At 60.9% G+C, this 57,671-nt stretch carries 51 protein-coding genes, 1 tRNA gene and 4 pseudogenes (1 of these 56 running past the window's edge); 21 read left to right on the top strand and 35 right to left on the bottom strand.

Annotation, left to right across the window (positions count from 1 at the left end; all coding sequences use genetic code 11):
• From accC to BC360_RS32980, 9 genes and pseudogenes are all read right to left on the bottom strand, one after another.
• Positions 1-1,008, bottom strand: the 5' portion of a protein-coding gene (accC, locus tag BC360_RS17435) for an acetyl-CoA carboxylase biotin carboxylase subunit (protein ID WP_065796222.1). It extends 375 nt beyond the left edge of the window; 1,008 of the gene's 1,383 nt are visible here — the first part of the coding sequence; its start codon is at positions 1,006-1,008; its stop codon lies off the left edge, out of view.
• Positions 1,008-1,442 (bottom strand): acetyl-CoA carboxylase biotin carboxyl carrier protein, encoded by a 435-nt coding sequence (locus tag BC360_RS17430; RefSeq protein ID WP_065796221.1) that lies wholly within the window; start codon positions 1,440-1,442, stop codon positions 1,008-1,010. Before BC360_RS17430 ends, accC begins: the two co-directional genes overlap by 1 nt.
• A gap of 265 nt (positions 1,443-1,707) precedes the next feature.
• Positions 1,708-1,898, bottom strand: a pseudogene (locus BC360_RS30900) (LysR substrate-binding domain-containing protein); the annotation flags it as partial.
• Between the two features lie 328 nt (positions 1,899-2,226).
• Positions 2,227-3,684 carry a DUF1254 domain-containing protein gene (locus BC360_RS17425; protein WP_065796220.1) on the bottom strand — a complete coding sequence of 486 codons (1,458 nt, stop codon included), beginning with the start codon at positions 3,682-3,684 and terminating at the stop codon, positions 2,227-2,229.
• 88 nt (positions 3,685-3,772) lie between these two features.
• Entirely contained in the window at positions 3,773-5,182 is a 1,410-nt protein-coding gene (locus tag BC360_RS17420; RefSeq protein ID WP_065796219.1) for a DUF1254 domain-containing protein, read from the bottom strand.
• A 109-nt stretch (positions 5,183-5,291) separates the two neighbouring features.
• Entirely contained in the window at positions 5,292-6,830 is a 1,539-nt protein-coding gene (gene tnpC, locus BC360_RS17415; protein ID WP_065796217.1) for an IS66 family transposase, read from the bottom strand.
• Between the two features lie 68 nt (positions 6,831-6,898).
• Positions 6,899-7,252: an IS66 family insertion sequence element accessory protein TnpB gene (gene tnpB, locus BC360_RS17410; RefSeq protein ID WP_065796215.1), complete on the bottom strand. Its 354-nt coding sequence runs from the start codon at positions 7,250-7,252 to the stop codon at positions 6,899-6,901.
• Positions 7,249-7,521, bottom strand: coding sequence for a transposase (locus tag BC360_RS17405; RefSeq protein WP_208858191.1), 273 nt, complete (start codon positions 7,519-7,521; stop codon positions 7,249-7,251). Before BC360_RS17405 ends, tnpB begins: the two co-directional genes overlap by 4 nt.
• The gene (locus BC360_RS32980; RefSeq protein ID WP_274533930.1) at positions 7,515-7,637 is read right to left on the bottom strand and encodes a hypothetical protein; all 123 of its coding nucleotides are present in this window, start codon (positions 7,635-7,637) and stop codon (positions 7,515-7,517) included. The genes BC360_RS17405 and BC360_RS32980 overlap by 7 nt, the downstream gene beginning before the upstream one ends.
• A gap of 82 nt (positions 7,638-7,719) precedes the next feature.
• On the opposite strand from BC360_RS32980, the pseudogene BC360_RS17400 reads away from it, so the two are divergent.
• Positions 7,720-7,908, top strand: a pseudogene (locus BC360_RS17400) (IS3 family transposase); the annotation flags it as partial.
• Between the two features lie 179 nt (positions 7,909-8,087).
• Here BC360_RS17400 and BC360_RS17395 read toward each other — a convergent pair.
• The 4 genes from BC360_RS17395 to BC360_RS17380 form a co-directional block, all read right to left on the bottom strand.
• A complete protein-coding gene (locus BC360_RS17395) occupies positions 8,088-10,733 on the bottom strand; it encodes an adenylate/guanylate cyclase domain-containing protein (RefSeq protein WP_065796211.1) in 2,646 nt (881 codons plus the stop codon).
• Positions 10,718-11,842: a TfuA-like protein gene (locus tag BC360_RS17390; protein WP_244512769.1), complete on the bottom strand. Its 1,125-nt coding sequence runs from the start codon at positions 11,840-11,842 to the stop codon at positions 10,718-10,720. Before BC360_RS17390 ends, BC360_RS17395 begins: the two co-directional genes overlap by 16 nt.
• Before the next feature lie 62 nt (positions 11,843-11,904).
• A complete protein-coding gene (locus tag BC360_RS17385; RefSeq protein ID WP_244512764.1) occupies positions 11,905-13,092 on the bottom strand; it encodes a YcaO-like family protein in 1,188 nt (395 codons plus the stop codon).
• Positions 13,093-13,129: 37 nt separating this feature from the next.
• On the bottom strand, positions 13,130-13,333 hold the full coding sequence (locus BC360_RS17380; protein WP_065784164.1) for a hypothetical protein: 204 nt from the start codon (positions 13,331-13,333) through the stop codon (positions 13,130-13,132).
• 287 nt (positions 13,334-13,620) lie between these two features.
• On the opposite strand from BC360_RS17380, the gene BC360_RS17375 reads away from it, so the two are divergent.
• Positions 13,621-14,265, top strand: a complete 645-nt coding sequence (locus tag BC360_RS17375) for an iron-containing redox enzyme family protein (protein ID WP_244512763.1) — start codon at positions 13,621-13,623, stop codon at positions 14,263-14,265.
• A gap of 431 nt (positions 14,266-14,696) precedes the next feature.
• Here BC360_RS17375 and BC360_RS31655 read toward each other — a convergent pair whose 3' ends face one another.
• The 7 genes from BC360_RS31655 to BC360_RS17340 form a co-directional block, all read right to left on the bottom strand.
• Entirely contained in the window at positions 14,697-14,912 is a 216-nt protein-coding gene (locus BC360_RS31655; protein WP_065796205.1) for a hypothetical protein, read from the bottom strand.
• A gap of 168 nt (positions 14,913-15,080) precedes the next feature.
• Positions 15,081-16,634 (bottom strand): arylsulfatase, encoded by a 1,554-nt coding sequence (locus tag BC360_RS17365; RefSeq protein WP_083222612.1) that lies wholly within the window; start codon positions 16,632-16,634, stop codon positions 15,081-15,083.
• 130 nt (positions 16,635-16,764) lie between these two features.
• Entirely contained in the window at positions 16,765-18,231 is a 1,467-nt protein-coding gene (locus BC360_RS17360; protein ID WP_065796201.1) for a DUF1254 domain-containing protein, read from the bottom strand.
• Between the two features lie 105 nt (positions 18,232-18,336).
• Complete coding sequence (locus BC360_RS17355; protein WP_065796199.1) at positions 18,337-19,923, bottom strand: arylsulfatase; 1,587 nt, start codon at positions 19,921-19,923, stop codon at positions 18,337-18,339.
• 107 nt (positions 19,924-20,030) lie between these two features.
• A complete protein-coding gene (locus tag BC360_RS17350) occupies positions 20,031-22,442 on the bottom strand; it encodes an arylsulfatase (protein WP_065796197.1) in 2,412 nt (803 codons plus the stop codon).
• Between the two features lie 227 nt (positions 22,443-22,669).
• On the bottom strand, positions 22,670-23,647 hold the full coding sequence (locus BC360_RS17345; RefSeq protein ID WP_083222611.1) for a transporter: 978 nt from the start codon (positions 23,645-23,647) through the stop codon (positions 22,670-22,672).
• Between the two features lie 38 nt (positions 23,648-23,685).
• Positions 23,686-24,462 (bottom strand): hypothetical protein, encoded by a 777-nt coding sequence (locus BC360_RS17340; protein WP_065796193.1) that lies wholly within the window; start codon positions 24,460-24,462, stop codon positions 23,686-23,688.
• Between the two features lie 283 nt (positions 24,463-24,745).
• Here BC360_RS17340 and BC360_RS17330 point away from each other — a divergent pair, with 283 nt between their 5' ends.
• From BC360_RS17330 to BC360_RS30895, 6 genes and pseudogenes are all read left to right on the top strand, one after another.
• Entirely contained in the window at positions 24,746-25,513 is a 768-nt protein-coding gene (locus BC360_RS17330) for a Crp/Fnr family transcriptional regulator (RefSeq protein WP_083222610.1), read from the top strand.
• Between the two features lie 2 nt (positions 25,514-25,515).
• Entirely contained in the window at positions 25,516-26,874 is a 1,359-nt protein-coding gene (locus tag BC360_RS17325; RefSeq protein WP_065796187.1) for an MFS transporter, read from the top strand.
• A 297-nt stretch (positions 26,875-27,171) separates the two neighbouring features.
• Positions 27,172-28,503 (top strand): DUF3300 domain-containing protein, encoded by a 1,332-nt coding sequence (locus BC360_RS17320; protein ID WP_065796299.1) that lies wholly within the window; start codon positions 27,172-27,174, stop codon positions 28,501-28,503.
• Between the two features lie 20 nt (positions 28,504-28,523).
• Positions 28,524-29,486, top strand: coding sequence for a DUF2950 family protein (locus tag BC360_RS17315; RefSeq protein WP_065796185.1), 963 nt, complete (start codon positions 28,524-28,526; stop codon positions 29,484-29,486).
• Positions 29,487-29,491: 5 nt separating this feature from the next.
• Positions 29,492-30,724 (top strand): hypothetical protein, encoded by a 1,233-nt coding sequence (locus tag BC360_RS17310; protein ID WP_244512762.1) that lies wholly within the window; start codon positions 29,492-29,494, stop codon positions 30,722-30,724.
• 80 nt (positions 30,725-30,804) lie between these two features.
• Positions 30,805-31,010 (top strand): annotated as a pseudogene (locus BC360_RS30895) (SUMF1/EgtB/PvdO family nonheme iron enzyme); the annotation flags it as partial.
• Between the two features lie 20 nt (positions 31,011-31,030).
• On the opposite strand, the gene BC360_RS17305 reads toward BC360_RS30895, so the two are convergent.
• Entirely contained in the window at positions 31,031-32,281 is a 1,251-nt protein-coding gene (locus tag BC360_RS17305) for an alpha/beta hydrolase (protein WP_065796181.1), read from the bottom strand.
• Positions 32,282-32,971: 690 nt separating this feature from the next.
• Between BC360_RS17305 and BC360_RS17300 the strand changes: the two genes are divergently transcribed.
• A complete protein-coding gene (locus tag BC360_RS17300) occupies positions 32,972-34,825 on the top strand; it encodes an autotransporter outer membrane beta-barrel domain-containing protein (protein WP_244512761.1) in 1,854 nt (617 codons plus the stop codon).
• A gap of 378 nt (positions 34,826-35,203) precedes the next feature.
• Positions 35,204-35,533: an integrase arm-type DNA-binding domain-containing protein gene (locus tag BC360_RS17290; protein ID WP_083222609.1), complete on the top strand. Its 330-nt coding sequence runs from the start codon at positions 35,204-35,206 to the stop codon at positions 35,531-35,533.
• Positions 35,534-35,874: 341 nt separating this feature from the next.
• Here BC360_RS17290 and BC360_RS30890 read toward each other — a convergent pair whose 3' ends face one another.
• The 6 genes from BC360_RS30890 to BC360_RS17255 all read right to left on the bottom strand — a co-directional run bounded on the left by BC360_RS30890 (position 35,875) and on the right by BC360_RS17255 (position 42,016).
• Positions 35,875-36,072: a helix-turn-helix transcriptional regulator gene (locus tag BC360_RS30890; protein WP_083222613.1), complete on the bottom strand. Its 198-nt coding sequence runs from the start codon at positions 36,070-36,072 to the stop codon at positions 35,875-35,877.
• Positions 36,073-36,593: 521 nt separating this feature from the next.
• Positions 36,594-37,610, bottom strand: a complete 1,017-nt coding sequence (locus tag BC360_RS17275) for an ABC transporter ATP-binding protein (RefSeq protein ID WP_065796173.1) — start codon at positions 37,608-37,610, stop codon at positions 36,594-36,596.
• Positions 37,607-38,602 (bottom strand): ABC transporter ATP-binding protein, encoded by a 996-nt coding sequence (locus BC360_RS17270; protein WP_065796171.1) that lies wholly within the window; start codon positions 38,600-38,602, stop codon positions 37,607-37,609. Before BC360_RS17270 ends, BC360_RS17275 begins: the two co-directional genes overlap by 4 nt.
• Positions 38,595-39,503 (bottom strand): ABC transporter permease, encoded by a 909-nt coding sequence (locus BC360_RS17265; protein ID WP_065796169.1) that lies wholly within the window; start codon positions 39,501-39,503, stop codon positions 38,595-38,597. Before BC360_RS17265 ends, BC360_RS17270 begins: the two co-directional genes overlap by 8 nt.
• Positions 39,494-40,429 carry an ABC transporter permease gene (locus tag BC360_RS17260; RefSeq protein WP_065796167.1) on the bottom strand — a complete coding sequence of 312 codons (936 nt, stop codon included), beginning with the start codon at positions 40,427-40,429 and terminating at the stop codon, positions 39,494-39,496. The genes BC360_RS17265 and BC360_RS17260 overlap by 10 nt, the downstream gene beginning before the upstream one ends.
• 9 nt (positions 40,430-40,438) lie before the next feature.
• Positions 40,439-42,016, bottom strand: a complete 1,578-nt coding sequence (locus BC360_RS17255; protein ID WP_065796165.1) for a nickel ABC transporter substrate-binding protein — start codon at positions 42,014-42,016, stop codon at positions 40,439-40,441.
• A gap of 307 nt (positions 42,017-42,323) precedes the next feature.
• On the opposite strand from BC360_RS17255, the gene BC360_RS17250 reads away from it, so the two are divergent.
• The 3 genes from BC360_RS17250 to BC360_RS17240 all read left to right on the top strand — a co-directional run bounded on the left by BC360_RS17250 (position 42,324) and on the right by BC360_RS17240 (position 44,677).
• On the top strand, positions 42,324-43,109 hold the full coding sequence (locus tag BC360_RS17250; RefSeq protein WP_065796163.1) for an aspartate/glutamate racemase family protein: 786 nt from the start codon (positions 42,324-42,326) through the stop codon (positions 43,107-43,109).
• A gap of 2 nt (positions 43,110-43,111) precedes the next feature.
• Positions 43,112-43,810, top strand: coding sequence for a flavin reductase family protein (locus tag BC360_RS17245; protein WP_065784186.1), 699 nt, complete (start codon positions 43,112-43,114; stop codon positions 43,808-43,810).
• A gap of 168 nt (positions 43,811-43,978) precedes the next feature.
• The gene (locus BC360_RS17240; protein ID WP_065796161.1) at positions 43,979-44,677 is read left to right on the top strand and encodes a GntR family transcriptional regulator; all 699 of its coding nucleotides are present in this window, start codon (positions 43,979-43,981) and stop codon (positions 44,675-44,677) included.
• A gap of 27 nt (positions 44,678-44,704) precedes the next feature.
• On the opposite strand, the gene BC360_RS17235 is transcribed toward BC360_RS17240, so the two are convergent.
• The 4 genes from BC360_RS17235 to BC360_RS17220 are packed head-to-tail and all read right to left on the bottom strand — an operon-like array spanning position 44,705 to position 47,277.
• Entirely contained in the window at positions 44,705-45,370 is a 666-nt protein-coding gene (locus BC360_RS17235) for a hypothetical protein (RefSeq protein ID WP_139110091.1), read from the bottom strand.
• A gap of 39 nt (positions 45,371-45,409) precedes the next feature.
• Complete coding sequence (locus tag BC360_RS17230) at positions 45,410-46,060, bottom strand: transmembrane anchor protein (RefSeq protein WP_065796157.1); 651 nt, start codon at positions 46,058-46,060, stop codon at positions 45,410-45,412.
• Between the two features lie 21 nt (positions 46,061-46,081).
• A complete protein-coding gene (locus tag BC360_RS17225; RefSeq protein WP_065784190.1) occupies positions 46,082-46,813 on the bottom strand; it encodes a HupE/UreJ family protein in 732 nt (243 codons plus the stop codon).
• Between the two features lie 47 nt (positions 46,814-46,860).
• Positions 46,861-47,277 carry a hypothetical protein gene (locus tag BC360_RS17220; RefSeq protein WP_244512760.1) on the bottom strand — a complete coding sequence of 139 codons (417 nt, stop codon included), beginning with the start codon at positions 47,275-47,277 and terminating at the stop codon, positions 46,861-46,863.
• A gap of 44 nt (positions 47,278-47,321) precedes the next feature.
• Between BC360_RS17220 and BC360_RS17215 the strand changes: the two genes are divergently transcribed.
• The 8 genes and pseudogenes from BC360_RS17215 to BC360_RS17180 all read left to right on the top strand — a co-directional run bounded on the left by BC360_RS17215 (position 47,322) and on the right by BC360_RS17180 (position 54,950).
• Positions 47,322-47,597 (top strand): metal-sensing transcriptional repressor, encoded by a 276-nt coding sequence (locus BC360_RS17215; RefSeq protein ID WP_065784191.1) that lies wholly within the window; start codon positions 47,322-47,324, stop codon positions 47,595-47,597.
• A gap of 11 nt (positions 47,598-47,608) precedes the next feature.
• Positions 47,609-48,823, top strand: a complete 1,215-nt coding sequence (locus BC360_RS17210) for a nickel/cobalt efflux transporter (protein WP_065796155.1) — start codon at positions 47,609-47,611, stop codon at positions 48,821-48,823.
• 12 nt (positions 48,824-48,835) lie between these two features.
• Positions 48,836-50,157: pseudogene (locus BC360_RS17205) on the top strand (MFS transporter).
• A 37-nt stretch (positions 50,158-50,194) separates the two neighbouring features.
• Positions 50,195-50,629, top strand: a complete 435-nt coding sequence (locus BC360_RS17200; protein ID WP_065796153.1) for a YqaA family protein — start codon at positions 50,195-50,197, stop codon at positions 50,627-50,629.
• Between the two features lie 5 nt (positions 50,630-50,634).
• On the top strand, positions 50,635-51,351 hold the full coding sequence (locus BC360_RS17195; protein WP_065796151.1) for a nickel/cobalt transporter: 717 nt from the start codon (positions 50,635-50,637) through the stop codon (positions 51,349-51,351).
• Between the two features lie 129 nt (positions 51,352-51,480).
• Positions 51,481-52,302 carry a chromate resistance protein ChrB domain-containing protein gene (locus BC360_RS17190; RefSeq protein WP_065796149.1) on the top strand — a complete coding sequence of 274 codons (822 nt, stop codon included), beginning with the start codon at positions 51,481-51,483 and terminating at the stop codon, positions 52,300-52,302.
• Positions 52,295-53,710, top strand: coding sequence for a chromate efflux transporter (gene chrA / locus BC360_RS17185; RefSeq protein WP_065784196.1), 1,416 nt, complete (start codon positions 52,295-52,297; stop codon positions 53,708-53,710). The genes BC360_RS17190 and chrA overlap by 8 nt, the downstream gene beginning before the upstream one ends.
• 34 nt (positions 53,711-53,744) lie before the next feature.
• Positions 53,745-54,950 carry an MFS transporter gene (locus BC360_RS17180; protein ID WP_065784197.1) on the top strand — a complete coding sequence of 402 codons (1,206 nt, stop codon included), beginning with the start codon at positions 53,745-53,747 and terminating at the stop codon, positions 54,948-54,950.
• Between the two features lie 524 nt (positions 54,951-55,474).
• Here BC360_RS17180 and BC360_RS17175 read toward each other — a convergent pair.
• The 4 genes from BC360_RS17175 to BC360_RS17160 all read right to left on the bottom strand — a co-directional run bounded on the left by BC360_RS17175 (position 55,475) and on the right by BC360_RS17160 (position 57,365).
• Positions 55,475-55,867 (bottom strand): hypothetical protein, encoded by a 393-nt coding sequence (locus BC360_RS17175; RefSeq protein ID WP_065796147.1) that lies wholly within the window; start codon positions 55,865-55,867, stop codon positions 55,475-55,477.
• Positions 55,868-56,045: 178 nt separating this feature from the next.
• On the bottom strand, positions 56,046-56,444 hold the full coding sequence (locus BC360_RS17170; RefSeq protein WP_065796145.1) for a hypothetical protein: 399 nt from the start codon (positions 56,442-56,444) through the stop codon (positions 56,046-56,048).
• A gap of 224 nt (positions 56,445-56,668) precedes the next feature.
• Entirely contained in the window at positions 56,669-57,070 is a 402-nt protein-coding gene (locus tag BC360_RS17165) for a hypothetical protein (RefSeq protein ID WP_065796143.1), read from the bottom strand.
• Positions 57,071-57,288: 218 nt separating this feature from the next.
• Positions 57,289-57,365, bottom strand: a tRNA-Met gene (locus BC360_RS17160).
• Positions 57,366-57,671: the final 306 nt, after the last annotated feature.

Genomic DNA, 57,671 nt, shown 5'->3' with positions numbered 1-57,671 from the left:
CTCCTGCGTAATCGTCAGCGTCTCGCCGAGCGCCACCTTGAGCTGCGCCTGAACGATGTCGACCCCGCTCGTCATCTCCGTGACCGGGTGTTCGACCTGGAGGCGGGTGTTCATTTCGATGAAATAGAACGCGCCACCCTCGTACAGGAATTCGAAGGTTCCGACGCCACGGTAGCCGATCTGTTTGCAAGCCGCGACGCAGGCGCTGCCGACCGCATCAATAAGGTCGTCTGCAATGCCGGGTGCCGGCGCCTCCTCCACTACCTTCTGGTGACGGCGTTGCATGGAGCAATCGCGGTGGCCGAGCCAGACCGCATTGCCATGCGTGTCGCACAGCACCTGGATTTCGATATGCCTTGGATGCTGGAGAAACTTCTCCATGTAAAGCGCCGGCGAACCGAAAGCCTTGCGCGCCTCTTCGCGCGTGAGTGTGACGGCTTCCTCGAGCGCCGTCTCGTTCGCCACGACCCGCATGCCGCGTCCGCCGCCACCACCGGCGGCCTTGATGATCACGGGGTAGCCAATCTCAGTCGCGATTTTGCGGATCGCCGCCGGGTCGTTTGGCAGTTCCTGGTCAGGACCGGGTACGCAGGGAACGCCAGCGGCCATCATCGCGCTTTTTGCCGCGATCTTGTCACCCATCGTTGCGATTGCCGATGCATCTGGCCCGACAAAGACGAGACCCGCCTCCTCGACCGCCGCACTGAAGGCGGCGTTTTCAGACAGGAACCCGTAACCCGGGTGAACTGCTCCAGCGCCGGAAAGCCGAGCCGCAAGCAGAAGCGCGTCCTTGTTGAGATAGCTCTTCGTTGCAGCTGCGGGGCCAATACAAAGCAACACGTCCGCACTCTGGCCATAGAGCGCATCGCGGTCAGCTTCCGAACATACGGCCACGGTCTTAAGCCCGAGTGCGTGACAGGCGCGCTGGATCCTGAGCGCGATCTCGCCGCGATTGGCGATGAGAACCGTGTCGAAGCGACGTTGTGACTGGTCGGGCCGATCCTGCATCACGCGATCTCCGCAAGCAGTTGGCCGGCCTCAACCTCGGTTGCATCCGCCACTAGGATACGGGTGATACGGCCGGCACGGGGCGCAGCGATCCGGTTCAAAACCTTCATCGCCTCGATGATGAAGAGCGTCTGGCCCTCTTCGACTTCGTCACCTTCTTTGATGAAGGCGGCCTCGCCGGGAGAGGGCGCGACATGGAGCACTCCGAAGATCGGCGACGTGACGGTGGACAATGCACCGGACGCTTGGGAGTCCCCAGCCACGCCAACTGGCCGAGCACCGTGAGGAGAGGCAACGGTGGATTGGCCGGAGACGCTCTCGCTGCCCCGCTCCCGAAAGATCCGGACGGTTATGCCCTTCTCGGTCACGGTCAATTCCGTGACGTTTGATCGCCCGACAAAGTCGATCAGGGTTTTGATTTTCGAAAGGTCCATTCTTCAACTCGGCATTCGGAGGACGTTGCCGCGTGATCTCGTTCGAGCGCGACAACTTCTGTCCTTTGGTAACACGAGCAATGAACCGATGGGGTCAGACGAAGTTTTGATGGACTGGCCTGCAAGCCAAACGCCCAAAGAAATATGAGCGTAACAGGTTCAGGCAGCCGCGCTGCGAGAGCCTGTTCTCGCACGGCTTGACGGGTAAAAAATTGCCGCAGGAGGGCCAGCGTGAGCGGCCGCCCGGTGGACGGCTGCGGGCAAGCAGCGCATTGGCTTTTTCCACCGCCAGCAGGTAACGCTCGTGCGCGATCGAGAAGAAACGCAAACAGCCGATGTTTTCGACCGGCCGGATGAAGCCGAGATTGATCTGGCCGTTTTCAGTCCACGAATGATGTCGCCGGTCGGGCCGCTGGAGATATGCAGTTCGATATCGGGATACTTGCGGCTGACCTTGCCCCGTTGAAATATGAAACCCTCTTCTCGTCACTGGCCCATGCTCGATCAGCGCTTTCAAACTGGCGCAGCGACGTAAGCGGTGTGCCACTCACACCTGGGCAAGACGGATGCGATACTTGGTGTAAAATTCCAACAACGGTCGGGCGCTATGGCTACTATCCATCAGAAGTGGTCATCGTTCATCTGAACCGTCACGCTGCCTTACCGGTCTTTCACTGAAGACTCTCCATCGACGTTGAGCAAGCGCTGACGCCCCGCTGTTTCCCAGCTAGTAGAAAATCAAAATGCCAACGGCTCGCAGGATCGCTTTGGATCGAAATTCGAACTATTTCACCTCTTCGAAGTCGCCGGGTTTCCAGCTACCGTCAAATGCGGGCTTCTCGGGTCCGTAGATGCGGAAATAGGTGAACCAGCCCTTGCCCGGCGATGTCTTGATCCATTCGTTTTCATGACCAGCCGGCGCTGCCGGTCCAAAGTACAGGTCGACAGATTCTCCGGCCTTGTCCTTGAGTTCGAACAATGATCGCAGTGCGGCCTTGCCCTGGTCCGTCACGATCTCGCTTCGCGTTTCGGCGTCATAGACCGTCACCGACCAGAAGAGCTTGTTCGGAACAGGCAAGGGCACGGTCAATTTGTACGTCTTGCCCCCGTCGAGGAAGGCGTCGTCCTTGTCGCGAAGCCCGAGCCAATAGAGGGAGCCCGCGCCCTCCGATCGCCGGAACATCGCGGGTGACGCGCCGGTCGCCTGATAAAACCACTTCTCGCGTGCATCCAGATCGACGTAGGTCGGCATATCGAAGTCGCCGTTTTCCGAACGCAACGCGGCCCATTCCCACTTTCGATCCGGCCAGGCGAAACGGTCGGGTCGACGGTCGGCGAAGGACTGGACACGCATCTGCGCATCGCCGATCCGGGCGGCTTGTTCGAGGATGCGCTTCATGCGCTCATCGGGCGCGAACGGCTTGCCCTTGACGAGGCCAAGCACAGCGAGTTCGCCGTACATGGCGCGGTAGCTTTCGAAGGCCGGCTCGCTTTCAATGACTTCGTGCAAGACTTCCCAATACTTGAAGCTGCCGTCCCAACCCAGCGCCTGAGGCGAGGCTTTCGTCGGAACGTCACCCGTGTCGACCCATTTGAGCGGCGTCCAGCCCGCTGGCCGGCTCAAGGGTTCGATCTTGATCGCTTTGATGCGGTCGACAGAGCCCTTGATGTCGCCTCCGACCGGCAGCGAACGGACGACGATCATCAGGCCGTTGGTCGTGGACTTCCAGGCGTGGTAGCCGGAGGGCACTTCACCGGTATATCCGGGTGGCAGGAGAATATGCTTGCCGCCCTTACCCGCATCGGGGCCAGGCACTCCCATGTCGGCCACCCACCGCATGTTGAAATCGATTGCAACGCAAATCAGCGGGCCAGGCGGCATCTCGATCGTGATCGGGCCATCCTTGAGGCTGAGAAGGGTCGGCGCATAGGGGGTATCGGAGTTCGGCGTATAGGCGATCTGTTTCGGTGTCGCCTGCATCACCCCAATCACCGAGTTGGTGACGATGCCCTGCTCTTGCATTCCCTTGGCCATTCCGATCGCGGAGATGGTCGGATAGAAGAACCGATACGCCTGGATGGCGCGGTTCAGATCGGCATCGTCATAGGCTTTCTGGACGGTCTCGCGCGTTGGATACCCGCGCTCGAACGCGTACGGCTTTGAGGATGATGTGTCCTGTGCCGCGACAGGCGTTATCGGCATCAATGCGATAGCGACCGAAGCAAGTGCGGTAAGTTTCATGGTGGTCCTCCAATTGGTCGTTTCGCATAGAGATAGTCGATTTCAGATCGACCTCTCTCGAACCTCTCGCCTTATGGGCGAGGGTTGTTCACCTTACTTTTTCGATGTCCGGCAGCTTCCAGGCCTTGTCGAACAACGGCTTCTCGGGCCCGTAGAAGCGGAAGCAGATCTCGAAGGACCCTCCCGCGCCAGTCGGTATCCAGTTCGACTCCTTGCCGGCCGGCGCTTCGGGGCCGAAGTAGAGGTCCACCGAACCATCGGCATTCTTCTGTAGTCCCGGGTTCAGGGAGGAGTGGCTGGACGACGGCAGGTTGCGGATAAGCGCATGTGTCGCGCGGTCATAAACGACCGCGGACCAGTACTGCCTTACCGGCACGTCTGCCGGTACCGTCAGGCGGTAGGTGCTGCCGCCGTCGAAGAACTGGCCGTCCCGATCCTTGATGGCAAACAGGTAGAATTGGCCCGCACCCAGATGCTTGATGCCGCTGAAGACGAAATAAAACAGCAAGCCGCGGTCATCCCAGGAGTAGGTGTCGGGCTTCGAGAAATACTCTGCCAGTTCCGTGACAACGCCGGTCGCAACCGGCAGGCCCCATTGGGTGCCAGAAAAATAAGGTGACGAAAGGGCCGCTTCGTATCGCGCATCGAGCGATGCGCGCGCCTCCTGTGCAGCTTGCTTGAGGATGTCCTGCCGTTTCGCGTCGGGGGTGAACGGCTTGCCCTTCTCGATGCCGATCGACTTGAGCGGATCGATCATCGCCTTGTCCCGCAGGAGCCAGGGCTCGCTTTGCACAAAGCGGTCCAGCGACTGGAAGAAGCGCTGGTCATAGGGAATATTGGCTTCGAACACGACATCGATCGCATCGACATAGGTCGTCGCCGGCGGATTGGCCGCTTGCGACAGGGGATAGAGCTTGATGCGCTTGCCGTAGGCGACAGCCTTGGCGATGTCAGCCTCGCTGCCGCTCTTGAGAATGGAGCGCAGCAACGCATAGCCGCCGTAGGTTTCAGATGGCAGGGCGATGTAGCCGTCGGGAACCTTCTCGTCGTGGCCGGGAGGCAGGATGAGGTATTTGCCACCCTTGCCCTTATCGACGCCAGCCGGACCGACGTCTTCGAGCGGCGATTGCCAGCCATCCATGATCGAGCCGGTGATCGACCCGTCGCCGGCGGGCGGAATCTCGAGCACCACCGGCCCAACGTCCTTCGTGTTGAAGAAGGGCATGAGGTAGATCGCGTCCGGGTTCGGGGTCAGTGTCTGGTTCTTCCAATCCAGAAGGCGCGACCAGTAAACGATCTGGTTGGGGGCGCCTTTGGCATCGCGCACCATCGCCTGGTACATGAGGTCGTAGTTAACGGCCGGCATGCCCCAGATGACCGCCTCGAGGGCGCGGCGCTCCACCACCCGCTCGGCAAGCTCGTCGGAAGAGAGGTCTTGCGCCTGGACGGGCATGGAAGCACATAGGAGCGCAAGGATTACCACTACCAACTTCATCATTGCAGTCCCTTAGATGTTAGCTAAAGGGGAAAATGACAGCCGACGACAACTTTGCCTAGTACGTAACGGCAAATAGTACCAAGCAAACTCTTCAGTTCGTCGCGAGCGATCACACCTTGGCGGGATAATTCCAAGGAAGCAGGTCATCGATCCGGCTCTGCTTGTGGCCGTTGACGATGGCGGTGAGCGTGCTGGCCAGGTAGACCTGCGGATCAACGGCATTGAGCTTGCAGGTCTCAACGAGCGAGGCGATGGCGGCCCAGTTTTCGGCCCCGGCGTCGTGGCCTGCAAAGAGCGCATTCTTCCGATTGAGGGCTATCGGTCGGATGGTTCGCTCGACGCTGTTGTTGTCGAGCTCGATGCGGCCGTCGGTCAGGAATAGCCGCAGACCGTTCCAGTACTTGACGATGTAGTTCAGGGCTTCGCCGAGTGGGGACTTGGCTGCCACACGTGCACGATGGTGGGCGAGCCATGTTTCCATGTCGGTGACCAGCGCGGCTGATCGCTCCTGTCTTGCGGCGAGGCGGGTTTGCGGATCAAGACCACGCAAGTGGGCCTCGATCCGATACAGTTCGCCAATCCGCTTCACGCCGTCTTCGGCAATCGGCGCAGGTCCGTTGCGGGTGATCTCCACCAGCTTTCGACGCGCGTGTGCCCAGCAATAGGCAAGCCGAATGTCGGGACCAACACGGTCCGGTGCGATCAGCCTGTTGTATCCGGCATAGCCGTCGACCTGCAGAATGCCTGAGAAGCCCTGCAATATTCGTTCGGCATGTAGCCCGCCGCGACCTGGAGCATAGGTGAAGGCCACACCCGGCGGCGCACCTCCGCCCCATGGTCGGTCGTCACGAGCAAGTGCCCAGAAGTATCCGGTCTTGGTTTTACGGGAGCCGGGATCAAGTACCGGCGCACGGGTCTCGTCCATGAACAGCTTGGTCGAGCGCTTCAGATCGGCAATCAACGCGTCGAAGACCGGACGCAGTTCGAAAGCTGCCCGACCAACCCAATCGGCAAGCGTGGAGCGGTCGAGATCGATGCCCTGGCGGCTCATGATCTGGGCCTGCCGATAGAGCGGCAAATGATCGGCGTATTTGGACACCAGCACATGCGCAATGGTCGCCTCCGTCGGCAACCCGGCTTGGATCAGTCGTGCTGGGGCCGGAGCCTGAGCAATGCCGTCGGTGCAGGCGCGGCAGGCATATTTAGGACGACGGGTGACAATGACGCGGAACTGCACCGGGACGACGTCCAGCCGCTCGGACACGTCCTCGCCGATTCGATGCAGGCATCCGCCGCAAGCGCAGATCAGGCTTTCCGGCTCGATGACCTCATCTATGCGTGGAAGATGCGCGGGAAGAAAGCCGCGATTGGCTGCACGGGATTTGGAGCGCTGCTTTCCAGAAGGGCCATCCGCTTCTTCTTCGGCTTGGATGGCAGCGATGGCCGCCTCAAGGTCCTCCAGCGCCAGATCGAACTGCTCGGGATCGGTCGTCTCGGATTTGCGACCGAAGGCCGCCTGCTTGAAAGCGGCAACCAGCTTCTCCAGCCTTTCGATCCGCTCATCCTTGCGGACTTCACGCGCTTGCGCCGCGATCAGCATCGCCTTCAGGGCAGTAATGTCGTCGGGCAGATCGGCGGCGTCCAACATGGTCGAAGTTTATCAAATTCTGCCTCGTCTCACCGCCGGAATTTGCCGCCCGAGTCATCGTGACGCACCTATTCGATGGTGTCAGGCGCTCTCGCCTCAACGGAACGGACCCGACGCCAGTCGAGGCCTGCAAACAGCGCTTCGAACTGGGCATGGCCCAAGGTCATCAGGCCATCCTTGATACCTGGCCAGGTAAACGTGTGCTCCTCCAGCCACTTGTAGGCCATCACCAGACCGCTGCCATCCCAGTAGATCAGCTTCAATCGGTCTGCTTTGCGCGACCGGAATATGAAGACTGTTCCGGTAAACGGGTCTTTGTGTAGCTGGTTCCTGACCAGTGCCGCCAAGCCATCGTGGCCCTTACGGAAGTCGACTGGCTTGGTCGCTATCATTATCCGAACCCGGTTCGATGGAAAGATCATGCCGGAACCGCGCAGGCACGCGCGACAGCGGCGATCCGGGCGGCAGACGCGCCTTCTTCCAGACGGATAGTGACGGAACCGACGATGATCTCGGGACGACTGGCTTTTTTGATTGTCGGCTCCGAAGCGGGTGGATCAACGATCACCGCTGCGAACTCCACGGGGCCCTCGGGTGCGGGCCGAACCAACTTGCCCTGCCGCGCCATTGTTCGCCAGGTGGACAGGTGGTTCGGCTTCAGGCCATGCCGCTCTGCAACCTCATTCACCATCGCGCCGGGCCGAAGGCGCTCTCCGAAACGATCTGCGCCTTCACCTCGTCCGGCCAGTGCCGGTGAACCTCACGTCCAGACTTCCTGGTCGTGAGAACCTCCAATGTAGTCTCCATGGAGAAACTCCTATCGCTCGTCCATGGAAAGGCGATCACAGATCAGCGCGGGGAGGACAACGTGGGGGCGGGACACCGGTTACGCAGCGACTACAACGATCACCGACCGCACTCTGGCCTCGGCTGGCTGACACCTGCCGAGTTCGCTCAGACCGTCAACCCGCGACGTGATGCGGTGCTGCGCAGCCGAAATGGCTCCGCACCGCAACCCGTCGCTACCGCCGCAAATGCAGCAACCAAAAACCGCTGGAGCGAACTCAAAACCGGATAAAACTTGGGGGCAAGGTCAGCGGTTCAGAACGTCAAAAAGCCCGCGGACATTGCTGTCCTGCGGGCTTTTTTATGATCTGGTTGCGGGGCCTGATAGCACTGAGACTTGCACTTCCGCGCCGCATCTAGAACAGTTGACCGGACGGTGTCGCCATTCGAGAGACGATCCTACAATAGCGCCTAACTTGCAACGGCAGCGCGGCATGACGAAAGTATTTGCTCCCATTGGCGCTTAGCCCCTTTTCCGCTTACACGGGCGAATCGTTTGTTTCCTGATGCCTTGCGAACCGCAGACACGATCCTTTGAAAATCGGCGTCGTCTGTCGGCTCAAATCGGACTCCCAGCCGAGCAAGACGACCATTCACTGCCCCGATGATTTCTGCAGCACCGTCCCAATCCTCTTTCGCTGCGAGCACTCCGCTTATCGCTGCGACAGCGAGGTTCACTACCATCGGGTAGTCATATCTCTCGCCGATAGCCAGGGCCCGGCCGGCGAACGCCGCAGCGTTCCTCCAATCGCTGCTGTGCAGTCTGAAATGGGCGAGGTTCTGCAATAGGTGGCCATGCCAATAGGTGTCACCCAGTTTGTCGAGCAGTTTGAGGGCATCAAGATAGTAGGCTTCGGCAGCAGCCTCGTCCCCTTCGGCGCGTGTTCCTTCCCCAATTGCAATAAGCGCAAGCACGGTTCCATGGTCGTCGCCGATGAGCTTCGCCAGTTCGAGTGATTCCACGATCAAAGCGCCGCCTGCGTCAGGGTCACCCGAGGTGGCTTTGGCAATGCCGGCAATAATCCCGGCACTCGCAATTCCGGCCTTGTTCCCCAGCTCGGAGTAGATACGGTGACTTTCAACGCCGCTTTCGCGCGCTGTTTCAGGCTCACCAGACATGTACCGGATCAAGGCGGCTGAGTTCAAAATTCGCGCCCGCGGCTCTGGTTCACCTGTGGTCCGCGCGTGTTGCAAAGCTTTGTCCGACCATGTTCTCGCTTCCGAAAACTGGCCCCTCGATATCCAAAGCCACGTCAGCGCCTCGATGAGCTTGGCGGATTGAAGGGCGCTGGATTGCCTCATCCGCCATTCGAGTGCCACCCGAATGTTCCCAGACTCTTGCATCAGGTGCTCGACAGAATCGCGCTGATTGAACCTCATCACGTTTGGCGCGGCTGACAGAACAAGCTCGGTAAAATGGTCCGCCTGACGGTCACGGATAGTTTCGTACTCGCCCGACCCGCGCAGCTTGTCGAGCGCATAATCGCGAACCGTGTCCAGCATGTTGAGACGCGGATGGCCCAGAGCTGTCGTTCTGAACAATAGGCTTTTGTCCAGAAGAGCTTCTACCTGGTCAACGACATCGATCTCGTCCTCGAACAAGGATACGACGGCACGAAGATCGAAGCCGCCGTTAAAGACGGCCGATGCATAAAAAACCCGGCGCTGGCTTTCCGTCAGGAGATGGTCGCTCCATCCGATCATCAGACGAAGGGTACGGTGACGAGGATCACTATCCCGCGCCCTGCTTCGAAGGTCTTGCATACTGTATTGAAGACGGTCCTCCAGCTCCGCTACACTGAGGAGCCCTACATGCGAGGCTGCCAGTTCAAGCGCCAGTGGTAGCCCGTCAAGTCTCCGGCATATTCTGGATACCGGCCCCAGTGTGTCATCTCCCAAGCTGAAGTCCGGTCGTTCGCGGCGTGCGAACTTCTCAAAGAGCTGCACGGATGGATTCTCGAGAATCCGGTCGAAGCCCTCCCCTTCGTCCGGTACGCTGAGGGGAGGCACGACGAATTCCGTCTCCGAGCGCAATTTGAGGGGCTCGCGACTGGTGCTCAGAACGGTGGTCGCCGGACATGTTTTGCGAATGGCATTTATGACCGGCGCAGCTTCGACCAGATGCTCGAAAGTGTCGAATATCAATAACACCTCAGCGCCACCCAGCGAGTTGCACACCGTTTCGATGGCGGAGATACCGGGCACCTCCTGCAGGCCTATGGCCTTGCAGATTTCCGAACCGATCAGATCCGGGTTGTCAATTTCTCTCAACTGTACGAAAAACACGCCCCGTGAAAAGAAGCTTAGCGCTGATCTGCCAGCGCGGATCGCCAAGCTTGTCTTGCCCACGCCACCGGCGCCTGTCAGCGTAATAATACGGCTCTGTTTATCCGCTAGTATTTGATTTAACCGGGCTAATTCCAGGCCCCGACCGTAGAGAACCGGCAAATCGGACGGGAGATTGGTGCGATTCGCGCCGATCGATGAGATAGGCGCAAATTCGCTTGGTAGTCCCGGGACCACCAGATCGAACAACGCTTCAGGATATCGAAGATCCTTGAGGCGATGGAATCCGAGATCGCGCACTTCTACGGTCGCTCCGATGAGGCCTTCTGCCAGCTCATCGCGGACGACGTTCGAAATGACGATCTGACCTCCATGTGCCACCGATGCGATACGAGCCGCACGATGCACCTCTATTCCGGTCACGGTGACATCATGTCTTCTCACAGTTCCGGAATGCAGACCCATCCGGACCGATGGCTTGCATCCTTGAGCCCATTCTTCTTTCTTGAGAGCAAGTTGGGCGTCAATCGCTGCCTGAACCCCTTGGGCGGAGCCAGGAAAGAGTGCGAAAACAGAGTCGCCAACAACGTTTATTTCCTCGCCACCATAGGATTGGATGGCGTTGCGCAGCAACTCATTGTGCCGAAGGAGCATCTCATCATAGAGGTCGGGATAAGAATCCACCAGGTTTGTCGAACCCTCAATGTCAGTAAAGAGCATGCAAACGCTGTTGCCTGGCGATTGAGTCTGGCTTTCTACCGGGGGTGCCATAACAAAACCTCTCTCGGCTTCGTTGACAGAGCCGCTCCGAACAAGGATGTCCGTCGAAGGCATTTGGTCAGAGCAAGTTGAGTGCAATGTATGCTCAGGCGCTTGGAGAAAGACGAACCACTTCCTTTGCAATTGAGGAGCTCATTCCATGAGCCGGCACGATGGGCGTTGGCCAGTTGACTTTCAGCTTGCCGGAAGTCCTCCATTTCCGGCCGAAGGCCGCATCGCCGAGCTTCGGCGACAGCCCTGCAAAAGACGTTGAACCTCATCAGGTCGGCCTGCAGTTCGCTCGAGCCGTCAAGAATATTCCAAACCGACGCATTCGGCACCTTCAATTCTCCGATGAGCCAGTCAATTTCATTGCCGAGCCGTGGATAGCCCCGCCCGGAACAGCAAAGCCACTCGATGAACTCGGCTTCAATCTGTTGCCGATCCGCGCCACTCAGCGCATCGGGGGCCCGTTCCCTGCCATCGCCCAGAAGGCCAAACAACTGAGGTGATCTGGATGCGCGGGGCGGACCTCTATCAACCTCTAGTAATTTCAAGACCTTGTTAGCGGCCTGAACGGCGTCGGTGCGCTTCGTATCTATCGCCGTTAAAAAGTCGCGCAGTTCGCCCGAGAGGTGGCGCCCGGCTTTCTGATAGGCTCTGGGCCAGGTCCTGAGAGTAAAATGAAGCAATTGAGCTGCCGAGATAACTTCCTCGGCTTCGGCTGCTTCTACGAGACCGTTCCTTATGGCCCGCCGCAGCGCGATCCGCATATTGATCAATGGCTCCGTAAGCGACGGATAAGCCCTGTCCTCGCGGTACAGGACTGCCACCTCGTCCTCCGCGGATATTATCCGGTCTTTGAACAGCCGAAATATGATCCCTGCGCCATGCACACCTGCAGGAGAGCAATCCGCCGCTCGGAGCGCCCCCATGCTGGAGGCACCGACCACGACCGCCCCGTCCTGGACAACGTCAACGACTTCCCGTGGCGAAATGGAAAGTACGTTGCCAAATGCGCCGTCCAGGACCAGAAAGAACTCGTGCTTCAAGATGCGACAAGCATAAAGGTCCCCCCGCCTCGCTGGAGGTCTTATGATCGCACCTGGCAATATGGACATGATGTCCGAAGCGGGCGCACTTGGCCCCAAAAACACGACTGGCGGCATCCGCATCGTGCCCATTACAGCAGGTGCCTTGCACTTCGCCAGCCAACCCGGCGGTGGTCGATCGTAAAGAGCGATAGACCGGGTACGCGCACCCTCACAACGGGCAGGCCCAGCGACTTTCGGCTCATGTCAATCACTATGACCTGCGTAAGTCCGACGGACTTCAGCCTCTCCAGGACAAATTCGATTTCTGACTCAAGATCTGACAAGTTTGCATTGGCAATGGTGGAGAAGTGATGCTCGGCTACAGGAATCCCGGGCTTGGATACGCTGGCCCGCCGCGAAGGGGGGACTTGGTTGTACGAGTCACGGGCACCGTGAATGACCCCGAGCCTTGATTGGAATGACTCAAGGATAGCGTGTGTAACGGCGGCGCCGGCCTGAAGGTCAGCGCCCCACCCCGCAACGACCAGCGGCATCGGCCCCGCGGCACTACAAAAGGACGGGTCTATCAACGTGCTCGATATGACTGGTATGTCAAGGTCGCTCGTCAGATCTTCCAGGATGAGTCTCAGCTTTGATTCCTTGGCGCGCTCGGCAAGCGCCTTGGGTATTGGAGGAAGTGAATCCAGATCAATCCTGCGTCCAGCAGGCCCGGCGTCCCCCGCATGTCCATACTGTTCAAAGAAGTGGTGCTGACTGACCGCATCCCGTTCGACAACCTCCAGAAGCGCGCTGCGTACCGCCCGGCCACAAGTGAACCCGGCGGCCAAGCCATTGGTATCGACCTGATCCAGTATACCTTCCTTTGCAGGAGACCGCGCCAGGTCGGCTGGAACCCAGATCGGACGAGCCCGAATGAATTCCCAACCCTCGACCCATTCAATCCGCGAATCTGGACGATAACTGGTCAGAGGGGGAAGATCGAAGGACAGAGGATCGGCAACATAGGCACCGGAAGCTTTAAGCTCAAGATAAGTGGAAGATCGAGACTCGCGCTCGAACTCCTCTGCGCAAACCCTCTCGATCGACTCCATGATGGCACTGATGCGAGCCGCTTCTTTGTCCACCCCTTTGCCCAGATGGGTGGTCAAATCTCGTGCCAGGGGAGTGACCGCTGCAAACACAGGAATGCCCAGGACGTCGAGTGGTGTGATGTCGGCTATGCGTGTTACCGGGACTTGCTCGATTGTTGATTTGAGGAGCAGCTTGTGTTTGGCTTCTTCTAAGGCGCTATGCCCCTCATTGCGGCGGTCGTACAACGGCCACCGGTCCAGCAGAGCGGACGACACCACGAATTCAGAATCCACAGATGACCTGATGGTTATTGTTGAGGTATATGTGGGTCCCAGTCGAACTACTTATCTTTTCGAGAACCGTCATTTCGGCGTCGCCCAGGTTTGCGATCGCATCATGTACCGCTTTCGGGAGCAAATTCGCGTCCACATCGGGAATGACATTCGAATTCTTCAGCCTGTCGAAATTTGACTGGAAGTCCGCCATTTGTGATCTCCTCAGGCTCTGAGTAGTTTTCGATGCTTGCTAGATTGCTGTCAGTGATCTTGGGAGAGGATGCCTCTCAATAACAATAGGATGCCACCCCTTATCTGTCCAGTACTACTCTTTAATACTAAAGAGCTACTTATATTTTGACCATTCTGAACTTGAAAGGCATCTGGAATGAGTTAGGATTTCCCGGGTTTGTTTGTTGTTCATGGGCTGGTGTCGCTATGGGTATGTTTGAAAGACGAGCGAATAGTGTCGTTGTGAGGGGTAGAATCGAACTCTGCATGCCCGCTCTTAAGGCGGCTTTTGGCGACCTTTGGCGAACCGAGCCTCAACGGGAAATGACGATCGCTTTCCTCGTCTTGCTGCATCAGATCATGCGGGCGTCGGTCCCCCTCATGCAATCCGCCGCGGTCAGATGCGATCAACTGGAAGGAACCGATAAGCTTGCCGCCTTGCTGGGAGAGTACTATCGCCATCATACTTCCGAAGAACTGCACCACGATACCTGGGCACTCGAGGACCTTGAGGCTGCAGGGTGCGATCCCAGGCGGGTTCTATCCATCACCCCTTCCGTCGAAGTCGCGCGCTTGGTCGGCAGCCAGTATTATTGGCTTCAGCACCATCATCCTCTCATGCTTCTCGGATACATTGCGGTTCTCGAGGCTTTTCCTCCTGCCGACAGTGTGATCGATGAGATTCGAGATCGTTCATGCCTTCCGAACTCAACGTTCAGGACTTTGAGAATTCATGGGGACCTTGATCCAACCCATAGCGCTGAGATCGACCACACGTTTGATACGCTGCCGCTGGATCAGGAACACTTGGAAATGGTTGGTTTGAGCGTTCTCCATAGCTGCGATGCACTCGCGGCAAGCGTGCGAGCTCTGCGCCCACTCTACTTTTTTAGCGGATCGACATCCGAATGAATCTGCCATTTGCCGTCGGTTTGATACTCCCTTCAGAGACATTGCTGTCGCTAAAGTCAGTACCGCAACCCGTCGCTACCGCCGCAAATGCAGCAACCAAAAAACCGCTGGAGCGAACTCAAAACCGGATAAAACTTGGGGGCAAGGTCACTTGGGGGCGCGGATTTGCGGGCTCCAGAACGTCAAAAAGCCCGCCGACATTTCTGTCTTGCGGGCTTTTTGTTTGATCTGGTTGCGGGGGCCTGATGCCACAGAGACTTGTAACCGAAGTCCATGTGAGTCCATAATGACGAGGACCCAGAAATTGTTCGAAACGCGATCCCGAACGCCGTATTTGGGCGAGAAGTTTGAACTGCGCCGGGTTCCTCCTCGATGCTTTGGAGCAGGCGCTTCATGATCAGCCTCCCGCTGGACGGGACGGCTTCGCGTTGTCAAGGTCGGCCGTCCGGAGGCAGGCTGCGGTCGCCCTGGTAATAGTAGACGTCGTTCTGGAAGAACAAGCCCGCAGGCGGCAGGATGGCCGCGCCGGGTCCGCGTGTCCCGAGCAGGTAAAAGCCGGCACCGCCCTCTGCCGCTTGCGTCGCTGTCGGCGCTGTCGGCGCTGCGAGCATCATGACAGCGACAATGGCGCCAGCATGTTTCTTCATTTCAATCCCCTCTTCGCATTTCAATCGTGCATCCCACCGGCAGACATCGAGCAGACCATGTGGTGCGCCCCCTAAAGGGCATTGATCGTGCGCCCTGGCGCGCCGAAGCGCGCCAGGGAAATCGAAGCCGCCCTCAGGTCGGCTTGGCTTAGCCGATCGGCATCGCCACTACTGCGTCTGCTGAAGCCTCAGGATCTGCGACTGCACGCCCTCGATGGTCTTGCCGACGTCGGCGCTCATGCCGAGTTGGCGGATCGGGAACTCCTTGAAGCTTGCCAGGTGCTGCACGGCGATATTGACGATCGGCGTCAGTGCCCAGGTCTTGTGCTCGGAGAGCTGTCGGTTGATGTCGCCGTCCTGACGCTCAAACGGATCCATCCGCAGGTTGGTGATCAGCGGACGACCATAGCTCTGCAGGGGGCTGTCCCACTTGCCGCCTTCCTTGGCCGAGAAGGTCACCTTGTAGTAGCCGTAGCGGATCGCGGTCAGCACCGTCTCGTCATAGTAAAAGACGAACTTGCGGTTCGAGTTCTCCTGCTCGCCGCGGAAAAAGGCGCCCTGGTCGAAACCGTCGAGGTGGACCTTGTAGTCCTTGCCGTTGAAGGATGCTCCCTTGGCCAGGCGTGGCGCGAGATCATCGACGCCCGCCGCCGCCGCCATCGTCGGCATGAGGTCGGTCATGTCGACGATCTCGGATGAGACACGACGTCCCGAAGCACCCGGCCAGCGCACCATGAAGGGCGCGCGCACGCCGCCTTCCCAGGTCGTGCCCTTGTCGCCGCGGAATGGCGTCGTTCCGCCCTCCGGCCACATGTATTGGTAGGCGCCATTGTCGGTCGTGAAGACGACAATTGTGTTCTTGGAGAGACCCGTCTTGTCGAGTTCGACGAGGAGCTGGCCGACGTGATCGTCGAGTTCGGCAAGGCCGTCACCATAGACATCCTGGCTACCGGCGCGCGAAACCCCTTTGCGCTCGTCCTTCATGTGCAGGAAGACATGCATGCGCGTCGGATTGTGCCAAAGGAAGAAGGGCTTGCCGTCCTTCGCCCGGTCATCGAGATATTTGATCGACTTGCCGAGCGCCTCCTCGTCGAACGTCTCCATGCGCTTGGTCGTCAACGGCCCTTCGTCCTTGACCGGGCCGCCGGCTGTGCAGGAAACGACACCGCGCGGATCATATTTTGCCCGGAACTCTGGATTTTCCGGGCGGTCGGGGTCCTCGAGATCCTCATTGGCGTTAAGGTGGTAGAGGTTACCGAAATACTCGTCGAAGCCGTGGTTGCACGGCAGGTGTGCGTCGAGGTCGCCGAGATGGTTCTTGCCGAACTGTGCGGTCGCATAACCAGCCGACTTCAGCACTTCCGCAATCGTGATGTCCTCGGCCTGCAGGCCGGCGGGCGAGCCTGGCGTACCCACGGTGGTCATGCCGGTGCGCACCGGCAACTGCCCGGTGAGGAACGCAGCGCGACCGGCGGTGCAACTCGGTTGCGCATAGAAGGACGTCAACCGCAGCCCCTCCTCGCCGATGCGGTCGATGTTCGGCGTCTTAACGCCCATGATGTCGCCGCTGTAGGACGAGACGTTCATCCAGCCGATGTCGTCGGCCATGATGACAAGAATGTTGGGCTTTGCCGCATCCTGCGCCTGTGCGGCTGGCACCAACGGCGCCTGGACGGCCGCAAGGCCCAACCCGCCGGCAACGATCGCCGCAGCCGCAAGCATCGACTTCTTCAATGAGTTTAACCGAGTGACTTTCATGTTGAACCCTCGCTTTCAGGTTTCGAAACATTTGAGATCCGGCCTCTTGAAATTGCGGCCGGCCGGCCGTCCAATCGAGTTCGTTGAGCCGGACCTACTGCGCCACTGTTACCGGCGGCGGTGCCCATGTTCCGTTCTTCAGGCTGTCATCCGGGCCGTAGAGGCGCAGGTTCATGTAGAAGCCGCCCTCCGGCGCCGGCAGCCAGTTGGCCTTGTGGGTCGGGTCGGTAGGCTCATCGTGCTGAATGTAAATCGTCAGCGAGCCGTCCCCGGCGGTGGTGATGCCCGGCGTTCGGTCACCAATCGAGTAGCGCTTGATCGGGTTTTCAACGAAGGAGCCGTCGGACAGATGGTACATCGATAGCGACCAGAAGGCGCTGACATGGGGCGTCTGCCCCTTCTCGAAGCGGATCATGTACTTCCTGCTGCCATCGAACGGCTCACCCTTGTCGTCGGTGCGGCCGTCCATGTAGATCGCTTCCTCGGATGCGTTGCCGCCCGTGTACCACTTGGCCCAGGCGGCGCGGAACAGATAGTCCGTGCCCATGATCCCGGACTTCGGGTTCCAGCGCCAGTTGTTGACGGCAACGCCGACAGTCTGGGCATTGACGTCCATGACATGCAGGGCGAACTGATAAGCCTTCTTCAGTCCGGTGATTTCCGGTTCAGACAGGCTTTTGTAATCGAACTCCGTATTGCCGTTCCGGAAGCCGATATAGGCAAGGCTATCGGCCACGACCGCGTCTTGCGCGGGCTTTGGCGGCGTGTGCTTCAGCGCATGCGCGAGCTTGTCGTAGAACTCCAGTCCTTCGGGCAGATCGGCCGGTTTCTCATAGGCGACGCGCTGCGCGGAGAATTCCATATCCGGCGGCACCTGCTCTTCAGAGTTGCCGAACTGGCTGAGCGGCGTCAGCCTGAGCTTGTCCTGAATCGCCCTGGCATTTTCGACGTCGTCAGGACCATTTACCCCGATGCGACCCCAGATGGCAAAGTTGTTGTATTCACTGTCGATACGCTTGACGCCGGCCGGCAGTTCACCCTTCCAGCCGGGACCGACCAGCGCATAGTGGCCAGCTTCGCGCCCGGTTGCACGTGAACCGACATGGCCAAAGGTGTCGCCGTTCACGTCCCAGAGCTGCATCACATAGTAGCGGTCCGGCTCGACCGCCGGCACCGAGAGCACAAGCGGCTCGCGGCTGACATCGCAGAAGGCCTGCGCATAGAGCGTGTCGTTGTTGGGCGTGGCGATCTGCTTGAACTCCGGCCCGCGCAGGTTCCGAACCAGCCCGAACTGGTTAACTTGCGCACGCGGATTGCCGGTCTTCTCTTCGGCATCGACTGGGGTGCGTCCGCGCATCAGATCTTCGAAGAACACGGCCGGGTAGCCCCACATGACCGCGTTCACGCCGAGTTGGAAGGCCTGGGCCTCCCGTCCTTGCAATGCCCCAAGTTCCGGCGCCGGCGTGCGTTTGTCGGCGGCGTTCACCGGAGTACTCGGGGCAATGGAGAAGAGGAGGCCGACGAGCAGCCCGGTCGCCATGCCGACGCGCATGCACTTCATGTTTGTTTCTCCCTCGTGTGCCTAAACTGTTGTCGTGCGGAATTTTTCTGCAGACGTCGTAGCCGAATGCTGCCGGCGTCTGCAGGCCTTGTGGCGAGCAGCCAATCAAAGGCCGATGTTCTTCGGCGGGTACTTCTTGAAGGTCGCCGCATGCGCCTTCATCTCGGCCGCCATCGGCGCGAGGAAGGCGTTCAGGCGGTGGCCGACGGGATATTCCTCCTTCGGGTCGATGTAGAGGTTGAAGAGCCATGGCGCCAAACCGACGTCGCTGATCGTCGACATGTCGGTCCACAGCCAGTTGCCCTTCAGTTCCACGACCTTCAGGTGGATCTTGTACTCGTACATCCGCATCGCCATCAGGTCGGTCTGCGCCCAGATGTAGACCTTCTCGCGGTTGGACTGGCCATCGTCGGCGAGCAGGAACGACGCCTGGTCGATGCCGTCGATATAGCGGTCAGTCGGAATCTTGTCCTTGATGCCGGCGAGCGCCAGCGAGGTGTTGTAAAGGTCCATGAGGTCGAAGAGCCCTTCGCTCTCGCGGCCCGGCTTGATCATCCCCTTCCAGTAGGCGATGCCCGGCACGCGCACGCCACCTTCCCAAGGCGTAGTCTTGGAACCTTTGAACGGGGTGAAGCCGCTGTCGGGCCATTGTCCCATATCCGGACCATTGTCCGATGTGACGAAGATGAAGGTGTTTTCGAGCACGCCGGCCTTGTCGAGCGCCTCGACGATTTCGCCGACATAGGCGTCGACCTCGACGACCGCGTCCTTGTACGGATATTTGCTGCCACTCTTGCCCTCGAATTCCTTCGAGGCGTGGTTGTCGCCGTGCACCTTCATGAAGGCGTGTTCGAGGAAGAACGGCTTGCCGGCCTTGGCGAGATCGGCGATCTTCTTGACCGTGAATTCCTTGACGATGCGGTCGCCCTCGGCGACGTCCTCGATGCTGTCGATCTTCTGCACCTCTTCGGTCGCTCCACCCTTTGTACCGTGCACCAGCGCCTCGCTGCCCCCCTCCGACTGCAGCATCGCCAGCCGCTCCGGGTTGAGCACGAGGTCCGGATAGCGCCGCTTGTCGAAGGCCTGCGATAGTTCCTTCTGCGCCGGGTAGTAGCCATAGAACTCATCGAAGCCGACTTCGTGTGGACGCATGCCTTCGGCTTCGCCGACGTGCCACTTGCCCGAAAGAACGGTGGTGTAGCCGGCATCGCCGAGCAGCTTGGGCAGCGAAATCTCGTCGGCCCACGGATTTTTCGTGATGTGGTCCCCGGCGAGAATCGGGCGCGTGAGGCCCGTCCTGACCGGAAGCCGGCCCGTCAGGATCGCCGAACGCGTCGGCGTGCAGGTGGGCTGCGAATAGGTCGAAGTCAGTTTCAGCCCTGCGGCCGCCAGGCGATCCATGTTCGGGGTCGCCGCGCCGATCATCGCGCCACCGCCATAGGCACCCGGATCGCCATAGCCCATATCGTCGACGACCAGCCAGACGATGTTGGGCCGCTTGCCGATTTGGCTATAGAGCGCATCGAGCTTCTGTTGCGCGGCGGCCTGCTGATCGGCATGCACCAGCGCCGGCTCCATGCTTTCGCTGGTGCGCTCGGCCTTCGACAGCACGGACTGCGCAAGGGTCAGGCTCGGAATCGCTGCAAGCACCGCCGCCTGCAGAGCAAGGGTTCGGAGTTTCTTCAAGTTCATGTCTGTCTCCCGCTTCTGACTTCAGTTCGAAAATCTTACCCGGACCTGCGCCCACAATCGGGCGCAGGCAAATGTCCATAACGTGCCTTTGGACAAGCCGCCCCGGACTAATTGCTCAGTTCGACCTTGACCTCTCCGATCTTGCCGTCGAACTCGAACGGGCGCTTGTCGAAATAGGCTTGAGAGACCGGCGAACCGAGGTCGGCGCCGACGTCGAAGGATTCGGTCGCGGTGAAGGCCGCCGCCACTGTCCGAGCCACTGTCGTCCTGGCCGCCTCCTTGCCGTCGACCGTGATCACCACCTCAGCGGGACCGGCCGGTTTCGGGATCGAGGTGACGATCTCGATCTGGTGCTTGCCGGCCGGGATCTTCTCCGTCCGGGCCTGATAGTTCTCGATGATCATCATGTTGTATTCGTAGACGAGACGGCCGTCCTCCATGTAGACGGATAGACCGCCGGCCGCGCCGCCAACCGCGTAAAGCACGCCATTGGCGTTTTCGCCGAACTCCGCATCGATCTTGACGCTGTTGCTCTCACGCCCGACACCGGGAGCCGCGAACTCCGGCATGCGGCGCGTTGTCTGGCTGAAGGTCCACTTGTCGTACTCCGACTTGATGCGATCTTCCGGATGCAGGCGCAGCCAGTTGCCCGCGCCGATCGGGAAGTCCTTGTTCTCTTCGGCGACCCCGAGGAAGCGCTTCTTCATTTCCTCGAGCTTCTGCGGGTTCTGCGTAGCCAGGTCCGTTGCCTGCGAGAAATCGGTCCGCAGATCGTAGAGTTGCCACTGGTCCTTGGCCGAATCCCAGTTGGCCACGCGCTTCGCCGATCCGGGCGTATCCCAGGGGATGAATGGCCCGGCAGTACCCGCGAACCAACCGTCGAGATAAAGACCACGGCTACCGTTGTTGTCGAAGAACTGTTCCTTCTTCTGCGGTTGCGCGTCGGCATCGCCGAAGGTGTAGGCCAAGCTCGTGCCGTCGATAGGCATCTGCTCGTAGCCGTTGACCGCTGTCGGCGGCTTGATCTTCAGAATGTCATAGATCGTCGGCGCGATGTCGACGACGTGATGGAATTGCTCGCGGACCTTGCCGTCATGCTTGATGCGGCCGGGCCAGGAGACGACCATCGGGTTGCGGGTACCGCCGAAATAGGACGCCATCAGCTTGGTACCCTTGAACGGCGTGCCGCCGGCCCAGGCCCAGCCGGCGTGATACATGTTGTCGGTCCTGCCGGTGCCGAGCGCCGAAAGGCCACCTATCTTTTCAAGGGCGGCGATCTGTTGGTCGACGGTGTTTGCGATATTGTTCTGCGCCAGCAGCTCGCTGATCGAGCCCTGCTGGCCTTCGGAGCTCGAACCGTTGTCGCCGAAGATGTAGAAGATCAGCGTGTTGTCCTTGAGACCACGTTGCTCCATGCCGTCGATGAGCCTGCCGACCTGCGTGTCGGTATGCTCGACGAAACCGGCGAAGAGTTCCATCAGCCGTTCCTGGAAGGGGCGCTGGGCTTCGGGAATGCTGTCCCAGGACGCCATGGTGGGGTCGCGCTCGGTGAGCTTCGTGTCGGCTGGAATGATACCCTTTTCGAGTTGGCGCTTGTAGGTGCGTTCGCGATAGGCGTCCCAGCCGCCGGCGAACTTGCCCTTGTATTTGTCGGCCCATTCCGGAAAGATGTGATGCGGCCCGTGGACGCCGCCCGGCGCCCAATACATCATGAACGGTTTATCCGGATCGAAGGCCCGGCTGTCGTCCAGCCATTTCAGCGCCTTGTCGACCATGTCCTCGGTCAGATGATATTTCGGATCATCGTGCGGCGGCTCGACCGCGTCGTAGTTCTCGGTCAGGCGCGGCTCCCACTGCGAGGTCTCGCCGCCGAGAAAGCCGTAGAAATGTTCAAAGCCATAGGCGTTCGGCCAGCGGTCCTTCGGACCGATGGCGGTCGTTTCGGTCGCCGGCGTATTGTGCCACTTGCCAAAGGCCGAGGTGTGGTAGCCGTAGTTCTTCAACACTTCGGCAACTGTGGCCGCCGTCTTCGGGATGACGCCGGTGTAGCCGTCGAAAGCGACGGCGCGTTCGGCGATTGTGCCCGAGCCGACGCGGGTGTGGTTGCGGCCGGTCAGCAGCGAGGCGCGCGTCGGCGAGCAGATCGACGTGGTATTGAACCCGGTAAAGCTGATGCCTTCACCGGCAAGTCGCGTCAGCGTTGGGGTGCGGACCTCACCGCCGAAGGCCTCGGAGATGCCGAAACCGACGTCATCCAAGAGGACGATCAGGATGTTCGGCGCATTTTCCGGCAGCCGCTGCGGCGCGGTCGGCCATTCCATCGTGGAGTCCTGCAGGCGCGGCTTGGCCGCCCCTTTCATCGGTTCTGCCGGAAACGGCAGCACCGATCCGTCAGTCGGCACAGATTGGCCGTAGGCCGGCAGCGCAAGAGCCGCGAGCGACAGGGCAAGGGAGAGAGTGACTGGCCGAAGCGGATGTTTCAGCAACTGTAGTCGCCCTGATTTCAACGAACGTGGCATCGCTTTCCTCCTTGGGAAATTCGGTTCGAAACCTTCACACCTTGCCCCCGACACGCGGGTCGGGGACACCACATCATTTCGGCACCCGCCCTGGCTGTGCTCAACCGCTCGCAAGCATCCGGCTGCGGGCAGCGATCGACCATCGGGAGGCAACTCCACCATGGCAAAATCGCAGCTGACGGCCGTCTCTCCACGAGACGCGTTTCACTCGCTTGGCGTGCCTCCGGCTAGAAAGAGAAGTTAACCGAAAGGCTCACGACATCGCTCTCAAACCGGCGTTTGGCGGCAAATTCGTGCGTGTATTTCATCTTGAAGTTCACCGGCGTTTCGTCAAATTTCGTGCTGTAGGTCAGGATGGGTCCGATGCCGAAAACACGGGCCTTCAAACTGTCCGCGCCAACCGTCGCCTTGAAGGAATCGGCACCCGCGCCGCTGTCCTCGCCGATTTGTTGGGACATGTAGCCGGCAACGCCGAATGCAAAGCCGCTCGGCAGATGCTGGAGCACCGCCCCTTCGAGATTGAGGATCGGTGCCGTCCGCCAATCGGTTGCGCTGTTCTCGAATGGAAATTCAAGGCTCATGGCGCCTGAGAATTCAAGGCCGTCGCTGGGGTCGAGATAGGTAGCGCTGACAACCGGCATGATCGTCAGCCGGTTCTTGCCGAAATTCAGGAAATCGTCGATCTCCGGCGGCGGTCCCAAATCGACGGTCGCGGAGTTGTACTTGCCCCAGGGAAGGAAGAAGGAAACACCGGCGCTGTAGTGGAAGTTTCCGGCGTGCCAGCCGATCACCGAGGTCAGGATGGGATCGCTGAAGCCGATGTTTTCGTCCTCCACCGCGCCGGAAAACCGCCCGACGGCGCCGGAGGCGTCGACGGCCCCGGAGCCGGCTGGGACCGAAAGCACAAAACCAGGCGTTCCACCGAAGATTTCGACGTCAAAGAAATGGGCGATATCGAGCCGATAAAGGTAAATGTCGACTTCCGGGTTGGCGACCGCAACACCACCGAGACTGAGCGTCGGCGCGTCGCCATGCCAATAGAAGAAGTTGTTCGTGACGATGGTACTGCCCGGCTTGCCAACAGCCCCGGCAAACGTATCCCGACTACCGAGCAGGTAGGCGCTTGTTCCCCCTTCGAGCGCATTCGCCGAACCGGCGGACACGGCTAGCACGGCGGCAGCACTTAAATACATTCTGCGTTGCATCAATTGCCTCACTCCATCCTGTCGAAACCGCGGTCGAATCACTTCGATGCGAACAGGAATTTCACAGTCGCGCGTATCGTATCGCTGGGCGCCACCTGGCTATCGGCGAAGTTATGTTCGTATTGCAGGCTGAACTGAACCGGCAGGTCTCCAAATTTCTGTAATTTGGAGACCTGAATGCCGAGCGGAAGGCTGGAAAAACGGCCGTCCTCCCAGTCGTAGGCGATCTGCATCTCGGAAAAGCCGACCGACCAGCCGCCGCCGAGCTTGTGGCTCAGGATCGGCTGGAACGTACTGACGTTGACATCGGCCTGGCCCAGCGCCTGATCGCCGCCGATATGGAACAGGTTCTGATTGAAGAGGCCAACCAGCAGATCATCGGAGACGGGCGCGGTGAAGCCGAGCGCGGGACCGAGCGCCCACTGGTCGGCGCCTCGATGGTCACCACCTGTCGGCAGCAGCGCGACTGCGCCGACGCCCCAGCGTCCCCAATTTTCATTGAAGACCATCAGGTCGAAGATCGTGATGTCGCCAAGGCCGGGTTCCAAAGCCGGATGATCGGTGATGATCGGCGCGGTGATTCTGAAAATGTTGTCGATTCCGCCAAGCTCGAAGGGGATCGCGGCGCGCAGCGCGATGGCGTTGTCGCTGTCGTCAAGGTGGTGATAGGTCGGCGTGTACCAGTCGGCCAATTGCAGCGACATGATCGACGCCGTCGGGTCGTTCGCCGCCTGATCGAGCGACTGTGCGCCTGACGCATCCTGCGCAAGGGCCGCCTCAACTGGCGATAACAAAGTCGCAATCGCAGCCAGCATCAGCCCAAATCGGCGCGGCCGCTTGCGGCCGCGCCCAGCCGAGTCGCGAACCAGAAGTATTGTGGGTGTTCTCGCAGCCATGCCGTCCCCTCTCGCATTGCCTCATCTCTCGCGAGGATAGCGTCAATTTCGGAAGACAACTGCCCAAAGTTGTGCAATTCATCTGGAATTCCAATGGCAGATTGAGCACCGATGGCCGCCGCCGGGACTGGATCGCCCAATTCTGCTTTCATCTGCCGTTGAAAGTCGATGCAACTGTCCAGGTTTCGGGAGGTTTTGCTTGATGAATATCCAAAGTCGCACAAACGGCACCGTGTCTGGAAAGCACCTGATGGCGAACGGCTCAGAGAACCAATTCCTGCGGGGGACCGACTGGCTGAACAGCACGCCGACATCGTTCCAGGATGCGGTGCTGGCAAGGGGATATTTGGCGTCGTTCGCGCCGGGCAAGGTCGTCTATGACATCGGCGATCCGCCTGGCAGCATGATGGGCGTTGTTTCCGGTCACGTTGCGGTGTCGACGGTGACGCGCGACGGCCTGCCAAGGCTATCGCACATCCTGCGGCCCGGTGACTGGTTTGGAGCGGCGGCGGTCCTCACGCGCGAGCCCCGGCGGATACGTGTGTTGGCACAGGTTCCCCTGCAGATGTTTGTGCTGCCGCTGCGCGAAGTCGATGCGATCATCAACGATCCCTCAATGAGAAGCGACGCATGGCGTCACTTCGCGCGGCTCATCGTCAGTAACCAGGATGTCGCTGTCGGCGCTGCACGGGACCTGCTCATCCGGAACTCCGATGTCCGATGCTTTGCCGTCCTGTTGCGGCTGGGCGGATATCGGCGCGGCAAGGGCCTTGTCGAGAGCGAGCCCGAACTCGACCTTGCACAGGAGGAACTGGCGCATCTCGCCAACCTGTCCCGAAACGCCGTCGGGACCATCCTTCGTGAGCTTGAACGAACGCATGTCATCGAAATCGCCTACAAGCGTCTCAAACTTCTGAAGCCCGCTGTGCTCGTCCGGCAGGTGAATGAATATGAGCAGGATCACCATTGAGCATGAAGGATCCGCATCAAGCCCCCGATGCATGGCGCGTGCTGGCTCTGCTGTTTTTTGCTAACCTTCTGAACATCTTCGACCGTGCCATCCCCGCCATTGTCGCGGAGCCCATACGCCATGAATGGAACCTGACCGACTTCGAGTTTGGAAGCCTCATTGCAACCTTTACGGTGGTCTTCGCAGCCGTCGCAGTGCCACTGGGACGCCTGGCCGACGTCAGATCGCGAAAGATGATCATCGGCTGCGGTTTGATCGTCTGGAGTGTCTGCACCGCACTTGGCGCTGCCTCCTGGAATTTTGCGTCCTTTGTGGCGACCCGCATCGGCGTTGCCATCGGTGAAGCAAGCTGCGTACCGGCCGCGAGTTCCCTGATCGGCGACCTCTTTCCTGCCAACAGGCGCTCCCGAGCGATCGGAACCTTTGCCCTCGGCGTGCCCGTCGGGCTCCTGCTCGCCTACTCCGTCGTTGGGGCGATCGCCAGCACCTTCGGCTCCTGGCGTTCGCCCTTTGTCATCGCCCTGGCCCCAGGGCTCCTGTTGGCAGCCCTGATCTTCAATATCCGCGAACCGGAGCGCGGGGCCGCAGAAACGGTCCGGATCACCCCGGCCGCTGCAACCGGAAATTCGATCCGCGAGATCACCGGAATAACGACGCTGCGATGGATCGTCCTGGCCGGCATCACCAGCAACTTCGCGGCCTACGGGACGAACACGTTCCTGGTGCCGCTGCTGCAACGCTATTTTGCCTTGCCGCTGGCGACGGCTGGTATTTCGGCGGGGGTGATCGTGGGGCTCACCGGGCTTGTGGGCCTCACCCTCGGCGGCGGGATCGCCGATCGCCTGCATGAACGCACAGAGCGCGGCCGGCTGCTGATGGGCAGCGTGTGCCTTGCCTTCGCTGCGTGTGCGACGTGGTGTGGCCTGCTGCTCGGCCCCGAACAACCCGAACTGTTCGTGTTGGTGTTCGGCCTGGGATGGCTTGCCCAATACGCGCTCCCGGTCTGCGCACTTCCGGCCATGCACGATGTCGTTGCGCCGCGCGATCGAGCCACCGCGATGGCCATATACGTCGCCGCATCATCGCTCATGGGTGGCGCTGGCGGGCCGGTGCTGATGGGCCTGCTTTCCGACAGTTATGCCCTGCGCGCAATGGCGGAAGCGGGCGGCATCGAGGTGACCGAACAGTTCAGGGCAATCGGCCTGCATCGCGCCATGATACTGGTCCCGGTTTCGCTGCTCGCGACGGCGGCCGCTCTTTGGCTTGCGGCGCGAAGCTTTCCTGCCGACGCGCGGCGAGGATCGCAGCAAGCATTGCGTGCGTCTGCAATGAAGGCGAGCGATCCGCCAACTGACTTTTGAGCCTGCCGCACGTGCCAACACGATGCCGTGCGACGCGAAATATCGCCTTTCTTCATGTCATTGAAGAATGAATGCAACCGCAAGATAGATTGCCCACTCTTGTGCAATCTATCTTCTGCGATCCTGCTACATTGAACCCGGCTGACCTTTGAGCAAGGCAAATCGCTGAGCCTGATCTTACGTCACGCTTATGTGTCCAACGCCGATGGCGAGAGTGGAGAGGCTATGTCTGTCAGTCTTTATTCCCAGCGTGTGCAACCAGCCGTATCGAATACCCTTGCATTGACCGGCAAACTGATGCTGGCGACAGCCATTGCCTTTGCGCCAGGCTTGTCGTCCCCATTTGGCACGACCGCGTTTGCGCAGGAGCAGGCCGCTGGCGCATCCGGCACGGCGGAAGCGCCGCCCCAGCCGCTCAGCGAAGAAGAGCTCGAGATTCTGGTCGCCCGCATCGCGCTTTACCCGGACGAGCTCGTCGCACTCGTCACCTCGGCCTCTCTCTATCCGCTGCAGATCGTCGAAGCGGCACGCTTCCTCGAACAGCAGAAGGCGAACAAGGATCTGAAGCCCAAGGACAGTTGGGATGGCAGCATCATCTCGCTTTTGAACTATCCCGAGATCGTCAAGATGATGAGCGATGATCTCGACTGGACGCAGTCGCTCGGCGACGCACTCGCCTATCAGCAGAAGGACGTGCTCGTCGCGATCCAGCAGCTTCGCGACAAGGCCGTTGCCGACGGCGTCATCAAATCCGACGACAAGATCACGGTGACCCAGGACAACGACAACGTCGTCATCCAGGCGGCCAATCCGGAAAAGATCTATGTGCCGCAGTATGAACCGGAAATGCTCTATGTTCCGGGCTACGTGCCCGCGCCGATCGCTTACTATCCCGACCCCTATCCGAACTACTATTACCCGACTGCGACCTTTTTCGCCGGCTTCGTTACCGGTGCCGTTTTCGGCGCCGTCGTCGACTGGGATGACTGGGGTGTTTGGGGCGGTCGCTGGAATGGCGACGATATCGATATCGATTGCAACCGCTGCTTCAATGATGTCGACATCAACGGCAAGGTGAACTTTAACGACGTCGATTGGAAGAATGTCGACCGCAACAAGATCAGCTTCGACAAGAACCAGTTCGCCAAGATCGACCGCACCTCGATCAGGAACGATTTCAAGTCCGTGAAAGACAACAACATCGCCAACCGGGCGAAAACGGTGCGCACCGATCACATCGGCTCGGTCAGGAACCAGGCCAACAGGATCTCGGTCGATGACGTGCGCAAAAGCAAGGTCGAGGCGCGCCAGCAGATCGATGCCGGTCGGAACAAAGCCGCCGCCGGCAACAGAAAACCCGCCGACGCGGTGAAATCCAGGCCTGCCGTCGGCAACAAGGTCAGCAATGTCAGGCCGAGTGCCAAGATCGATCGCCAGATCAGCAGGCCGAAGCCCGGCGGCAAGATCGAGCGACCCGGCGGAAACAAGCCGTCGGCGCTGGGGCGGGTGCAAAGCGGCAAGGCGACGCAGGTTCATTCGAACCGGGGCGCCCAGGCGCTCGGCGGCGGTCACCGCGGCGGCGGCAAGCCGCACCGCGAGATCAAGCGCGGCGGCGGTCGCCACAGATGAGCCGGATGGAGAGAACGAACATGGCCAAGAACATTCGTAACGTGCTTCTGACTTCGCTCGCCGGCTCCGTTCTTTGCGGTGCATCGCTTGCGGTCGCCTGGGCGCAGGACGCCGCCACGTCGGCGGAGAGCCCGCTCGCAGAGTATGCTGCCCCCGTCGATCCGCCGGTGTTCGACACTGCAGAACAGGCAATCGAGGCGTTCAAGACCACCGTCACAGCGGGAGACTTCGACAAGCTTGCGGGCCTGCTCGGCCTCGACGTCGCAAAGGCAAAGGCCAGCGACGGCGTGATGGAGACCTTCGCCGACATTCAGGCTGGCGTGAAGGAGAAGATCGTCGTCGAGGACGTGGAGAGCCGCAAGATCCTGGAAATCGGCAACGTGCTGTGGCCGCTGCCCTTCCCGATCGCCAAGGGCGACGACGGCAAATGGGCCTTCGACACCTATACAGGCCTTGAAGAGATCGCCAATCGCCGCGTTGGCGAAAATGAACTTCAGGCGATCGCGACCGTCGGCGCCTATGCCGATGCCCAACAGGAATATGCGCTGCAGGACCACGACGGCGACGGCGTGCTGGAATATGCCCAGAAGCTGATCAGCAGCGATGGCGCGATGGACGGCCTCTTTTGGCCCTCGAGCCCCGGCGGTCCGGAAAGCCCGGCCGGCGCCGCACTCGCGGACGGCGCCGCCGTCGCCAAGGCCAGGGCCGGAAAGGGCTATTTCGGCTATCATTACCGCGTGCTCACCAGCCAAGGCGAGAACATCGCCGGCGGCAAATACGACTACGTGATCAACGGCAACATGATTGCCGGCTTCGCACTCGTCGCGTGGCCGGTGAAGTACGGTGTCACGGGCGTTCACACCTTCGTCGTCAACCGCAACGGCATCGTCTATCAGGCTGATCTCGGCGATCAGACACAAAGCGTCGCCGAAGGCATCCGCCAGTTCAACCCGAACGACAACTGGCAAATCGTTGAGGATTGATGCTGATGAGTGTAGAGGCCCCCGCTGACGGAGCAACAGGCAACGACGCAGGCGCCACTGCGCTTGCAGCGCGGCAGGCGAAGATTGCCGAGTTTCTCGCGTCTCGCGGCGGGCCGTTTTACGAGCTTCAGTCCCGGCTGCGGCTGTTGCACGAAAATGCGCTGCAATCCGGCAAGCGGGCGATACTGTTTGTGGCGCTCGCCTGGGGTGTTCCCCTCCTGTTGGGATTGCCGCGGAGTTTTTCGCTCGACCACGGTCAGGGCGGTTACCTGACCGATCCAGGGGTCTGGGCAAAGTTCTTCATCGCGGTCGCCGCCTTCGTGCTCGCGGAGCAACAGGTTGAGCGCGGCCTGCGCATTAAGCTCGCGCAGCTCGTGCGTGCGCCACTGATCGCACCGACTTCGCTCCCCCGGGCCGCCGACGCGATCGCCTCGGCGTTGCGGCAACGGGACTCTCGAACGGCCGAGGTGGTTTGCCTGAGTCTGGCGCTTGCTGCCGCGCTGTTTTCGTACGGCAACCTCCACACCACACAAGCCTCTTCCTGGGCCGTCCTGCATGGGCCGGATGGTAACACGATCACGGCGGCGGGATGGTGGACGATCTGCGTCAGCCTGCCTCTCTTCGTGTTTCTGCTGCTGCGCGGCATCTGGCGGCATTTTGTCGGGGCGCAATTGTTGCGCAAGATCGCCAAATTGGAACTCCGCCTCGTCGCGGCGCATCCGGACGGAAAGGGCGGCCTCGGCTTTCTCGCGCAATATCCGAACGCCTACATGTTCTTCGTCTTCGGCATGAGTTCGGCAATCGCAGCGGCTGTCGCCAAGCATCTGCTGCAGGAGAGCCTCTCGATGACGACGTTCAGCATGATCATGGGCGGCTGGCTGGCGATCGTGCTTGCGCTGTTTGCCTATCCGCTATCGGCCTTTTCACAGCCGCTCGCACGCCTCAAGGAAACCGGCCTGCTGATGCTTGGCACCCAGGCCACGCGCTTTCATCGCGCGGCGGAGCGAAAGGTGCTGGGACGCAATGTGCTTACGGACGCAACCCCCGAGCCGGAAGAAGACATTGCCGACCCGACAAAACTGTTCGAAACGACACGCAAGCTCTCATCGATGCTGGTCAGCCGGACGGCAGTTGTGCCGGTGGCAGCCGCCGCTCTCATACCGTTTGCCGTCGCCGGTGCGACGAAGCTCCCCTTCAAGGAGGTCTTTTCGGTCCTGAAGAAACTCTTGCTGCTGTGATGATGTCTGCGCTCGCCCACTGCGTGGTTTGAACACGAGTGTGCTCCAGTGTCGACCACGAAACGACGGCTTCGAGCGACTCATCGGTACGAGCATTCCCACCGAATGCCTACGGGGTCTACGACATGAGCGGCAGCGTCTGTGAATGGACGTCGGACTTCTGGACGACGCGTCATCCCGACGCCGCCGCCAAGCCCTGCTGCATTCCTCGCAACCGGAAATCGATACGACGACGAGCCATATCGGCTTCCGGTGCATTCGGCGATCGGCCGGTACGTCGCCTTAGAACCGGAACATGCAAGGCGCTTAATTCGGGGCACCGTCCGCCTGGCTGCCGCTCGCCAGAGTTTCATCCAGCTTCGGCTTTTTCCTATGCAGCGTCGGCTGTTCGAGAATTTTCACCGGCGCGCTAATGGTGACCGCTGCGACCGTGCCAACATTCTTGGCCGCGCCGGCGACGACGGCTGTGATGCCATCGCCGAGCGAGACGTCCGAATCGGTCAGCGTCTGACCCTTCACGAGGCGCTGACCGATCAGTTGGACGATCTGCGGGCTCTCGGCGAATTTGCCATGATGCAGGCTGTCTTCCGTCTTGACCTTGGTGAGGTCGATCGCCGTGATGCCGGCGCGTTCGAGCTGCGTGCGATAGGGTTCCGCCGACGGGTCGACCGCTCCCAGGCGCGAGACATCGCCGGAGATAAGACTGGAGACAGCCAAGGCGCGGTCGTCCTGCGATACGAAAATCGTGAATTTCGGCCGCTTCTTGCCCATGTCCACCCATTGTTTGGCGAAGACGTCGAGGTCGATATCGGGCGAGGCGAGAATGACATTCTGGATCTTCGGCGCGATGCGCCCGTCGCGAATGCCCATTTGCCGCAGCGATTCCATCGTCAGCCACGTTCCCATCGAATGGGCGAGGATGGTCACGTCCTTCACATCCGGCGCATTCGCCAGGGTGCGCAAGGTGTTTTCGAGTGCGGTCCTCGAGTAGTTGGTGCTTTCCTTGTCGTAGTTGTAGGCGAGCACGCTGGCGCGGGACGGCCAGGTAAACAGGATCGGCGTCGTCTGCGCACCGGAATCATGCACGATCTGCGCCAGCCGGAAGACCGAGTCCTCATAGCGGTTGTTGAAGCCGTGCACGAACAGCAACACGTGGCCGTCGACCGTGTGCTGACGGAACCACCCATGGGCCGCCGCCGGCGAGGGCACTTCGCTCACACGCGTCACGGCGAAGTCGGTCTCCGGATTCGGCGGCAGCCGTCGCGGCCATTGCACGGTGCCGGGCTCACGGCGCTGTGGGATCGACACCGCCACGTCGGTCAGGTGCGGCGTCGCGCTGCGCTCGCCGGAAAACAGGGTCGCCGGATCGCCGGAAGGCTCGCGTGTCGTTGCCACCAGCATATCAACCTCGGACGTGGTGCCGGGTTTCGCCAGCGCCACTGGCGTCATGACGCCTTTCGGTTGTCCACCGCAGCCGGCCAGAACGAAGAGCAAGGCCAATGCTCCTCCCCGTCTTGCAACTCGGAAGGCTTCTTTGCGCGGCGTCCTGTTAAACATTCACATCTTTCCGGGAAACAAGATCGAAACACGGCGCCACTTGAGCGCGGTCATATGAAGGGTTGATGACGATGTATCTTGCATTGAGCAACGATCAATCCCCCCGTGGAGACCGAGCTATATTTCTCACCGGCATTTGCGTGGCAACATCTTTCTTCAACAAACCTCCGTTTTCTTTCGACGGGGGCCAGTTTCTCTTCCCCATCTCATGCTCAAGAACAATTTCCCCTACCTTTGCCCGGTTGACTGGGGCGAATGCCCCCTGCCACCATTGCGAGCAATGGTTGTTGTGGGGGCAATAGCATTGCACGCCGTCCCTATCATCGCCGGCGATGGGCTCGCTTCTGGATCTATGCCTGTTGCACGGATTGGCCGGCGCGTGCTGTGGAGCTGGGCGCGATCGGCGCCGATTTGTCAGCCCGGCGCAGGTGCGAGGACCTCAGTTGTAGCGCGTTTCGCCATCGGCTGGCCGCTACGGCGCGACGAAATATACTGCCTTGGCATGTGCGTCATCTGGAGGGTCGCAACCGTGAATTGCCCAACCGTGCGCAATTGGCCCTCCGCAAGACTGCTATTTTGTGTCGGCTGCCGACTCGACAAAGGATGGTAACTGTGGGGAATTCGACCATGTTTCTGTGTGCTCCGACGTCAAGGGCCTTGCTCGTTGGTTTGTGCCTCTTCGGCAGCGCCGTGCCTGCCGTTGCGGCGAACTGTGACGCCAATGGCGGCCTTGCCTACCTGGGCAACATCAAAAACGGGTCGAACTCCGTGTGGCTTTCCGGCACGTCTGCCGGGTCGTTCAGCCTGGAAGCCGCGCAAGGCAATCAGACCGTCGACACCTGGTCCAAGACCCGCCGTGGCCTTCACCTGTCACTCTCGCCCTTTGTCTCGAGCGGCAATGGCGGCACCCACAAGCTCTACAGCATGGGCGACAACAAGCCCTGTCTGCTCGACACACAGAACCAGGAACGCGATTTCAGGCTCCCTCCCCTGGCCGGCAACCCGGCTGTCGTTCTGCCGGGCCGCGTCGTTCCGCCGATCGGCAACCTGTTTCCCGATTTCGCACCGCCGATTGGAACATTGCCGGGCGGCGTGACCCCGCCCATCGGGACGTTGCCGGGCGGTGTAACGCCACCGATCGGCACACTGCCCGGCGGCGTGACCCCGCCCATCGGGACGTTGCCGGGTGGCGTAACGCCACCGATCGGCACGCTGCCGGGCGGCGTGACCCCGCCCATCGGGACGTTGCCGGGCGGTGTAACGCCACCGATCGGCACACTGCCAGGCGGCGTGACCCCGCCCATCGGGACGTTGCCGGGAGGCGTGACCCCGCCCATCGGCACACTGCCCGGCGGCGTGACCCCACCCATCGGGACGTTGCCGGGAGGCGTGACGCCACCGATCGGCACACTGCCAGGCGGCGTGACCCCACCCATCGGGACGCTGCCGGGAGGCGTAACGCCACCCATTGGCACGCTCCCTGGGCCCGGGGTGGTAATGCCACCACCAATCATCATTGTCAGGCCGGGGACGGAATTGAGTGCCGCGCACAGGGGCGCTCGGACGGCGGCTGGCCAACCGGTCTACTATTGTATCGATCCACGATCATCGGCGCCCGGCGATAGGCCGAAGGAACGCGACCTGCCGATCTGTTCACAGGAGATCCTGATCGCGTTCGAGCAACAACGTCAGGCGCTGGCAAACCAGGTACCATTGACCGAGGGCCGTCAGTTCGGCCAGCAAGCGCTCTGGAATTTCCGGATGGGAGGCCGCGCTCTTGGCATCTCGGACGAGCGGTATGGCCTCGACCTCGATACCAACCTCCAGAATGTGACGTTCTCGCTCGACCGCCGGTTCGGCGAAAATGTCGTCGCCGGCATTACATTCTCGTTGGAAACCAGCGACAGCGACGGTTTCGGCGGCGACCTGAAGGTCGATACCGACGGCTTCAGCGTTGGGCCCTATGTTGCCGTTCGGCTTTCACCGCAGTGGGCTGTGGATACGTCGCTGACCTACGGCCACTACAACAATGATATGGAATTGAGCGTCCTCGACGGCAGCTATGATACCGATCGGTACTCGGCTCAACTGAACCTGCACGGCCAATACAAGGTGGACGAATACTTCATCCGGCCGAAGGCGACGGTCTCCTTCTCCCACATCGTCAATGATGCCTATGATCTCAACGGGGATATTCTGAGCCTTCCGGTCAGCGTCGAACTGCCGGAGGAGAGCTTCAACTACGGCTATCTGGAAGCAACGACCGAGGTCAGCCGCATCATGGAAACGCCCGACGGCACGCCGTTCATGGCTTTCGCGGAGGTCGGCGCCAAGTACGAGTTCGAGAGACCGAATGACGGGCGGATACTCACTGGCGATCTGTCACTTGCCACGCCTTCGCCGTGGTCCTTCTCGCTGCGGTCCGGCGTCCGTATGCTGCTATCCGAGGCGCTGCAACTGGAGGCGAGTGCCGGCTACCTGAGTTTTGGCCAGAACGACCTCGACGTGTGGGACGGCAAGATCGAACTTTCTGTCAGCTTCTGACCTCGGGCGGCAACCGGGATAGGCGGCATGCGCCGGAACGGGGCCGGCGCGCACCTCGAAATCGGGGACGCTGTAGTCCGTGAGCGACGGCGTTTGGCAATCGCCGCATTGGCCTGAAGCGCCTTCGCCTCCGTGATGCAGGACTACCTCGCCCGACTCCCCACCCGGAAGCGGGACAGGTCTGCGGACGCGATGGTCCGCGACATCCAGCGGGAGTTCCTCAACTCCGAGAGGTGGTTGTCCATGACGGTTCCGAAGGTCACCGACCGAGGCGTGACCTCGATGGTCACGGCAATAAAGAGCAAGCGCGCGAGGCGACTGATTGCCCGCAAGTTCAAAGGGGATAAATGATGCAAAAGACGACACCTCAATGACACCATCGTCGCCAAGCTGCCTTTCGCGGCATCGGCGGAAGATCGCTACGAGATCAAAGATGCCTCCATCGAGAACCTTGTGATCCGCATCGGCTCCAGGAGCAAGACCTTCACCCTGCTGGCCCGCTTCGGCGCATCGCCGAACCCTTCGCGGCGTCCAATCGGCAAGTTTCCAACCGTCTCGACGGCGGAGGCGCGCGCGATAGCTGACCACTGGAACGAGCAGGTCCGCCTCGGCGTCGATCCGGCTATCGAGGAGGCCAGAAGGCGGGACGAGGAGGTTCTTCGCCGCAGAAGCACTTTTGCCTCCGTCATGGAGGATTACATAGCCTAGCTGCCGACCCGGGAACGGAACAGAACCACAGAAAGGGTGGTCGGCGACATCCGGCGGAACCTTCCCAACCCCAATCGTAACCCCTGGATGTTGAAGCCCATCTCGGATGTCACCGACGCCGATGTGAGCTTCTTGATAACAGCGATGAAAAGCAGGGGTGCAAAGAGGCAGGCACAGGAGTGCCTGAAGCGCCTGCGAACCTTCTTCGAATGGTCGATGCTTCCGCACCGACGCGATGTCATTGGGCTCAAGGGCAATCCTATTGCCACCCTTACGCCAACGCGGATGGTTCTTCCGAACACCACCCGGTCGAGGCATTTCGGCTTTCTTGAAATAAAAGCCTACACAACAGTGGCAGCGCGCACACCGTACCCGTACGGGCCGTTCGCCCGTGCGCTGATCCAGCTTGGGCAGCGGCAGGGAACGTTGCCCTCGCACTTCTCGATTCTGACGACGACCTGGCGGCTGACGCCGGCAAGCGCCGCCAGCTCCCCCTGGCTCAGTCCCAGCAGGGCGCGGCCGGCCCTGAGGGCGGTCATCATCTCGTGTGTGGTGTCCATGAATCCTTGGAAAGGATTGGCACACCGTTGTCAACAATTGCGAGCAAGGATTCATTTCTGGGGCGATTCGAAACGGACCTGGCTTCCGGACGACCGGTTGGGGGTAGCTCGACTTTGTGCAATCCATTCGATGCCAGACCATTACGTGTGGTTGAGCGCGCGCATTTTTCTACCGCAGGATTCATAAGACTCTCCTATGGTCCGTGGCATGTTAAGCGGGGCTGAGGTCACGCAACGACGCTCCAGGCCAATTTGAGCTGCTAAGCTCACAGTTTTACCCATCGCCTGTTCTTAAATCGGCTCTGAGTTAAGGAAACATATCGTAGAAAAGCGCGAGATCAGACCCTTTGAAAAAGAGCCCCGCTCGAAGGCGGGGCAGGTGCGCATCCCCAGCTTGAAGGATGCGAGGGAATCTGGGGCTTCTGCGAAGGCGTCCACCTGGGCGAGCGAAGCGCCGCCGAGAGGTTGCCTTGCCTATCCATGAGCCGGCGCTTCCAACACTAGGCAGCCGACACCTCCTGTTGAAGGAGCGCCGACCGCTTGCCGCGATGAAGGTCCGCTGCGAAGGTGCAGGCCGCCGTATGTCCCGGCGAAAGCACGTGGGCTGGCGGCAACGCCTTGGCGCAATCGTCGACCGCAAGTGGGCAGCGGGTTCGGAATCGGCAGCCGGAGGGCGGGTTGGTCGGGCTCGGCACCTCTCCGATCATCAACGGCCCTCGGCGGTTCTTTTCGATCCGTGGATCCACCTCGGGCGCCGAAGCCAAGAGCATCTGCGAATAGGGATGGCTCGGGCGGTCGTAAAGCTCCTGCGACGGACCATGCTCGACGAGCTTGCCGAGATACATGACGTAGACGCGCGATGCCGCCTGCCGCACCAGGGCAAGATCGTGGGCAATGAACAGGCACGCGACGCCGAGATCCTTCTGCAGCCGCAGGAAGAGGTTCATCACCTGCGCACGGATCGAAAGATCGAGCGCGCTCACCGGTTCATCGCAGATCAACACCCGCGGGTTCACGGCGAGCGATCGCGCAATCGCCACGCGCTGACGCTGACCGCCCGAAAGCTCGCGCGTGTGACGCTCCCTGACCACGGAGGCGAGGCCCACCTGATCCAGCAATTCCTTCGTGCGACGATCGCGCTCCTCGGGTGACCGGGTGCCGGCGATCACCAGCGCTTCGTCGAGCGCTTCGCCCACCGTCTGGCGGTCGTTGAGGGACGAATAGGGATCCTGGAAGACGTACTGCAGCGCCCGGCGGCTGTCGCGCAGGGCGGCTCCGGACAGAGTGGTGAGGTCGACACCGTCGAGCAGCACGCGGCCGCTCGTCGCCTTCTCGAGCCCGACGATGGTGCGGCCGAGGGTCGACTTGCCGCAGCCGGATTCGCCGACCAGGCCGACGATTTCGCCCGGATAGAGCTCGATCGAGACATCGTCGACGGCATGCACATACTTGCCCCGCTGAACGCTCTTGAAGCGCGTCTGGAGGTTTTCGACTTTGAGAACGGGTGCTTGTGTCATGCGGCAGCCTTTCCTTGATTGACGACGGGGCAAGCCACGAGAACGGCGCTGTCGTCCGACCGGACGAGCGGTGGGCGGCTGTTGCCGCATGCCGGGACGGCCAACTCGCAGCGCGGCGCAAGGGCACAGCCTTTGATCGGCGCACCAAGCGTCGGCGGGATGCCGGGAAGCCCCCGGAACTCCAAACCGATTGGGTCCTCTCGCCTCGGGATCGCGTTGATCAGACCCCTGGTGTAGGGGTGACGTGGACTGACCAGAACCTTGTCCACCGGGCCGCATTCTGCGGCACGCGCCGCATACATGACGACGATGTTGTCGGCAGCACCCGCGACCACGCCCATGTCGTGCGTGATCAGCACCATCGCCATGTTCAGCCGGCGTTGCACGTCCTTCAGCAGCCGCAGGATCTGCGCCTGAACCGTGACATCGAGCGCGGTCGTCGGCTCGTCGGCGATCAGGAGCTTCGGCTCGCCGGCAAGCGCAATGGCAATGACGATGCGTTGTCTCAGACCGCCGGAGAGCTCATGCGGGTATTGCCGAAGCCGTGCCGCGGGATCGGAGATGCCGACGAGTTTCACGAGTTCGAGCGCGCGCGCTTCCGCCGCTTTGGACGTCATGTTCAGATGCAGTTCGGCCATCTCGGCAATCTGCCGGCCGATCCGGCGCACCGGGTTGAGCGCGCTCATCGGGTCCTGGAAGATGAAGCCGACGGACTTGCCGCGCAGCTTCTGGATCTCGGCCTCGGGCAGGCCGATCAGCTCCCGCCCCTCGAGCTTGACGGAGCCGGACAGCATCGTCGTCACGCCGGTTGGCATCAGGCCGAGCGGCGCGAAGTTCATCACCGTCTTGCCACTGCCGCTTTCGCCGACGATGGCGAGACATTCGCCCTGTCGGACCGAATAGCTGACACCGTCGACGGGACGGACCGCCGATTTCGCGGTCAGCAAGTTGACCGTCAGGTTGCTGACATCAAGGAGCGGTTGGTCATGCATCGGATTTCTCCTTGCTCCAGCTTGCGACCTCGGCGCGACGCATCGCGAGCATGCGCCTTGTGAGCGGTTTCGGAATACGGTTGAGCGCGATCGACTCGCCAAGCGTGTTGAAGCCGATGACGGCCATGGTGAGAGCAAAGCCCGGCAGCAGAACCTGACGCGGGTCGGATTCGAGATAGGGCAGCGCATCCACCAGCATCTGCCCCCACTCCGGCGTCGGCGGCTGGATACCCAGGCCAAGGAAGCTCAAGGTCGCGACCGCGAGTGCGGCCGTGCCGGCATCCGCCGTCGCATAGACCATCACCGAACCGATGGTGCCCGGCAGAAGGTGGCCGAAGTAAATGCGCCAGGGGCTGGCGCCGAGCACCCGCAGAGCCTCGATATGCGGCTTGCTCATGATGCTGACGGCGACCGCCCGGCTGATGCGGCCGCTCATCGGCCACCAGGCAAGCGCCAGCGCCAGCACCATCGTCCAGTACCCGGGACCCACAATGCCGATAACCGCCAGCGAGATGATCAGGCTCGGCACGGACAGGCCGACATCGACGACGCGCATCAGGAGGTCGTCGACCCAACCCCGATGATAGCCGGCGATCGTCCCGAGCAGGATGCCGATGGTCATGGCGACGCCGAGAACCGAACCGACGCTGACAAGCGAAGTGTTCGCTGCGATGATCAAGCGACTGAAAGTGTCGCGCCCGAGGTGGTCGGTCCCGAGCCAGTGCGCAGCAGAAGGGCCGAGACCGGCATCGAGCAAGTTCTGGGTGCTCGGGTCCTGAGGCGCCAGCCAGGGCGCGAAGGTTCCGAGGGCAACGAAGAGGCCGATGGTGATCAGTGCCGCGCGCGGCATCTTGTTCAATCGGGCCAGGATGGGATTGAGCATGTTCATGATCAGCTCCATTGGCGACGGATGCGCGGATCGGTCAGCAGCACTGCCAGATCGACGATCAGGTTCACCACGATGAAGAACGTGAGGAAGATGAGCAGGCAGGCCTGCACCACCATGAAGTCGCGGAAGCGCACGCCGGCGAGGAAGTAGTCGCCCACACCCTGCCAGGCGAACAGCGGCTCGACGATGATGGCGGTCGCCGTCATCAGGCCGACCTGGGTGCCAAGCGCGTTGATGAAGATGGGCGTGATGTTGGGCAGCGCCTCGCGGAAGAGGATGGCGGTGCGGCCGAGGCCCTTGCTCTTTGCGGTCAGAACGAAGGGGCTGGTCATCGCTTCTTCGAGTCCCACCCGCACGACGCGACTGAGAACGGCCGCCGGGAGAACCGCGATGGTGAGCCATGGCAGGATCCAGCTCTTCGGGCCGTCGAAACCGAAGGACGGCAGGAGCTGGAAGGTGACGGAGAAGGCGTAGATCATCAGCGCACCGACGAAGAAGGTCGGGGTCGATGCACCGAGGAGCGCCAGACCGCGCGAAACGCGGTCCGGCAATTTGTAGGGCCAGAAGGCACCGAGGAACCCAAGCGCCAGACTGATGAGGGTGGCGATCACCGCCGAGCCCGCAATCAGGATTCCGGTCACGAGCATCCGGTTTGCGAGATCCGCACTGACGTCCTGACCAGTTCGGTAGGAGATGCCGAAATCTCCGCGAACGGCATCCCCCAGCCAATCCACGTAGCGCATCAGCAGTGGCTTGTTCAGTCCTATCTCTTCTTCAACTTGTTCAACATAACCGGGTGTGGCGACGGCTCCCCGCAGTTCGGCAATCAGGACGGCAACATTGCCGGGCGCCGACACGACGAGAGTGAAGCAAACCACGGACGCCATGAACAACAGGACCAGGGAATGCTTCAGCCGCTTGCTGATGAAGTGGATCAAGGTACCCTCCTATTCGTCCAGCAGAATGTTGTCGTAGGGCATGTCGTATTCGGTGATCGGGCTAGTAAAGCCGTGGAGCCGCTTGGAATGCGCCCAGATGCTCGGCACGTAGACGAGCGGCGCAATCGCGTCGTTGTCCCTGAGCCAGTCGTAAACCTTCTGGATGGTCGGCTGGATCTGATCCCCGGACGCGGCCGTCGCCGCATTGATCAACGGATCGAGGTTGACCGGATCCGTAACCAGCTTGCCTTCGACGTCATTCTTGAAAGTCGACAGGCAGAGCGCCACGATCGAGCCGAACGGATCGTATGGTGCGCCGTAGGTCAGGAAGAAGCCGAGATCGTATTTCTGCTCCAGCATATCGGTGTGCTTGGAGGCATGGTCGACCGAGCGGATCACCAGATCAATGCCGATCTCCTTCATCTCGGACTGGATGACTTCGGCAATCACGCGCGATCCCGGCACGGCGTCCGGGCTGACGACCAGTTCGAGCGTCAGCGGCTTGCCGTCCTTGGACCTTATGGGACTTCCGGTCCAGCCGGCCTTTTCGAGCAGCGCCGATGCGGCCGCAGTGTCGCGGACCGGTGCATCATATTGCGTCCCGGCATAGGGCAAGGCGCCTGAGAACATGTTGCCGGCAGGCTTGGCGTAGCCGTGGTAGAGCACCTTGGAGATCGCCGCGCGATCGATGCCGATGCTGATGGCCTTTCGCACCTGCGCATCCCTAAGTGCTTCGGCGCGGTCGGGGTTGAACGCCATCACCAGCGTGACGTTGCCCGGATCGACGACGACGTTGAAGCCGGCCCCCTCGAGTTGCTTGCCTTCTTCCGGCGTCAGCGGCGCAATCCAGAAGCCGCCGATGAGGTCGATTTCGCCGGCGCGCAGAGCCGCGACCCGCGAACGCGCATCGGGAATAACCTTGGCCTCAAGGCGTTCATAGGACGGCAACTGACCCCAGTAGCCCTCGTGATGTTCGAAGACACTCTGGGTGTCGTCGGCGCTGATCTGGCGCCACGGCCCCGTTCCGACCGGGTCCTTGAACTTGCCGTCGGCGCCCACGGATTTGGGCGACAGGAAGCGCGTCGGCCGCGTATAGGAAAGTTCCTGCATCAGCGCGAGGACCGGCTCCTTGAAATGCAGGGTGATGTTGTGGTCGTCGATCACCTCCAGCGACTGGAAGTGCTTGGAGCAATTCATCCAACTGAACTGGTCGAGGCCCATCCAGCGCTCGAGATTCCACTTGCACGAGGCAGCGTCGAACTTGGTGCCGTCCTGGAACGTCACGCCCTGGCGCAACGTCAGATGCAGGGTCTTGCCGCCGTCCTCGATCTTCCAGTCGGTCGCAAGGCACGGCTCGATCTGGCCGCCCTTGCCGTATTTCACGAGCGGCTCAAACATCAGATCCTGGATAGCCCAGATCGCATAATGGCTTTGCGGATCGAGGTTGCCGGCCGGTTTGGCGATAGCAACCCTAAGCGTGCCCGCGGCACCTTGCGCATAGACAATTTTCGACAAAGCGCCTTGCGCCACGGCCAAGCCGATAGCGCCGGCCGCCCCCTGCAGGAACGTACGTCTATTCACTGACATGAGTTTTCTCCTCCGTTTTGGCGCTCCTCGCGCCGTCGATACAAGTGGCCTCCACGCCGTTTTGTATAGACATATGGAATGTCTCATGCATACAATATTGCGTCAAGATCGTATTTTAGATTGTCGACATTTCGGACGACAAAATGCGAAATCGACGAACGTCGAGAGGAAGATGAGCTGCGACCATTGGCTCTCTCGCCGCGCTGGGCCTGCAACGAAGCGCTGAAGGCGCGAATCCTGGGCACCTAAGACGCCCGACGCTTTCAGCAATATCGATGATTATTGTATGCAATCTTGGAGGAACTGAATGCTGATCAAACTCATAAATCCGAATACCACTTCAACCATGACAGAGCTCATGGGTGACACTGCTCGAACGGTTGCTGCTTCTGGAAGCGAAATAGTCCTGGCGACGTCGCGCTCGGGTGCTGCCTCGATCGAGGGGCACTACGACGAGGCTTTGAGCGTGGTGGGGGTGATCGACGAGATTGCGCAAGGGAAACCAGCGGACGCTTACATCATCGGCTGCTTTGGCGATCCCGGCCTGCTCGCCGCCCGCGAAATCACCGCGTCACCAGTCCTGGGCATCGCCGAATCTGCCATGCATGCCGCGACGTTCGTGGCGACGAGTTTCTCGATCGTAACGACTCTTGAGCGGACTCGGATCATCTCCGAGCACCTCGTCCGCAGCTACGGGATGCAGAACCACTGCCGGCGCGTGCGCGCCACTGATGTGCCCGTGCTCGACCTAGAAAAGCCGGATTCGACAGCAGATGCCGCGATATTGGCGGAGTGTCAGAAGGCTCTCATTGAAGATCGCGCAGAAGCGATCGTGCTCGGTTGCGCAGGGATGTCGAACCTAGTGGAGCGCTTGCAGCAACGACTGGGTGTTCCCGTCATCGACGGCGTTGCCGCCGCCGTCAAGTTCGCCGAGGCGATTGTGGGCATGGGCCTGCGCACCTCGAAGGTCGGGGATCTGGCCTATCCGTTGCCGAAAGCCTACACCGGAAAGCTCGCCGACTACGCCCCGGCCAGCCTCAAACTGCGCGAAAACGACAGCCTCGCAGCGCTCGCAACAGCCGTACGGAGCTAGTCATGGATTTCGATTTTACCGAACTGCCGGAAAAGGACCGCTACCGCCTGCTTTGCAGCTTTGTCGGACCGCGGCCAATTGCACTGGTCACCACCAATGACGAACAGGGCTGCAAGAACGCCGCGCCCATGAGTTTCTTCAACGTGTTCTCGCATGATCCGCCACTGCTGATCCTTGGCATGCAGACGCGGCCAGATGGCACGTCGAAGGACACCGTCGCCAATATCCGGCGGTCGGGCGAGTTCGTCGTTCATATGGTGGACATGGCGATCGCCAAGGAAATGATCGTCACCGGCGTCAATTTTCCAAGCGACGTCGACGAGATTGAAATCTCCGGGCTGACGAGCTTGCCTTCCGTCAAGGTCGCACCGCCGCGTATCCAGGAATCACCCTGCGCCATGGAATGCCGCGTGTCGCAGATCCTCGATTACGGCCGCCGCTCAATCGTCATCGGCGAAGTCGTGCAGATGTATGTCCGCGACGAATGCCTTGATGCGAGTGGCCGCTACGTGCTTCCGGAAGTCTACCAGCCTATCGCCCGCTTGCATGCCAACAACTACATCGTCGCCGACAACCAGTTCGTCCTGACGAAGCCTGACGAATTCGCCCACCACGATATCGCTGCCGGCTATGGAGAGCCGCCTCCTGAGGCGAATGGTGTGTCAGAAGAGAGCCGCGATCGAAAGATCGGCCGGCCGTAAACATCACCGGGTCGAAGCACCCTGTAAGGCGCTTCGACCCCAACGGACCGCAGCGAGGCTCTCATGCCTCAAGTATCGACGATACTTTGCTCGAAGTCGTCTGCACCGGCTAGACGCACAACCACTAAGATATTAAATCGCGGGTTTAAGGTGTTTCGAGAGAACTTCATGTTCAAGGACGACCGATCCGCGGAGAAGCAGACCAGTTGGTGGCCGATCTATGTCGCTTTGCGCGATGCGATTGTCAGTCATCGGCTGGCACCCGGCACGAAACTGCCTGAGGACGAGCTGGCGTCGATCTACGACGTCAGCCGAACCGTCGTTCGATCGGCACTTCAGGCGCTCACCCATGACCGACTTGCGCAACTTCAGCCAAATCGCGGAACCTTCATCGCCAGCCCGACCAAACAGGAAGCCCGCGAGGTTTTTGAGGCGAGGCTCCTGATCGAGCCGAAGGTTGCTTCAATCGCAGCCGAAGTTGCCAAGAAGTCGGATATCTCCAGGCTGCGCAAGCATATGCAAGCGGAGCACGAGGCCGTCGGTTCAGGGGACGCCAGCGATGCGATTGCTGCATCGGCGCAGTTTCACATAGAGATCGCTGAAATCGCCAATCACACGGCGCTCACGAACTTCGTTCGCGAGCTCGTTTCCAGTTCGTCGCTCGTCGTCGCGCTCTATTGGAAGAAGCGTGAGACCACATGCGAAAGCCATGCGCACGAAGCCTTGGTCGAGGCGATTGCGGATGGCGACGGCGCGCGGGCGGCCGCGCTTATGAAAAGCCACCTCAAAGACGTTCTGTCGGGGCTGGATGTTGGCCTGGCGGCGGCGAAGCAGGAACGGCTGGCGGATATTCTGCGCGTACGCTGAGCTTTCCGAATGGATAAGGGTAGCGAGCTATTCGGCGCCGCCCTTCGACTCAGCCGTTGCTGCTGGAACAATCGAGCTGACGACAATGAGGGGTTTCCCGGACGATGCTGACGCCGGAAGCGCAAGCCTTATCCACTGTTGGCGCCCGCGGACGATGACAACAAATAGCCGGGCAATCTGTTCCGGGCCGCGATCCTCCGAGATCTTCTCAGCATCTGTTTTGTCAAACAGGGCTTTCTGGAATTCAACCGGGTCCGTGTCAGGCAGTGCCAGGGTGCACGTATCGACCGCCCTGCCATCCAGCGATGCCTCGGTGACGCCAATGATGGTTCCCGCGGGCAGGTGACCATCCGGCTTGATAGTTAGCCAGACCCGCACCATCGATCGTTTGGCGATTGGTGCCAGTTCGTCAAAGCCGACTTCCCCGAGGCTCTCCCGTTCGCGACGATGAGCTTCTTCACTCATTCGCAGAAAGTTCGGCCCGTCGGCCAGGCAGATACGGTGGAATTCTTCGAAGACCTCCGCGGACCCGTCGACGGCTACTGCCGACAGCGCCAGGGATGCAATGAGAATGGCCCCGAGAAGGGCAGTTCGACCGTGCACGATGGAACTCGTCGTTCTTGTGAAACTGGGCGTTTCGACACAACGCCCGCGGTTGCCGATGGTTCCTTTGGGCACACCGCTGGCAGGCACCCGTTGCCGGCTTTTCTCGCCGGCAACGGGCTTATCCGCCTACATCATGCGCTTGATTTCCGAATACGCTCCGTCAGTCTTGAGGGTGACGGTCACCGGCTCGGTGGTGCGGTTGCGCCAGAACCAGCCGTGATTGCCGTCGAAGGCCGCTTCGAGCACGCCGCTGTCCTCCGCAGCACCGCGCCCTTTTTCGTAGCTGATGTTTTCGCCACCCCCATCTCCATGGGCATCGAAGTTCACCTTCGAGCCGTTTGCGGTCCAGGAGAAGTTTGCTTTCGCGCCCTTCAGCATGGCGAGTTTGACCTCGGCACCCTCACCCGGCTGCAGCGTCACCGAGATTTCGTCCTGGCGAACTTCCTGCGCATAGGCGCTGGAGATGCCTAATTCGCGGATGATGCGCTCCATCAGACTGGAGCCCTGCTGGGGCGCAGCATCGATCGCCGGCGAGGTGGCGTTGTCACCGCTGGCTTGCCTGTCGCGTTCGGCCTCCTCGGCGAGCTGGGTCTTGATCTCGCCCATTTCGGTGAGGCCGAGGGCCGAGCCTGCGCCAGTCGGGTCGATGCCGTATTCCGACGGGAGGACAACGCTTACCAGGATGGCTGCGGCCGCAAGCGCGGCGAAAACGGTCGAACGGAGAAGCTGTGCGGAGCTCGGGAGATCATCGGGCGACGGTGCTTGTGAATTGAACATGTTCTGTCTCTTTCTTGGGAGTTAGGATGCGAAATAGCCGGTGAGCTGGTAGCCGATCAGCACGAAGCCGGCGGTCATCATCAGCACGTTGGCTGCGTAGGCATGTTTCAGGAAGCTTGGGGTTTTCCGCCAATAGCTCATTGCGATCAGGATCATTCCAAGCGCGATAAGCTGGCCAATCTCCACGCCGACATTAAAGGCGAGAAGGTTTGGAACGAGCCCATCGGGAGAAATGTCGTATTCGATGATCTTGGTGGAGAGACCGAAGCCGTGGAAGAAGCCGAAGACCAGCGTCGCGACCTTGGTGTTCGGCTGGAAGCCGAGCCATCGCTGGAAGGCACCGAGATTATCGAGCGCCTTGTAGACCACCGAAAGCCCTATGATCGCATCGATGATGTAGCTGTTGATGCCAATGTTGAAGTAGACGCCGAGCAGCATCGTTGTCGAATGGCCGATGGCAAAGAGGCTCACATAGATACCGATGTGCTTCAGCCGATAGAGGAAGAAGATCACGCCGAAGAGAAACAGGATGTGGTCGTATCCCGTGACCATGTGTTTGGCGCCAAGATAGATGAACGGGATGATGTTGATCCCGGAGATCTCCTGGATATAGCCCTTGTCGCCCTCGGCGACGGCGTGGGCAGTCGCCGTGCCTGCCAACGCGAGCAGGGACAAGGCAGCAAGGATGAACCGGAGGACATGCGAGCCGGGCGCAATCCTGCGCCGCCCGCCTCCAACTGGTGCTAGCTTCATATGTAGAATCCGTTATTTCGTTAAACCCGCCGCCGGAGCGGCAATCGTCAGGTCAACGTCACGGGGCGAGGCGGGCGATCGATGCCGTAGGGCGGCCGACCCGTCAGGTCAGGGCTTAGAACAATATAGGTGGCACCGGGCAGCGCCCGCGTTCCCGCGTGATCGAAGGCCACCAACTCCGCCTTGTCGTGGGTGTGATCGGCGTGGTGGTGGTCAGCAACATCCCCCGTTGCATCATCGACATCGCCTTCATCATGCGAATGATCACCGTGATCCTGGTGATCACTGGAAACCATCACCTCGACACTCGCGGAATGAAGGCGCGGTGCGTGAGAACCTGGGGCGGAGAACGCATATAACAGCATGGCGATGCTTGCCGCGAAGGCGGCAAGAACAGTCAGTAATCTCTGTCCCGGGCGAAGCATCATGAGCGCACTGATAGCCGTGTTCGCGAATTCCGGCAAGATTCCCAGTTGAAATATCCCCTCCAGGGGGATAGGAACTAGTCATGGAACAACATCGGCACGACACCCATCCCGAGATCGTCAAGCGGCTCAAGCGGGCCGAGGGACATTTGAAAAGCGTCATCGCGATGATCGAGGCGGGAAGACCCTGCCTCGATATCGCACAGCAGCTCCATGCGGTGGAGAAGGCGATCACGCAAGCGAAACGGACTCTGATCCAGGACCATCTGGATCATTGCCTCGAAGAGACGGTCGGGGCCTTGCCCCGAGACCAGCGCCAATCGATCGATGAGTTCAAGTCGATCACCAAGTACCTTTGAGGTTTGTCCCAATGCCCGCTTTCGCCGACCTGATCCAGCAGGGGTCCGCCCATGCCTGGTTGTTTGTTCCGAGCGCCATCCTGCTCGGTGCACTTCATGGGCTCGAGCCTGGCCACTCGAAGACCATGATGGCCGCTTTCATCGTCGCCATACGAGGCACGGTCGCGCAGGCGGTCCTGCTCGGGCTTGCCGCGACCGTCTCGCACACGATCATCGTCTGGGGGATTGCGTTTGCGGGCATGTACGTCTGGCGAGGGGTGGATTCCGAGGTCTTCGAGCCGTATTTCCAGCTCGCCTCCGCAGCCATCATTGTCGTCATTGCACTGTGGATGCTGTGGCGGACCTGGCAGGACCAGCAGCGAGCCAAAGCGGCGGCTGGCCACGACCATCACGGGCACCACGATCATGCCCACGGCCAGCCACATGGTCATGGTCACGACGACGTCCGCAAGATCGATACCGGACACGGCGTCTTCAGCGTCGAGGTCTACGAGGATGGCGTGCCGCCACGCTGGCGCATTCGCTCCGAACGCGGCCAAAACTGGAATTCGGCACACGATGTCAGCGTCGTGACGGAACGTCCGGACGGATCGCGACAGACGTTCAGCTTTGTCAAGCAAGGCGGCTTCCTTGATGGCTACCTAGAATCGATCGAGGAGATCCCGGAGCCGCATGAATTCATGGCACGGGTGAGCATCGGCCAAGGCGATCATTCCTACGATCTAGCTTTCGTCGAGGGGCATGGCCACGATCATATCCACGAGGAGCTTCGGGGGCTGCAGGTCGCGACGGACGGCTATCAGGACGCCCATGAGCTGGCGCATGCCAACGACATTCGTCGCAGGTTTGCCAACCAGAACGTGACCACCGGGCAGATCGTGCTCTTCGGATTGACCGGCGGGCTTATTCCCTGTCCGGCCGCCATCACCGTGCTGCTGCTCTGCCTGCAACTCAAAGAGTTCACGCTGGGCTTCGTCCTGGTCCTGTGCTTCTCGATCGGCCTGGCGCTGACCCTCGTCGCCGTCGGCGCAGCCGCGGCGTTGAGCGTGCGCCACGCGACGAAACGGTGGAGCTGGTTCGGTACGGTCGCGCGGCGCGCTCCCTATTTCTCCAGCATCCTGATCATCGCCGTCGGCCTCTATGTCGGCTTCCAGGGATGGTCCGGCCTATCCGCCCATTCGGCGCAAGGATCAGCCGCAATGTCCTCCATCACCGCGACTGAATGAGCCGAGGCCATCATGCTGCAAGTTCTTGCCAACCGCACCTACCGCTACCTGTACCTGGCGCAGGTCATCGCGCTGATCGGAACCGGGCTTGCCACCGTCGCACTCGGACTTCTGGCCTATGACCTCGCAGGCACGCAAGCCGGCGCTGTCCTCGGCACGGCGCTCGCCATCAAGATGATCGCCTATGTCGGCGTGGCACCCATCGCGGCCGCTTTCGCCGAGCGACTGCCGCGGCGCGCGATGCTTGTCTCACTCGACCTCGTTCGCGCCGCCGTGGCGCTGCTGCTGCCGTTCGTCAGCGAGATCTGGCAGGTCTATATGCTGATCTTCGTGTTGCAGTTAGCATCGGCCGCGTTCACCCCGACCTTCCAGGCGACCATCCCGGACGTGCTGCCGGACGAAAAGGAATATACCCGCGCGCTGTCGCTTTCGCGGCTTGCCTACGATCTTGAAAGCGTCGCCAGCCCAATGCTGGCGGCCGCCCTTCTGACCGTCGTCAGCTTCCACAGCCTGTTTGCGGGAACCGTAGTCGGGTTCCTCGCTTCGGCTGCCCTCGTCGTCTCCGTCGTGCTGCCGAGCCCGAAGGCTGCGGAGCGGCGCGGCATCTACGATCGCACGACGCGGGGCCTGCGCATCTATCTGTCGACCCCGCGCCTCCGCGGTCTGCTCGCGCTCAGCCTCGCGGTCTCGGCAGCCGGATCGATGGTCATTGTCAACACTGTTGTCCTCGTCCAGGCTGAGTTCGGCCTCACCCAGCGCGCAACGGCGCTTGCCCTTGCGGCCTTCGGCGGAGGTCGATGATTGCCGCCCTGCTGCTGCCGCGTCTCCTCGACAAGACACCGGACCGTACCGCCATGTTGGCCGGCACTGCCGTTCTTGTCGCCGGATTGTTCGTCGGCGTGTTCGTGCCAAGTTTTGGACTGCTGTTGCCGCTTTGGGCAATGATCGGCCTTGGCTATTCCCTGGCTCAGACGCCATCCGGCCGTCTGCTACGCCGTTCCGCCCACCCGGAAGATCGGCCGGCACTTTTTGCCGCGCAGTTCGCCCTATCGCACGCCTGCTGGCTGATCACCTATCCGCTCGCCGGTTGGCTTGGGGCCACGGTCGGTCTATCGGCAACATTCGCGACGCTCGGGGTGATCGCCGCGGCCGCGATCTTCGTCGCGACCCGGCTCTGGCCGGCACATGACCCTGACGAGATCGAACACGTCCACGAAGAACTTGATGATGACCATCCTCACGTTGTCGGCGCCACCCGTGACGGCAACGGACGCCGGCACACCCACGTCTTCGTGATCGACCGCCATCACCCGGATTGGCCGGCCGAACGATGACGACTGGAGCCGATCCCTCGCCCCGCGCGTACAAACGATGAGCGAGCTCGCTATCTATGCCGGGCTGTTCCTGGTGGCGCTCGCCGCGGCAACAATCCTGCCGATGCAGTCGGAGGCGGCGCTGGCCGGCCTGCTTCTTTCAGGTTTCTCGCCATGGCTACTCATTACCGTCGCAAGTCTCGGCAACGTACTCGGCTCAGTCCTCAACTGGCTTATCGGTCGCGGCATCGAGCGTTTCCGGAACAAGCGGTGGTTCCCCGCAAGTGACGCCGGGTTGGAACGTGCGCGAGAGTGGTATCATCGTTATGGCAAGTGGTCGCTGCTGTTGAGCTGGGTGCCGATCGTCGGCGATCCGCTCACCGTCGTCGCGGGCGTCATGAAAGAGCCACTAACGCATTTTGTTGTGCTGGTGGCGATCGCCAAGGTGACGCGCTATCTGGCCGTGGCCGCCATCGCACTGAATTGGGCTTAGGGGCTTTGCTGCAGACAATCGTAGACCTTCAGCGCGACATCTATCTCACCTTCGCCGAGCACATCAAAGCCTTCGCGAATGGCGGCGGCTGGAGCGCTTTCCTCGCATTCCTGCCCATGGGCATCGTCTTCGGCGCGGTGCACGCGATAACGCCTGGGCACAGCAAGGCCGTGCTCGCCACCTATCTGACGGGGTCATCGGCGGGGATCACTCGCGGATTGACGGTGTCGATCGCGCTGTCGGTCACTCACGTCACCATGGCCGTGCTGATCGCGCTGTTCTCGCTGCCGCTGGTTTCCGTCATGCTCGGCAGTGCCGGTTCGGCGCCGCTGCTGGAGGACGTGAGCCGCGGTCTGCTCGGAGTGATCGGAGCCTGGATGCTCTGGAGCGCATTGTTCCGCCCGCCGCATTTCCACGGCGAGGGAGAACACGTCGCCGTCGGCTTGATGGCGGGCCTCATCCCCTGCCCGCTGACGCTCTTTGTCATGACCTTCGCCATGTCGCGCGGCGTGCCCGAGGCGGGTATCATGTTCGCGGTCGTCATGATGACCGGGGTGGCGCTGACCCTCTCCAGCGTAGCGCTTGCGACGGTACTCTTCCGGACGCGGATAGAGAGGTTGCTCGCCACGCGACCGACACTGCTGACCAGGACCTCGAAGGCGGTCGAGGCGATCGCAGGCGTCATTCTCGTCGCAGTTGCGATCCACGAGATCCTGCGTTGACCTGAGCAGTCGAGCCGCTTGACAGCTCTGGTCAAAGAGCAGAAAACGTCGTGTATGGGGTTGCGATCACCCCACGAGGCGACAGCCGAAGCATCGCGTCCATTCAACCGCTCACCCGGAGGACGCGCCATGTCGTCACTTCTTGAAATTTCTCCCGATAAACTCGCCCGCCTGATTGGCACCCCGAAATGCCCTGTGCTTATCGACGTCCGCATTGATGAGGACTTCGACGCCGACCCGCGCCTGGTACCGGGCTCGGTCCGGCGCGACTACCGCGCTGTGCAGGAATGGGCTCAAGAGATCGATGGTGACTCCGCCGTCGTCATCTGCCATCGAGGCAAGAAACTCAGCTATGGTGTTGCCGCCTGGCTCCGCCACCATGGCATTGCCGCCGACGTCCTCGACGGCGGCTTCGAGGCCTGGGCAGAGCGCGGCCATCCGGCCATGCCCGTATCCGCGATACCGCAGCGGGATACGAACGGACGCACTGTCTGGGTAACCCGGGCGCGGCCGAAGATCGACCGGATCGCCTGCCCGTGGCTGATCCGCCGTTTTGTCGACCCACGGGCGGTCTTCCTGTTCGTGTCGCCGCCGGAGGTCGAGATGGTCGGCGAACGCTTCGCCGCAACCCCCTTCGACATCGACGCTCCTGTCCGCTGGAGCCATAGGGGCGAGCTCTGCACCTTCGACGTGATGATCGAGGAATTCGGTCTTTCGACGGAGCCACTCTTGCGGCTCGCGACCATCGTGCGCGGCGCGGACACCTCGCGCCTCGATCTCGCGCCGGAAGCATCAGGTCTGCTGGCGGCGTCGCTCGGCCTGTCGCGTATGTATGCCGACGATCTCGAGCAGCTCGAAGCGGGGACGTTGCTCTATGACGCTTTCTATCGCTGGTGCCGCGATGCCACCGAGGAAACGCACAACTGGCCTTCGCCGAAAAAGGATGCCTGAGATGACCGAGATTGCCGACAAGGCCGCGCCGGATGCGGCGCGGCAGCCATACAGCCACGGCATCCCCTTCAGCGAAGGCGTCCGCGTCTGGCTGAGAGTGGCCGCGTTGAGCTTCGGCGGTCCGGCCGGGCAGATCGCGGTGATGCATCGCATCCTCGTCGACGAGAAGCGCTGGATCGGCGAGCACCGCTTCCTGCATGCGCTGAACTACTGCATGCTGCTGCCCGGTCCGGAAGCGCAGCAGCTCGCCGTCTATATCGGCTGGCTGCTGCACCGAACCGCCGGCGGTCTCGTTGCCGGCACGCTCTTCGTGCTGCCGGGGTTCCTTGCCATCCTGGGTTTGAGCTACATCTACGCCGCCTTCGGCAATGTCACTGTCGTCGAAGGTTTGTTCTTCGGCCTTAAGGCGGCGGTGCTCGCCGTCGTCGTCCAGGCGGTCTTCCGCATCGGCGGCAGGGCGCTCAAGAACCGGCTGATGATCGGCATTGCCGCGGCGGCCTTCATCGCTATCTTTTTCTTCCGCGTGCCGTTTCCACTGATCATCCTGGCGGCCGGCATCATAGGCTATATCGGCGGCCGTACCGGTTCGCCACTCTTCAAGATCGGCGGCGGTCACAAGGCGGGAACCGGTCCGATCCTCAAGGACGAGGACTCGGTCCTCGGCGAAGAGACGCCGATCCACGCACGGCCGAACCTCGCCTGGTCGCTGCGAGTCTCGGCAGTGTTCCTTGCGCTGTGGCTCGTGCCACTCGCCTTGCTTTTTGTTTTCCTGGGGCCGGACAACGTCTTCACCCAGATCGGCATGTTCTTCAGCCAGATGGCGGTCGTGACCTTCGGCGGAGCCTACGCGGTGCTTGCCTATGTCGCCCAGGAGGCGGTTCAGCAATATGGCTGGTTGAAACCCGGCGAGATGCTCGACGGGCTCGGCATGGCCGAGACGACGCCTGGCCCGCTGATCATGGTGGTTCAGTTCGTCGGCTTCATGGGAGCCTATCGTGATCCCGGATCGCTGAACCCGATGACGGCGGCGACGCTTGCCGCGATCCTGACCACCTGGGTGACCTTCGTCCCCTGCTTCCTGTGGATCTTCCTTGGCGCGCCGTTTATCGAACGGCTGCGCAACAACGTGGCGCTGACAGGCGCGATGTCGGCGATCACTGCTGCCGTCGTCGGCGTGATCCTCAACCTCGCCGTCTGGTTCGGCCTGCACACGCTGTTTTCCGAGGTCGCGGCCTGGAACCTCGGGCGGTTCACTCTCGACGTGCCTGTGTTGAGCTCATTGGTTCTGCCGTCGCTCGTCCTGACCGTGGCAGCAGGGATCGCAATCTTCCGGTTCCGCGCGTCTGTCATCGCGACGCTGCTGGCCTGCGCCGTCGCCGGTATGATCTGGACGCTGATGAAGTCGTAAGCGCTAAAGCTGAGCGCAGGAGGCCGCTGGAGTAGTGAAATCCATGCAAAGCACCCATCCGGCGACCTATCTATTCGCAGCGCGCGCTCTGCGCGACTTCGGCGACGGCTTCGTGGCTATCCTGCTACCGGTCTATCTGCTCGCACTTGGATTTTCCCCGCTGCAGGTCGGCATCATCGCGACGGCATCGCTCTCAGGCTCCGCGCTTTTGACGATCGCCGTCGGCTTCCTCGGTGCGCGCCACGATCTTCGCTCGTCGCTTCTGGCCGCCGCCGGCCTGATGATTGCCACGGGCGTCGCCATGTCGATCGTGCAGGACTACTGGCTGCTGCTGGTGGTCGCATTTGCCGGCACGATCAATCCGTCGGCCGGCAGCGTGAGTGTCTTCGTGCCGCTGGAGCACGCGGCGCTCACTCGCGAAGTGACCGATGCGGAGCGGACGAGGATGTTTGCTCGCTACAGCCTCATCGGAGCGCTCGCAAGCGCCGCCGGCGCGCTCGCGGCCGCCCTGCCGGATTTTCCAATCGCCGTGGGGCTTGAACGACTGACCGCAATCAAGCTGATGTTCGTGCTCTACGCGCTCCTGGGAATCGTCGGCGGCCTCCTTTATGCCCGCATACCAAAGCGTATCGCCAGCCAGGATACTGCCAAGGCGGCGGCGCTTGGCCCCTCGCGCGCCATCGTCTTGAAGCTCGCAGCCCTGTTCAGCCTCGACGCCTTCGCGGGCGGCTTCGTCGTCCAGTCGCTGCTTGCCCTGTGGCTGTTCGAACGTTTCGATCTATCGCTCGCGCAAGCCGGGGTATTCTTCTTCTGGTCGGGCGTACTCTCGGCGTTCTCGTTTCCCGTCGCCGCATGGCTGTCACTGCGTATTGGCCTCATCAACACCATGGTGTTTACCCACATTCCGTCGAGCATTGCCCTGCTGCTGGCGGCGTTCGCACCCACCTTGCCCATGGCGCTTGTCCTGCTGCTGATCCGGGCCGCCCTCTCTCAGATGGATGTGCCGACGCGCTCCTCCTATGTAATGGCCGTTGTTACCGAAGCCGAGCGAGCCGCCGCCGCAAGCGTCACATCCGTGCCGCGCAGTCTGGCCGCCGCGGTAAGCCCCGCCCTCGCAGGTGCACTTTTTGCTGCCTCGTATCGGTCGTTACCGCTCGTCATCTGCGCCACGCTGAAGATCACCTACGACTTTCTTTTGTTGCTGCAGTTCCGGCAGCTCAAAGCACCTGAGGAGCGCTGAAACTCTGTGATCGGGGTTCCATGGCAGACCGACGAGGAGGTTCTCCATGGAGACTACGTTGGAGGTTCTCACGACTGGCTAGACCAGACGTGAGGGGCATCGCCAATGGCGGGACGAGGCGAAGGCGCGGATCGTTTCGGAAAGCCTGCGGACGGGCGTAATAGTGAACGAGTGGCGGATCGCTATGGGCTCAAGGCGAACCACCTGTCGTCCTGGCGAACGATAGCGCGGCGGGGAAAGCTCAAGTGGCTATCTTCGACGCTCCCCTGCACACTCTGACTCGCGCAGGTTTCGGGACGACAACGGCGGGGCAGCGCAATCCCCGGATCCTGCCGGGCCATCCTTAAGGCTCTGGAGGCGTTCGCCACCCTCTACTCAGAGATCGCGCAGATAATTCTGAACGATCGGCTTGGGGTTACGGACAGCCTCGCTCATGCGCCCACGATTTCCGATGGCATCCAGGGGATGCGGTTCATAGCAGCCGCAATCGCATCGGGGGGGCACAACTCCCGCTGCACGAACCTTCATTTCAGTGAGCCGTCGGCATTACCGGTTCGCTGAAGAGGCTCACGCTTGCGGCCTTGACCGACGATGATGCGGCCGCCCGTATGAGGTTTGAAGCCGATTGCATCGAGAGCCTCGCCGACGGTCTCTCCCTGCCTTGCAGCGGTAGCAAGTTCGGCGAGATCCTTCAGAGAGATCACCAACGTCATGTCTTCGGTCTTTTTCCGATTGCCGATAAGCTTAGGTATGCCGTTTCGGGCCTGCCCCAGTACTGCACTCAGTTCGTCCTTCGCCATTCTGACAGTTAGGGGCTCGCCACCGATCTGAGTGATCGTCTCCACGAGGCCATTGGCGATGTCCTGCCTGCTGGCGTTGCGGGCATCTTGAACCTGTTTGAGTATTCTGGCGTCCATGTGCTCCGAACTTCCGATCGAGGTTGGGGAGCGTGGCCACAAGTCTCAAGTGCGTGGCCACAGCCTATCTGCCACCGCTATCGAAGGGACGGGCGCCGGTTATGCCTTGCGTTCCCGATCAGTACTGATTTGTATCGAACGGCCCCCCAGCAGACACTCCCTCGTTCATCTCTGGCGCTCATGTGCTTCTAAGCTGCTTGGTCCCTTCTGGAGTGCGTCCTCTCATTCCGGAAACGGCGGCCTCGACCACCTCAGCAATGGGTCTCGATTTATGGATCATTCCGTTGCGACCGTAGTGCCCTTCTGGCCACTGGGTGTCATAGAAGATCGTGACGCACCTGTCGCCGTCGGCCCAACGAAACGCGAGCGCCCGCAGCTCACGATCGGCAATGGTCCCAGAGTCCATCACCACGACGTCTGGAAGAAAGGTAGGGCTCAGCCTGCGGCTCGATTCGAGATCGGTCACCACGCAAACGGTCGCTCCAGTCGTTGTAAAAGCCGTCTCGAGTTTCGCTGCAATTTCTGCAACGTCAATGATGACTACGGTCACATCACGAAGATCCGTCTCCACACTCATCGAACCCTCCCATTTGAATCCTTGATCTAGGACACGCTCTATTCGGAAGGGGTTTCCACCCCGTTACGGGCGATGCCATCGAAGGATTCAATCGAGCGAGCCGACGGGATTACCGTGGCGATATCGATGCCCTGTCGGCGTTCCGGGCGTGGCGACTTCAGGCGAAGATCCACATTGCCAAGGTGCCGCGCCGGCCAACTTCAAACCGCTGCTACACTCGTTGGCTATCGTCCGCGTTCGATCTTGAGGGCACGATGGTTGACTGCCTCTGTAGCGAGGGCGACGATACGATCCCCTTCGTTAGCGAGCATTCTAAGGGCTCGATCATACTGCGCCCAGACGATCTCATTCGCTTCCGTCTCGAGCCATTCAGGCAGTCCTTTCTCGGCTAATTCCTCAACCGGAGCGATAAAGACCGGCTTCGAGCCGAGTCCGTAGCTGCCGACCATGCGCCGAGCTATAGACGAGGCCCGCTCGACATCACTGCCAATCACGCCGCCTGATCCGCCTGACCGATCGCCGAACACCACTGCCTCTGCTGCCATACCGGCCATGGACACGGCGATGCGGTTGAGGAGGCTCGTTTCCGTGGGGAGTTGGTCCTCGCTCAACTCGTAGGAAGCCATGCCACCAAGGATGCATTCCCTTTAGTTACATTCTTTGGTCGTTACTCGCAGGCGAGCAAAGCTAGCCAGCAGTCGAAGTGACCTGAAACACCACGACTATCTGGAGAAGCTTCGCGCCGGCGAGTTGGACACGGAGTTAAAACGCAAAAAGCTCCTCGACGCTTACGCGGAGGAGCTTTCTGTGAAACGACTTGAATGGCAAAATATTCAAGTCTCAGTGGTTGCGGGGGCAGGATTTGAACCTGCGGCCTTCAGGTTATGAGCCTGACGAGCTACCGGGCTGCTCCACCCCGCGCCATCTCGGTAAACCGCGTGAGCGGTTTATCCGGTCAGCGCAAATCCCGATGGGATTTGTCGCGGTAACGCAAATCCTTGGGATTTGCGGTCTGTGCCGAGCAAATTGCTGAAGCAATTTGTCTCGCGTAAGGAACGCACTGTTTTTTCAGTCTATCCAAACAAAAAGGCCGCTTGGAGGCGGCCCGTGTTCGGCTGGGCCGAAGAAGAAGAGAAGATTGATTTCCGGTTGTTTTTCTTGCGCTTTGCAGACCTGGCAGCGACCTACTCTCCCGCGTCTTAAGACGAAGTACCATCGGCGCTGGGG

It is taken from the genome of Ensifer sp. LC163 (genome assembly GCF_001695855.1).
Lineage (GTDB): Bacteria > Pseudomonadota > Alphaproteobacteria > Rhizobiales > Rhizobiaceae > Ensifer.
This window is presented reverse-complemented; position numbering and strand designations above follow the sequence as displayed.

Coding starts and splice junctions, on each gene's coding strand:
- BC360_RS17430 (WP_065796221.1), bottom strand. CDS start 1,442: ATGGACCTTTCGAAAATCAAAACCCTGATCGACTTTGTCGGGCGATCA.
- BC360_RS17425 (WP_065796220.1), bottom strand. CDS start 3,684: ATGAAACTTACCGCACTTGCTTCGGTCGCTATCGCATTGATGCCGATA.
- BC360_RS17420 (WP_065796219.1), bottom strand. CDS start 5,182: ATGATGAAGTTGGTAGTGGTAATCCTTGCGCTCCTATGTGCTTCCATG.
- tnpC (WP_065796217.1), bottom strand. CDS start 6,830: ATGTTGGACGCCGCCGATCTGCCCGACGACATTACTGCCCTGAAGGCG.
- tnpB (WP_065796215.1), bottom strand. CDS start 7,252: ATGATCTTTCCATCGAACCGGGTTCGGATAATGATAGCGACCAAGCCA.
- BC360_RS17405 (WP_208858191.1), bottom strand. CDS start 7,521: ATGGTGAATGAGGTTGCAGAGCGGCATGGCCTGAAGCCGAACCACCTG.
- BC360_RS32980 (WP_274533930.1), bottom strand. CDS start 7,637: ATGGAGACTACATTGGAGGTTCTCACGACCAGGAAGTCTGGACGTGAG.
- BC360_RS17395 (WP_065796211.1), bottom strand. CDS start 10,733: ATGGCACCCCCGGTAGAAAGCCAGACTCAATCGCCAGGCAACAGCGTT.
- BC360_RS17390 (WP_244512769.1), bottom strand. CDS start 11,842: ATGTCCATATTGCCAGGTGCGATCATAAGACCTCCAGCGAGGCGGGGG.
- BC360_RS17380 (WP_065784164.1), bottom strand. CDS start 13,333: ATGGCGGACTTCCAGTCAAATTTCGACAGGCTGAAGAATTCGAATGTC.
- BC360_RS17375 (WP_244512763.1), top strand. CDS start 13,621: ATGCCCGCTCTTAAGGCGGCTTTTGGCGACCTTTGGCGAACCGAGCCT.
- BC360_RS31655 (WP_065796205.1), bottom strand. CDS start 14,912: ATGAAGAAACATGCTGGCGCCATTGTCGCTGTCATGATGCTCGCAGCG.
- BC360_RS17365 (WP_083222612.1), bottom strand. CDS start 16,634: ATGCTTGCGGCTGCGGCGATCGTTGCCGGCGGGTTGGGCCTTGCGGCC.
- BC360_RS17360 (WP_065796201.1), bottom strand. CDS start 18,231: ATGAAGTGCATGCGCGTCGGCATGGCGACCGGGCTGCTCGTCGGCCTC.
- BC360_RS17355 (WP_065796199.1), bottom strand. CDS start 19,923: ATGAACTTGAAGAAACTCCGAACCCTTGCTCTGCAGGCGGCGGTGCTT.
- BC360_RS17350 (WP_065796197.1), bottom strand. CDS start 22,442: ATGCCACGTTCGTTGAAATCAGGGCGACTACAGTTGCTGAAACATCCG.
- BC360_RS17345 (WP_083222611.1), bottom strand. CDS start 23,647: ATGCAACGCAGAATGTATTTAAGTGCTGCCGCCGTGCTAGCCGTGTCC.
- BC360_RS17340 (WP_065796193.1), bottom strand. CDS start 24,462: ATGCTGGCTGCGATTGCGACTTTGTTATCGCCAGTTGAGGCGGCCCTT.
- BC360_RS17330 (WP_083222610.1), top strand. CDS start 24,746: ATGAATATCCAAAGTCGCACAAACGGCACCGTGTCTGGAAAGCACCTG.
- BC360_RS17325 (WP_065796187.1), top strand. CDS start 25,516: ATGAAGGATCCGCATCAAGCCCCCGATGCATGGCGCGTGCTGGCTCTG.
- BC360_RS17320 (WP_065796299.1), top strand. CDS start 27,172: ATGCTGGCGACAGCCATTGCCTTTGCGCCAGGCTTGTCGTCCCCATTT.
- BC360_RS17315 (WP_065796185.1), top strand. CDS start 28,524: ATGGCCAAGAACATTCGTAACGTGCTTCTGACTTCGCTCGCCGGCTCC.
- BC360_RS17310 (WP_244512762.1), top strand. CDS start 29,492: ATGAGTGTAGAGGCCCCCGCTGACGGAGCAACAGGCAACGACGCAGGC.
- BC360_RS17305 (WP_065796181.1), bottom strand. CDS start 32,281: ATGTTTAACAGGACGCCGCGCAAAGAAGCCTTCCGAGTTGCAAGACGG.
- BC360_RS30890 (WP_083222613.1), bottom strand. CDS start 36,072: ATGACCGCCCTCAGGGCCGGCCGCGCCCTGCTGGGACTGAGCCAGGGG.
- BC360_RS17275 (WP_065796173.1), bottom strand. CDS start 37,610: ATGACACAAGCACCCGTTCTCAAAGTCGAAAACCTCCAGACGCGCTTC.
- BC360_RS17270 (WP_065796171.1), bottom strand. CDS start 38,602: ATGCATGACCAACCGCTCCTTGATGTCAGCAACCTGACGGTCAACTTG.
- BC360_RS17265 (WP_065796169.1), bottom strand. CDS start 39,503: ATGGAGCTGATCATGAACATGCTCAATCCCATCCTGGCCCGATTGAAC.
- BC360_RS17255 (WP_065796165.1), bottom strand. CDS start 42,016: ATGTCAGTGAATAGACGTACGTTCCTGCAGGGGGCGGCCGGCGCTATC.
- BC360_RS17250 (WP_065796163.1), top strand. CDS start 42,324: ATGCTGATCAAACTCATAAATCCGAATACCACTTCAACCATGACAGAG.
- BC360_RS17245 (WP_065784186.1), top strand. CDS start 43,112: ATGGATTTCGATTTTACCGAACTGCCGGAAAAGGACCGCTACCGCCTG.
- BC360_RS17240 (WP_065796161.1), top strand. CDS start 43,979: ATGTTCAAGGACGACCGATCCGCGGAGAAGCAGACCAGTTGGTGGCCG.
- BC360_RS17230 (WP_065796157.1), bottom strand. CDS start 46,060: ATGTTCAATTCACAAGCACCGTCGCCCGATGATCTCCCGAGCTCCGCA.
- BC360_RS17225 (WP_065784190.1), bottom strand. CDS start 46,813: ATGAAGCTAGCACCAGTTGGAGGCGGGCGGCGCAGGATTGCGCCCGGC.
- BC360_RS17215 (WP_065784191.1), top strand. CDS start 47,322: ATGGAACAACATCGGCACGACACCCATCCCGAGATCGTCAAGCGGCTC.
- BC360_RS17210 (WP_065796155.1), top strand. CDS start 47,609: ATGCCCGCTTTCGCCGACCTGATCCAGCAGGGGTCCGCCCATGCCTGG.
- BC360_RS17200 (WP_065796153.1), top strand. CDS start 50,195: ATGAGCGAGCTCGCTATCTATGCCGGGCTGTTCCTGGTGGCGCTCGCC.
- BC360_RS17190 (WP_065796149.1), top strand. CDS start 51,481: ATGTCGTCACTTCTTGAAATTTCTCCCGATAAACTCGCCCGCCTGATT.
- chrA (WP_065784196.1), top strand. CDS start 52,295: ATGCCTGAGATGACCGAGATTGCCGACAAGGCCGCGCCGGATGCGGCG.
- BC360_RS17175 (WP_065796147.1), bottom strand. CDS start 55,867: ATGGACGCCAGAATACTCAAACAGGTTCAAGATGCCCGCAACGCCAGC.
- BC360_RS17170 (WP_065796145.1), bottom strand. CDS start 56,444: ATGAGTGTGGAGACGGATCTTCGTGATGTGACCGTAGTCATCATTGAC.
- BC360_RS17165 (WP_065796143.1), bottom strand. CDS start 57,070: ATGGCTTCCTACGAGTTGAGCGAGGACCAACTCCCCACGGAAACGAGC.